Below are 57,671 nucleotides of genomic sequence, written 5' to 3' on the forward strand. Positions count from 1 at the left end.
TATTCGAAATCACTCGTGTGAACTAGGTATCGGCTTTCCGAGAAAAGAAGATCGCTCACAAGGCTACGGCTCTGAAACACTTGATTTAATTTTAGACTATGGCTTTAATAATTTGAATATGCATAAAATCAAATTATCTGTCTATCCCTTTAACATTGGTGCCATCAAAGCATACACGAGAGCTGGCTTCAACAAAGAAGGAAGCTCAAAAGATGAAGTATTTTATAATGGTCAATGGGTTGATATTGATCATTACGCTATTTTTCAAAATGATTGGTATGCTAGACAATAGCAATAAAAAGAACTGTGGATTAAGGCGTTTAATCCACAGTTCTTTTGTTCTTAATCAATAATATTAACAACTAACCGTTCCAACCTTTTGACATAATCAATGTAACACCACAATGCAATATCTACTGACCAATGATCTGAATAAATCGTAAAAAAAATAGCATACTAGTTGTTTTCGTTTAAGTATGTCACAATTTTTTTAATACTATCCATGTTTGTCAAATCAATATAAAATTTTCCATGTGTTGACATATTAATTGTTTTTGACAAAACCAGTTCCTTTAATTGTTCGTTCTTATCTAACAACATTAATACTTCTTTTTTCGACAAAGCCACCTGTTTTTCCGGCTCACGTTGAGCATAAAAATAATAAGCACGATTTTTACCAGCAGTGATATTGCCAATATTCCAAATTACATCTCTTATACTGCGCTTTTCGAAAATACCATACTTTGTCATACGATTGTATTATTGCTCCTACTAAATTTTTAATTAATTTTATTATAACACTAACTTTTCGAAACATCCCCTTGGTTAGCTTGCTTTAAATAACGGGCTAAATTTTGTCTAAACATGTGGTAATTACCAATACTAAAAGTTGCCTGTTCATAATCAATGTTGAATATTGGTTGATTAAAAAAATCATTGATGGCTTGCACTTCAACAATCGTCAATCTGAATTTTTGTGTGTCTTTTATGGCCATTTTTACTCTAACGCACAACAATAAAAAGTATATACCGTGACTACCAAACAAGCTTTTTTGTATCTGTCAGCGGTTAATCGTATTGTTGTGCTTTTTCCCTTTCAATAACTTTTTGTGTTTGGTATGATTAATGTGTATATTCTAAACACGTCACATATCAACGTTTATTAAATAAACAATTATTATTAATATAATATCATTTGATTACTAAATACACAAATCATTTTTCTTTCTTAACTTAAATTTATTATTTATTTTGTCAAACAACGAACTCAAAAGGTAATTATCACATGTCTAAAACTGCTGACCGTATTAAGCTATTACGAAAGCAAAAACAATTGACGCAAAGCGAACTAGCTAATATAATCAGCGCTTCGCGTATGGCGATTGCTAATTATGAAACAAATCGAAATACCCCTTCGCTTGGTATGCTTAGTTTACTAGCTGAAGCTTTGAATACAACAACTGACTATTTACAGGGCAAAACTGATAGTCCAGTTAGAAATTTGTCACAAGAGGCATTGCCAACTCATCCAAATGCAACACGTGTTGATCTGGCAGATAAACAATTGATTTTGTCTTACGAAGGACAAGACTTGTCGGATGATTATAAGCAAGCAATATTCGCTGTTCTTAAAACGATGCACGATGGCAACAAATGATAGTCATATTTCCTCTGAGCAGCAGCTGGTTACGGCCCATATAAACGCCACTTATCAAAAGATAAGTGGCTAAAAATCACGTATAATTGTTCATCGTTTATCTTTTTTTATTCATTGAACCTTTTTTGCGTACTGAACTATGATCCTTTGCAATACCGTCGTAGCACCTTTCCCTGCTTTTTTGTCATAATACTGCCGAAACCTGTCATCTTCAATATAGCTATACGAGAGAGTCAAACATTAATTTAAAAATACTGGTTTTCGTAAATTTTCAAAACGAAATGAAGGGTACTTATATGCAAAAAACAATATTACGGCTTATTACTGCTTCTCTTATAATACTTTTTATACTCACAATAGCGCGTTTATTCACTGGAATAGCCTTACTAACACAAATTGGATTAACACTTATTGCTTTTGAATGTATTATTTTTTCTGTACTAGACTTTTTCCGTAATAATCACTGCTATATCACGACTATAAGTGGTATTACGTCTGGCTTACTTATTTTATCCATGACTTGGCCATTTTTATAATATGCTCTTATGCACGTTATGGGACAGTTTAGTCTCCTCAATTCGTCAAATACAGTAAAAATTCAATCCATTACATCATTTCAGAAAGGATTTATCATATCATGAAACATAAAAAATGGTTTATTTTCAACATCCTTAGTAGTGTCTTATTTTTAGTTGTAAGTATTTTCTTATGGTTTCGACACGTCGATGGCTCTGGTGCCATTATGAATACAAAACTACGACTGTTAAACTTAGCTATTTGGTGCATATTTTTTACTATAATGGTGCTTGTTGAATTTATTATAATTCGGATTAGTAAACACGTGAACCAATAAAAATAGACTTATTTTTCTAATTAAGGTTAATCTAGTCAGACGCATTGATGACTTACAATTATAATTCTGCTAATAGCCAAAAATATTATACGCAATTAAAACACAAATTATGTGCTGGGCAATCACATAAAAAGGCTAAGGAGAATTGACTATGTTTCATATTCAGCCAACACCAATATCTTGGGTTTTATGGCTTGCTATGTTTGCTGTTCCTATCATTATTATTATTATTGGTATTGGTATTTATTTTGTCAGTCATAAAGCCAAGCTGGGGAACATCTTCGGAGTGATAGGCTTAATCGGTATTGTAGTAGTTGCATTACTCGGTGCTTCTTCAAAGTATTATAATTATACGCACTCGTCAAGCTATATCAAATCACAAAAATCATATCAACTGGAATATAATAATAATCAACAACGAGAGATTATCATCAAAGACTATCAGGGTAAAACTTTTTACCAACATACTGGTACATTTAGCTTTGATCGTAATGGTCACGGTGTCAATCTTGTCGATAGCAAGACGGGTAAAAAAACAGCTATTTACATTGGTGATAACGACACTGTGATTGTCACAGATAAATAACACCAAGTCATCGTTGTTTTTGAGTGATTACAAATCAAAGCATGAATAGGAGCATCATGTTGGCTAGCAAGAAAATCATAATTATCGGCTGTGGTGGTTCTGGAAAATCAACCCTAGCACGAGCGCTCAGCAATAAAATCAACGTACCTGTTTACCATCTAGATAAGCTTTTTTGGCGAGATAATTGGCAAATGACTAGTAAACCATATCAACAAAAAGTCATTAACAATGTGATTAGTCAGGATAATTGGGTCATTGACGGCAATTATGGTGCGACAATGACATTAAGAATCGCTGCCGCTGATACAATTATCTTTTTAGACCGAAATAGGTTTGTATGTCTATTAAATGTATTCAAACGTTTCATAAAATATAAGGGCAAATCTCGCCCAGATATGCACGATAACTGCCCCGAAAAAATTGACTTCGATTTTTTAAAATGGATTTTGACCTTTCCTGAAAAAAGAAGGCCTAGCATATATAAAATGTTATCTGCTAGTAAAGGATCCAAAAACATCGTTATACTAAAAAATAGTCAACAAATAAGACTTTTTTTGGCATCTTTTCACTAAAAAGCACTCATAGAGTGCGTACATATCACGTGCGGGACTCACGTTAAAAGCATTATTGGAGATGAAATAAGATGAACACATTAAAAAAACAAGGATTAGACGCACCAATCGTACCACTTTTGTATATTATTGCTGGCTTAGTTGCTACTAGCTGTGCTGTTATTTTTCGCAACAATTATAGTGGCTACTTATGGACGCTTTTATATGGCATCATTATGGTTCTGGGTGGCCTGATTTTCATACATACTTCAATGCGCGGGAAACACATCATTTGGGATAATATTTTATCTACCCTGACTATCCCTAATGATAGCAAAGTCCTTGATTTAGGCACTGGTCATGGGCTTGTATTACTAAAATTTGCATCACGTTTATCAGAAAACGGTCATGCCACGGGAATTGACCTATGGCGTAATCAAGACCAATCAAATAATAGTATTGAAAACACTCAAAATATAATTAAATCATATCATTTGGATAAAGTGGCAAGTGTGCAAACCGCAAACATGTTAGACCTACCATTTAAAAATAATCAATACGACTTTGTCGTTACTAGCTTAGCTTTGCACAACATTAAGCCAGCGACAGCACGTAAAGCAGCTCTGAATGAAGCGAGACGTGTTTTAAAATCTGCCGGCACACTGGTGATTGTTGACACAGGACATAAGAAAAAAGAATATCTATCTATACTACAATCGAATGGCTTCATGATTCAAGAACAAAAAACTTACGGTATCATTGGCTGGTGGAGTGGTCCGTGGATGTCGACCTACGCGATTATTGCTACCGCACCAACAAAGCATCCTTTGAACAAAAGATGATAGTAGTAAACACTATATATTGGAGCATATAATGAATTTAGCAATCACTTTCATGTTTTTTTGCAGCGGTGTTTCTTTTTTAAGCATAGCCAAAGAAAAACACAATAAGGAATATAAGATAACTGGGTTTTTGATGATAATAGCTAGTATTATTAGCGCTTTAACTTACTTTTTCCATAAAATTTAGGGGTAATCAATTCATGAACATCGATCACTTGACAATTTCCAATATTTTAATTGCGCTTATCATATTAGTCTTTATCGTCAAAAGGCAACTAACCATCCATGTCATTAATTTCAAAATAAAATTGTATATTATTTTAATCGTGGTTGGTTTATCGCAATTTACAAAAATCCACAATCTAGATATTAATTCAAATTTCTATCTGTTCGTTACGCTATCCTTGCTAACAGTTGTCATATCAGGTATTCTAAGAGCTTTTTCAAGTAGAATCTTTCTCAACACTGAGGGTGTGATTGTTCGACAAGGAACCTATTTGACACTCCTACTTTGGCTACTAACTATTGCGGCTAAATATTCATTTAGCAGTCTCTGGCAATATAGTTCTCTGTCAATATTAGTCACATTAGGCCTCTCGTTGATGGTTCAGCGTGGCACAACATGGCTGTTAGCCAGCACAAAATTCCCTGAAAATATCACGATTACAAAGCAATTTTTAATTGACGCAAAGAGAAAAAAATAAATCATCAGTACTTAGATAGACAACATAAAAATGAATTGATTCTTCAACTTTAAACACTACAAAATAAAAATCAAACTCAAATTTACTAACAAAATTAGTGGATTTGAGTTTGATTTATTTTTAAGTGGTGTGTAAACACTACTTTTAGTAGCCATAATATCTCTTTTTAGGTAGTTGTTTGATCATCAATTAATAACAAATACTACGTGCACTGAACCACGTTAAAAGCTTAAGGGGGAAAACTATGATTACTATGACACAATCATTTAAGAATTTTTGGAAAAACTATTTTAATTTTACGGGCACGGCTACTCGTTCAGAATACTGGTGGATGGCGCTGTGGGCGCTTATTATCAGCATTATATGGTTCATTGCAACTATAATCATCATTATATTTTCATTAGCAAGCCAAGATAAAGTAAATATCAAATTTAATACATTCGCTGAATTTATTCACAATACTCCAAGTACATTAATAGTTTGGTGTTTACTATCTTTACTAACATTACTAGCTTTCGTTATTCCATCATTATCGCTTACAGTGAGACGTTACCGTGATAGTGGTCTGAATGAAGTATCAGTATGGCTCTTATTTGCTTTAACATTGATTTCAAGTTGGATTACGTCACCAAATGATTCTCAAAATACCTTCTTTTCTATTTATTTTTCAACTATAGGCATTGTATCTATTATTGAACTTATTGTTACTGTTTTACCAACTAAACAACTTGCAAACACAAGGGTTATCGGTAAAAACAAGTCATATCAGAACAGTGAATTATAAAAGTATATGTTTTTTAATACAGCGTATGTTGTACTTTGTAGAAAATAAAACATTGCAACGCTTACTATTCCTTTTTTGTTGAAGGACATCAATATAAAAATAGTTGGTAATTTATTATTATCGGCTATATTTGCACTAATGTTCATATTAACCCTTTATCAATATTTCGTATAGAATAATAAAAAAGCCTCCGAACAATCGGTGGCTTTTAATGTGTACAGTTGTAGGGAATTATGTATATATTGCAATCTCAAACAAATATTTATACATTATGTACCATATTTTAATTTATGCGTTATTTTGATTAAAATACTATGCAATCTAATGAAACCATATTCATAAGAAAAGGCGCTACATCAAGGTTTTTAAAACCTTATGCAACGCCATAAAATGCTTAGTGGAGTCGAGGGGAGTCGAACCCCTGTCCAAGCCACCCGGTACATCAACATCTACGCTTATAGTCTTGTCATTTAATTTTCATGCCCTGTAACGCCACAAAACGAGGCTCACACAAGACACTAACCTGATTCATTTAATTCATGTACTCCAGATGTAAATACACAAACGATCTGACCTTCTATGACCTGACTTCAGACGCCAGCAACCAAAGCCAAGTTACGCTTCACTGTGTTTTAAGCAGCGATTGCGAAAGAGTTTTCATTTTTTGCAGTTAAAATATCTGCCCGTTTTTACGCCCGGATGGCGAAACGCAGTCAATGCCCTAAATAGCCTGTCGAATTCCAAAAACGACCCCAAAATATAAATAGTTACCGACAATAATGTCCGTAACTATTATACCATACTAGAAAGCTCTGAAGCGCGCCCGTCGCTGTGCAATTAATTCATCAGGCGTTAATTCATTTAATCGTGTAAATTCATCATCCAGACGCTTACGAATTAAGTTAAAGACGCGGGGATGGTTACGTGATTCAGGAATAATGTATTCAATCACGTTTTTGTTCAGTAAATCCTTAGGCGTCAATCCCATCACACCAGCTGCTTCGTCAGAACGCTTACTATCTTTCCACAATATTGAGGCAAATCCTTCTGGTGATAAAATTGAATATGTCGCGTTTTGGAACATCCAGACTTGATCACTCGTTGCTAAAGCCAATGCGCCACCTGAGCCACCTTCACCATAGATAATTGCAATCATAGGGACTGTGAGTTTCATTGACTCTAAAATCGACTTAGCGATAGCTTCTCCTTGTCCTTGTGCTTCGGCTGTTTTACCAGGGAAGGCACCAGGTGTATTGATAAAAGTAACAATTGGTCGGTGAAATTTGTTAGCTTGTTGCATCAAACGCTGTGCCTTACGGTAACCCCAAGGTTCAGGTGAGCCATTTCTTTTGCTCAACTTATCATTGATATCAATACCTTTATCAATGGCAATAATAGTTACTGGCTTACCATTCAATGCGGCAATACCACCAATAACTGACATGTCATCACCACTTTGGCGATCGCCATGAAATTCAATGAAATCAGTGAAAATACCATCAATAATTTCTCTTGCAAAGAAACGATCTTCACGTGATTTTTTGACAACTTCAGCAGGTGTCAGTTCATGTCTAAATAAATTCAATCCAATATTAACTGCCATATTAAATCTCCGTCCTGTGGTGTAACTTTACTATTTTGGCGATAATTTGACCCAATTCTGCACGTGGTACAATTTTGTCAACAAAACCATTCTCAAGCAATGTTTCTACACGTTGAAAGTCTTTTGGTAGCTTTTCATGAATCGTTGATTCAATGACACGTGCACCAGCAAAACCGACCAAAGCGTGTGGCTCAGCCAGAGTAACATCTCCCTGCATTGCAAAACTGGCAGTTACACCGCCAGTGGTTGGATCAGTCAAAACAACCAAATACAACAGACCGGCTTCTTGATGTGCAGCAACTGCAGCGGATACTTTAGCCATCTGCATCAATGAATTAATACCCTCTTGCATACGTGCACCACCTGAAGCAGTGAACAAAACAACCGGTAATTGATGTGCCGTGGCGTACTCAAACAGGCGTGTAATTTTTTCCCCCGTCATTGAACCCAGTGATCCCATCATGAAGTATGAATCCATCACACCCAATGCCACTTGCTCGCCTTCAATATTTGCAACACCTGTCAATACAGATTCACCCAAGTCAGTTTGTGACTTAGCTCGTGCTAACTTTTCCGCATAACCAGGAAAATCTGGCGTTGTCATTTCAATATCAGCATCCATCTCTTCAAAGTTATCTGTCAGGAGAGCCACACGTTCACGTGCCTGTAAACGGAAACCATAGCCACATTTAGCGCAAACGCGATAGTCGCCCAACTGCTTATTGTACATTTGTGTACCACAGTAAGGACAAGCTAAAAATAGCCCATCGGGAATGCGATCGTTAACTGAGGCATCTCGTTTAATTTTTGATGTTGATCGTTGATTTTCATATAAATCCATATTAGCTTTGTGTATTCACCAATTGCCAATAACTGATGAATACACATCCTCCTATTCGTTCTGATAAAACAAAAGACACAATCCTTTAAGGTTGATACAACAATACCGCATATGGTGACCATACGCGGTATGTCTGTTTATTCGCTATCTGATAAAGTTGCCATCCATTGTGGCAAAAATTCATTTTCTAAATAGCGCGTATCAAAGTCACCACTTTGTACATGTGGATCATCTAGCAAAGCTTTTTGGAAGTCGCGACTGGTTTCGACACCTTGAATGACGATTTCATCGACAACACGACGCATTTTAATCAGTGCTTCCTCACGTGTTTTACCCTTAACAATTAATTTACCAATCATAGAATCGTAGAATGGCTGTACTTTGTAGCCATCATAAAGTGGTGCGTCAAGACGAATACCAGGACCACCTGTTGGTAAGAAGACAAAATCAATGGTTCCCGCACTCGGTGCAAAGTGCTTAGCAGGCTGTTCAGCCGTCAAACGTACTTCGATAGAATGTCCGTCAACCTCAACTTCATCTTGTGTCAGTGGCAAATCGTAACCGGCCGCTACCATGACTTGCAGCTTAATCAAATCAAGGTTAGTAACCATCTCTGTCACTGGATGTTCAACTTGCAGACGTGTGTTCATTTCCATAAAATAGAAATTGCCATCTTTGTCTTGCAAAAATTCGATTGTTCCAGTATTTTCGTAGGTAATTGCTTGAGCAGCTTTAGTCACAATCTCACCCAAGTGCTCACGCATGGCTGGTGTCATACCAGTTGCTGGTGATTCCTCAATGACTTTTTGGTTATTACGTTGCAATGAGCAGTTACGTTCTGGGAAATAAATGACATGGCCATTATCATCACGGATTAACTGCATTTCGATATGACGCACATTTTCCATGACTTTTTCCACATACATGTGATCATCGCCAACTGCGCCACGTGCTTCATTTTGAGCAGAGTCAAACTTTTCAGATAACTCATCTTCATGATACACAAACCGCATGCCTTTACCACCACCACCACCGGCAGCTTTCAGTAATAGCGGATAACCAATTTTATCAGCCACAGCTTTTGCTTCATCAAAATCACGAATAAAGCCATCCGATCCTGGAATAATGGGGACACCAGCTTGTCGCATTTCTTCACGCGCATTTGACTTATTGCCCATTAAATCAATAGTTTCAGGTCGAGGGCCAATCCATTTAATACCAACTTCACCAACCATTTCTGCAAACAAAGCGTTTTCAGATAAGAAACCATAACCAGGGTGAATAGCCTCAGCGCCTGTCAAAAGTGCAGCAGTCAAAATATTTTTCATATGTAAATATGAATCTTTTGGCTTTGGACCACCAACTGCAATAGCTTCGTCGGCTAACTGCACATGTAGACTGTCTTTATCGGCCGTAGAATAAATCGCAACTGAAGCGATACCCATTTCTTTTAACGTTCTGATAATACGCACCGCAATTTCGCCACGGTTTGCAACCAATACTTTTTTAAACACAATTAATCTCCAATGATGAATGTTAGTTCTGCCGTCGTCGCCTTTTTGTCATTAATCCAAACAATACCTTTACCAGTACCAATTGGACCACGTAGACGTTCAATATTCACTTCTAACTTCAAGCGGTCTCCTGGACGTACCATTTGACGGTAACGGGCCTTTTTAATACCACCAAAGTATGCCGTCTTACCTTTATATTCAGGCATTGATAATAAAGCAACAGCACCTGCCTGTGCTAATGCTTCGACAGTTAATGCGCCGGGAAAAGTTGGATTTCCTGGAAAGTGGCCTTGGAAAATTTCTTCGTTAATTGATATATTTTTGTAGGCAACAACGCGTTCCCCAGGTACAAGTTCTTCAACTGTATCCAACATTAACATAGGATAACGATGAGGAATAATTTCCATAATTTGTTGGGTATTTAATAAGCTCATTTGTCTTTCTAACGTATCATTTATCTGTGTAACAAAATGATAACGCCTTTCCTCCTATTCAGGTATGTACGCGGTTAAAACCGCTTTGATTAATCTTCTGTCACAACATAGAGTGGCTTATTATAATCAACCACTTCTTCGTTTTCAACAAGAATATCAGAAATAGTCCCAGAAACTTCACTGTGAATTTCTGTCATCAATTTCATAGCTTCAATAATTGCAACGGTTTCACCAACCGCAACTTTATCGCCAACTTTCTTGAACATAGGTGCGTCTGGCTTAGGTTGTAGATAAACTGTACCGACCATAGGTGCAACAATTTTAGTACCAGCCTGTTCAGGAGCAGCTACTGGTTGCGTAGCAGCTTGTTCAGCTACCGCTGCTACTGGGGCAGCTGCCACAGGTGCTGGTGCTGCAACTGGGCTAACAGGTGCAACATTTTCATTCTTTGACAGGTGTAAATTAAAATCACCATCAGAAACTTGGAATTCACGTAGTGAACTGTTTTCTAAATCCGCTATTAAACTACGAATTTCCTCGATTGTTAAACTCATGAATTACGCCTCTTCATACCATTTTTTGAAAATTATAACTGCATTATGACCACCAAAGCCATAGTTCGCGCTCATAACATATTCAGGTGCTTGGTTTTGTGTTGCTTTTGTTACTAAGTTAACGACTTTAGTATCATCATCTTGTTCATCAACACCAACGTTAACAGGCAATTGGCCACGATCAATAGCGCCAACCGAAATCAATGCTTCAATAGCACCTGCAGCACCTAGTAAGTGTCCTGTCATACCCTTTGTTGAAGAAACAGGCACAGTATTTTCACCAAAGACTGTCGCAATGGCATGTGCTTCACCAGAATCATTAGCACCTGTCGCTGTACCATGAGCATTGATATATGAAATTTGGTTTGGTTCAAGTGATGCATCACGTAGTGCATCGTTGATGGCACGTGCTGCACCTTCACCATCAGGCGATGGTGAAGTCATATGGTATGCATCTGAAGATGCACCGTAACCAACCAATTCAGCTAAAATATTTGCGCCACGAGCTTGAGCATGTTCAAGGCTTTCAATCACCAAAATACCAGAACCTTCACCTAATACGAAGCCATGACGGTTCTTATCAAATGGTTTTGATGCTTCAGTTGGATCTGTTTCTGTTGACAAAGCAGTCAAAGCTGCGAAACCAGCAATACCAATTTCGTTGACAGTGGCTTCAGACCCACCAGTCAACATGACATCAGCCTTGCCTGATTGTACACGCCAGAACGCCTCACCAATGGCATTAGTAGCCGAAGCACAAGCAGTGACGACTGTATAATTCACACCCTTGGCACCAAAACGTAATGATACGTTACCAGATACCATGTTTGGAATAGATTCAGGCACGAATAGTGGGCTAACACGTTGTGGCCCTTTGTCGTGCATTTTAATCACTTGTTCTTGGATAGTCGTCAAACCACCAATACCATTTCCTAAAATAACACCAAAACGTGTTGGATCTTTAACTGTTGTTGGATTTTCAGAACCTTCAGGGGATTTCAATCCAGCATTTTCCAAAGCTTGATCGGCTGCATCAATTGCGTATTGTGAAAATAAATCCAACTTACGTGCATCACGTTTACCAACACGTTGTGCTGGATCAAACCCATCAACTTGACCTGCTACTGTGATTCCTGTCTCGCTTGCATCAAACTTTGTAATTGGCTTAATACCAATTTCTTCGTTGAAGATACCATTTAAAAACGTTTCTGTATCGTTTCCAAGTGGTGTTACTGCACCAAGACCAGTAATTACTACTCGTGACATGTTACTCTCCTTCATTAATTAAATATACAATCCACCATCAACTGTCAATGTTTGCCCAGTAATGTATGTGTTGCTTGCCAAGAACAAAGCGACATCTGCTACTTCAGAAGCCTCACCAAATCGAGACAAAGGAATATTTTTCAATATTTCAGCCTGTGTCTCTTCAGGTAGCACTGCTGTCATATCTGACACAATCATGCCTGGCGCAATCGCATTGACACGAATACCACGCCGCGCACCTTCTTTGGCTAATGACTTTGTAAAGCCAATAATACCAGCCTTTGAAGCAGCATAATTAATTTGGCCCATGTTGCCCATGAGTCCCACAACAGAACTTAAGTTAATAATAGCCCCATGCTTTTGACGAATCATTTTTTTGAAAATGGGTTGTGTGACATTAAAGGTACCATTCAAATTGACATTAACGACATTAGCAAAGTCAGCTGGTGCCATTGCCATAGCAAGTTGATCTTTAGTAATCCCAGCGTTATTGACCAAAACGTCGATACCTTCAAAGCCCTCTTGCTTATAAAGTGCTTTGATACTTGCTTCCGCAGCTTCTGCATCGGCAATATCAAATTGCAATGTCTGTGGCTTTTGCTTAAATTCAGCTAACACTTCTGGCTTAATTTCTGAACGTGCATGTAAAATTAATTGCGCACCAGCGGCATCAAAAGCTTTGGCAATTGCCAAACCAATACCACGTGATGATCCTGTAACTAAGACTGTTTGGTTAGTAAAATCTGTCATGCTTGTGATTGCTCCTTTTCGGCTAATAGCATATCGCGGACATCATTGAAGCTTGCCAAATCTGTTATCGCATAGCGCTTGACGTCCTTTGGCGCGATTTTCTTTGCAAATTTAATTAAAGTGTCAGATGGGCCAACTTCTATGAAGGTATCAACGCCATCATCCAACATACGTTGTAGTGCTTGTGCAAAGTAGGTTGGTGAAATAATTTGCTTCGTTAATGTATCAAATAAGGTGTCCGTTGAAAATGCTTCACCGGTTGTATTTGAGTAAACGGGGTAATTAAATGGGGCGAACGTTTCATTAGTTAGACGCTCAGTTAACTGCGTTGCTGCTTGAGTCAACAATGGTGTATGAAATGCACCAGATACCGGTAATTCAACCATACGCTGAATGCCTGCTTCAGTTAATGCTGTCATTGCTACATCAACATCAGCCGCCACACCACCAATGACCAACTGTGCAAAGGTATTGTAATTAGCCGGATAAACGCGCTTACCCTCTGACTGTAATTTTGCCAGCACATCTTTAACTAATTGTTGATTGTCTCCCATCACAGCGACCATTTTACCAGGATTAGCTTCACCAGCAGTCTGCATATAAATGCCCCGGTCTTTGATAATAGCAACTGCTTGGTCAAACGATAATGCACCAGCAGCTGTCAAAGCCGAATATTCTCCCAAACTTAATCCCAATCCCGCAAGTGGTGTTGGTAACGCGTCGCCCAAAGCATTTACAATCGCCGTACTCATTGCAAGAATAGCAGGTTGTGCATATGCTGTTTGAGAAATTTTACTATCATCATTAGCAACTGATTGTAAATCATAACCCAATATATTCGATGCGCGATCAATCGTTTCTTGATAACCTGGTAGTGCGTCATACAAGTCAGAACCCATACCGGCTTTCTGTGCCCCTTGACCACTAAATAAAATACCTAATTTCATGTTTAACCCCGTATACTATCTATTTACGAAGACTGTACGCCTTCTAAACTTATGATAGTGTTTTATTCTCAATACCCATTACACCGGTAGCCTGTGTCCAAATATCAGACAAAATATCAGCAGCCGGCTTTTCATCTTTAATTAAGCCTGAAATTTGGCCGGCCATAAAGGCTCCGCCTTCCTTATCGCCTTCTTGCACTGCGCAACGCAGTGTGCCTGATTCCAATTTTTCGATAGCAGCAGCGTCTGGCTTTTCTTTTTGTAATTCGTTAACTTCATTTTTAACGAAGTTTTTAGCCATTTTATTTTTCAAGACACGTGCACGATTACCTAATAAGTTACCAGTTACAATCGTATCAATATCTTTAGCTTTCAAAATTTTCGCTTTAAAGTTAGGATGAATTTCTGATTCAGTTGCTGTTAGGAAGCGTGTTCCCATTTGTGCTCCGGCAGCACCTAGCATGAAGGCAGCCGCAACACCACGACCATCCCCAATACCACCAGCTGCAATCACTGGAATATCAACGGCGTCAACAACCTGAGGCACCAAAGCCATTGTTGTCAACATACCAATATGACCACCAGACTCCATACCTTCTGCAATAACAGCGTCAACACCCTTTTTCTCCATCATTTTGGCGAGAGAAACAGACGGTACAACAGGCATAACAATGATCCCAGCAGCATGCAATTCATCTAAGAAAGGTGATGGATCACCTGCACCTGTTGCCACAACTTTAACGCCTTCTTCGATGATAACATCAAATACTTCACGGATATGACGACTCAACAACATCACATTAACGCCAAAAGGCTTATCTGTCAATGATTTCACACGCTTAATTTCTCGGCGTACATCTTCGCCGTGCCAATAACCAGTACCAATAAATCCAAGGCCACCAGCTTCAGAAATTGCTGCTGCTAATGCACCTGTTCCGGCCCACGTCATCCCGCCTTCTACAATTGGGTATTTCATGCCTAACTTTTTAAAAATTGGGTTGTCTACGTTTACTACCATTATGTTTTCCTTTGAATATAATTATGTACGTGACCATAGCTGATCACTTGATACATTAAGCTGCCAATTGTTCCTTAACCTTGTCAACCAAATCTTGGGTTGTCTTGATATCTTCGGCAACAGCCAACTTAATGTCGAAATCATCTTCAACACGGTTCAACACTTCAAACAAGTCCAATGAATCGGCATCGATATCATTTGTCAAATCTGTTGTAAGCGTTACTTCGTCTTCTTCCAAATCAAATTGGTCAACCAAGATTTCCTTAACCTTGTCAAAAATTTCTGCATCTGTCATTATAAGTCTCCTAATATTCGTTTTATGTATTGTCGTTAGATTTTTACGGTGCAGCCGATCTACACCGATTATTTTAGATTTTCCAAATTTGAGCGCCAACTGTTAAGCCACCGCCAAAGCCAACAAAGGCAATTGTTTGGCCAGGATGAATAATTCCAGCTTCTCTTAACTCATCTAATAAAATACCAATACTTGCTGCACTCGTATTACCATTGGTTCCCATATTCATCGGGAATTTGTCAATTGGTTGTCCAAAACGCTTAGCAATAGATGACACAATTCTTGCATTTGCTTGATGTAATAAGTAGAAATCAACATCATCAGCAGCCACTTTCGCCTTTTTCAAAGCACTTTCTAACGCTTCAGGCACTTCACGCGTGGCAAAATTATAAACTTCTCGACCATTCTGGTGAAAATATGGATCTAAACTAGATATTTCACCAGAGAAAGGGTTACTGTTGCCAAATTGTCCGGCAACTAAATTTTCCCCTTTATCACCAAAAGTACGTAGTTCTTCACCAGCTAGGCCAATTGCATCTGATGTGCGTTCAATCATTACACCAGCAGCGCCATCGCCGAATAATACAGCCGTTGTTCGGTCATGCCAATCGACTAATTTTGATAACACTTCGGCACCAATTACAATACCGCGTCGATAACGCGTTAATAAACTTGTGGCAACACTCAAACCATAAACTAATCCGGAGCAAGCCGCACTCAAATCAAAAGCAAACGCCTGATTGGCGCCGATTGCGCCTTGAACAATCGCTGCAGTACTAGGTGACAAGGCGTCTGGTGACATTGTACTGACAATAATAAAATCGATACTCTCTGCCGTCGTCCCTGTCTGCTCAAGCAGCTTTTCTGCCACTTTCGTAGCTAAATCACTGGTGTTTTCAGTGACAACAACATTACGTTGATGAATGCCAGTTCTACTGTGTATCCATTCATCATTTGTGTCCATCATCGTGCTCAACTCGTCATTAGTCACCTGTCGACTTGGAATTTGCCTTGCTGATGCCACAATTTTTAGGTGTTCCATGGCTTCCCCTATTTAATGTTTAATAACATTTGCTAAATAACATACCAAATTATGGATGGCTCGTTGGACAATAACGGTCTCTTGCGGTGCCATGTCTTTTAACAAATTATGTGTTAAATCACGATGAAATCCTTGATGTGCACGATAAACCACTCGTCCCTTGTGTGTTAACCCCAAACGAACAACGCGACGATCTTTGTTAGATCGTCGTCGCTCAATATAACCTTTATCGACTAATTTATCGATGGCAGTCGTCATCGCACTGGGTGTTAAGTGTACAATCTTTGCTACCTGTGATGCACTTTTCTCCGAGTACATCGAAACAGCATCAATGGTGTGCATATCTTTCAAAGTAATATCTGAAAAATCACTCTGCTTTAAGGCAGCTTCTTCAATCCACATCACATTATTGAAAACATCAACTAATTCACCGTTTAACGATTCAAAATTTACTGGTACTGTTTCATTCATTAGTTTCATCTGGTGCAACAACGAACATCAGCTCTGCCGATGTTGCTGTCTTCCCGTCAACTTTTGCTTCCACAATCACGCTCCCCATATTTGCGCGAAGCTTACCAAAAGTAACATGCAACTTCAAAACATCACCAGGTACAACCATTTTCTTGAACTTGGCGTCATCAATACCTGTCATATAAGCTGTCTTACCTTTAAATTGGGGTGAAGACAAAATCAAGATTGAGGCGGCTTGGGCAAGTGATTCAATAATTAGAACACCTGGCATTACTGGATTGCCTGGAAAATGACCTTGGAAAAATTGTTCATTAATTGTGACGTTTTTAACCGCTACAATTGATTCGTCTGGTACCATCTCCTCAACGTAATCCATATAGAGAATGGGATAACGATTGGGAATAAGATCCATAATTTCTGTTGTTGTAAGAACTGGCATAATTCACTAGCATGATTTGACTAAAAAAGCACTTAGCCAAAACACATTTCCTTTCGTCAAATACTTCGATAATCGAAATATATAATAGTCAAATTATCTCATGATTTATTTCGATAGTCAAACTAATTTTTAAGAATTAATAAAAGCACCCGCTATAGGTGCTTAAAAATTAAGAATAATTAATCGTTGCTGCCACTCAGAAATAAAATCATCTGATGCCCATTCATGAACACGCGATGTGTTATAGCCAACAGCAACATTGTAATAAACATTATTGCCAACTTTTAATGGGGCGGGGTGTAAGTGCAGATGGCCGGTAATTGTATTAATCGTATATGATTTATCTAAGATATGGCCGACCTGTTCACTTCCCAGTAGCGCGTTAGCCATATCTAGTCGCGTATTACCGTTTGGAAAACGTTTAATGTAGTCACGTCGGGGAACAAAATGTGACACAACGACAGTTTGCTTCTGCCCTGCAGCTTTTAACTGTTCTGACAACTGTGACATATTACGATTAAAGCGCTCTTTATCTGAAACAGGTTGTTTAATTCGGCGATCATACCAGAACGCCGCCTTAAATTGTGCAATCTGCTCTTCTGTGTAATCATCACCAACAAAATCATAATTGTACCAACCGTTATTGCCAATCAAGCGAACTTCTGGTGTTAAATCAATGAACTTATTATGAAAGTACAAGGGATCAATATCACTTTCTAACTCTTCGTAAGTCACTCCATAACCCATATCATGATTGCCGGCAATAAATCGAATCAACATTTTATCACCCAGGGCTTCTTGCATGTCGCGCGCAAATTTTAACGATTGGTTAAAATCATTAAATAAATCACCGGCAATCACATAAATATCTACCGCATGATTCAACAAATATAATGCTTGAATGTGCATCATCCGCTGGACATCCAACTTATTGAGATCAAAATGATTATCTGATGAAAACGCAACTTTCACAAACAAAACCTCTTTCAAATAGCTGAATAAAGTATAGCATAGATTGGTAAAAAATACCGACACAACACAAAAAAGACCTACACAAGTAGGTCTTCTTTTAATGAAACGAAACAATCAAATTACAATGTAGCGAAGTGCAACAATGTACGGATCATGTTTGAAGTGAAGCCGTATTCGTTATCATACCATGCAGCAACCTTAACAAGTTGTGCATCTTCACCTGAAACGATTTCAGTTTGTGTAGGATCAAATACTGTACCGTGTGTGTCGCCGATGATGTCTGTTGATACCAAACCATCACCATTGTAACCGTATGAATCTGATTCATACTTCTTCATAGCTGCGTTAACTTCTTCTACAGTTACTTCTTTTTCCAAAATAACTGACAATTCAGTGATTGAACCTGCAGGAACAGGAACACGAATAGCTGAACCAGTCAACTTACCATCCAATTCAGGCACAACAAGACCGATAGCCTTGGCAGCACCTGATGAGTGTGGCAATGAGTTTGAAGCAGCATCGCGGTTAGCTTGACGCTTTGCAAAGTTTGAGCTCTTAGGACCATCTTGCAAGCTTTGTGAAGCAGTGTATGCGTGCACTGTCAACATCAAACCAGTCTTAACACCGAATTCCTTTGACAAAGCATTTGCCATTGGAGCCAATGATTGCGTTGTGCATGAACCAGCAGAAACAATCTTGTCTTCTGCCTTCAAAATGTCTTGGTTAACGCCGTAAACAACTGTTGGCACCTTACCTGCTGGTGCAGAAATCAAAACTTTCTTGGCACCGGCATCCAAGTGAGCTTGTGCTTTTTCGGCTGATGTATAGAAACCAGTAGCTTCCAGTACATATTCAACGCCATCATTTTGAACCCACTTTAGGTCAGCAGCATTACGTTCTGCGTAAACTGTGTAGTGCTTACCATCAACGATGATACCTGTTTCATCTGATGAAACTTCTGCCTTCAACACACCATGAATTGAGTCATACTTCAACAAGTATGCCAACATTTCGGGTGAAGTTAAATCGTTAATTGCAACCACTTCAATATCTGAAGCTGTATCTGACAATTCAAGGATACGACGGAAAGCCAAACGGCCAATACGTCCAAATCCGTTAATACCAATCTTAACAGTCATGTGTTTAGATCCTCCAAAAATTTTTGACTTATGTCAACACCAATATTATAGCACAAAGTTAGCGATTGAGCGAACGAAAGCACAACACAAACGATTGCCACCGTTCGTTATACGACAACATGAAATAGCATGATAATTAACACGCCACCAGATTTTCCATCGTCAAAAGCTAGCGCGCACAAGTACTTTTACCTCGATGATTCACAAACAAAAAATATAGTCAAATGATAAAATAGCCTGTATCTTGTCACATCAATAGCCGTAAAAAACAACTCTCAATCACAACATTGTGATTGAGTGAACTTTAAAAGATAAACCTACACTTTTCCTTAGTCATAAGAGGAAAATACTGTTTAGCCTTTATACCCGTTGTTTGGCAACATTAACTTAGTAATTTCACCAGAATTAATATATGCTAACCCTGTTTCAGTATCTACTACCAAACGCCCGTCTTCATCAATCTCTTTAATAACACCATTAATGTGTGTCTGGCCACGTTGTACTTCCACTTGTTGCCCAATCCCAACCACACGTTGGCGATACTGGTCGATATACCGACCATCTTGATAGTCAGCATACATATCAAAAAAATAATTAATTAGCGTGGCAACGACTTGGTTTCGCGACACAGTTAATTTGTCGACTAACGCCCCAGCCTTTTGACTGATTGTTTCGGGGAAACCTGTTGCCGGAACAGCCAAGTTCATCCCAACACCAACAGCTAAAGACGAAAATTGTTGGCTTTCAATATCGATGGTGCCCTCAGTTAAAATACCACCAACCTTACGGTTATGGTAAATCAAATCATTAACCCACTTGAATTCTAGGTCGATATTAAACAATTCTTTTACCATTTTTGATGTTGCGACCGCTGTGCTTGTTGTTAATCGCCCAGGATTGACCGCACTATGTGAATCTAATGGTAACGCAAATGTGACATATAATCCTGTATCTTTGGGTGAAAAAAATTGCCTACCTAAACGGCCAACACCGCCTGTTTGTTGTTCAGCCACCAGTACTGTGGTCTCGTTAATTTCACGTGAACCAAGCTTTTCCTTGGCGTAGATATTTGTTGAATCAATGGTATCAAAAACTTCCAGATTCACATGTTGTTTGAGATATTTTTCTATACCAGCAACTGATATTTTAGCCCCTTCAACATAACGATAACCCTGCCCGCGGACACTTTCTATCGTGTGCCCTTGTGCTTCTAATTTTTGTACAGACTTCCATATAGATGTACGTGTCATACCAAGACTTTGGGCAATCAATTCCCCCGATACCCAGCCGTCGGCCTGAATTAACAAGTATAGTAACTTATCTGCTGTATTCATCACATCTCCTATTTGCTACTCAGCATAAAATTTATGCCAAGATGCGTCAAAACATCTTGGCATAAATGCTATTATTCAATTCCAGAACCAGCCACAATCGTGTCGGGTAATATTGTCACAGTAACAATGTCATTCTTTTCGGCTGATAGAATCATACCTTCTGACACCTCACCCGCCATTTTACGTGGCTTCATATTAGCAACAATGGCAACTGTCTTGCCGACGAGCACTTCTGGATTAGGGTACCATTTGCGAATACCTGATAAAATTTGACGTGGCTTGCCAGAACCATCATCAAGTGTAAACTTCAATAACTTTTCTGACTTGTCAACAAGTTCTCCGGCAACAATTTTAGCGGCTAAAATTTCCACTTTGGCAAAATCATCATAAGTAATCAAATCCCGTTTAGGTTCTTGCGGTGCCTCATTGGCTGCCTGCTTGGCCGCTTCCTTGGCAGCACGGCCTTTGCCTTTGGTATCTTTTGATACTAAGCCGGAAATGAAGGCAACTTCTTCCGTTACATCTTGGCGTGGGAAAATTGGTTCGCCCTTTTTGACCACTGTGCCACCCGTTGGTAATTTACCGAAAGTTAAGCCAGCAATACGTACGCCATTTTCTGGATAAGTGAATCCAAGCTGTTCATAAATTTTCTTTGGTGCTTGTGTTAATACAGGCTGTAACAATACAGCAACAACTCGCAAGGCTGCGGCAAGATGTGCCATGACATTAGACAAAACGACCTTTTGCGTATCATCTTTAGCTAATACCCACGGTTGCGTTTCATCAATATACTTATTTGCCCGGCGAATAATCGTCCAAACGCTCTCTAGTGCATCAGCTGTACGCATGTCTTGGAAATATCTATTGTAGTCTGCAATAGCATCTTCAACTGTACGTACAAGATCTTCATCAAAGTCCGTTTTACCGGTGTGCAATTCTGGCACAACACCATGTTCATATTTATTAATCATAGCAACTGTACGGTTCAACAAATTACCAAGATCGTTAGCTAAATCAAAATTGACTCGGGCCACAAAGTCTTCTGGTGTAAAGACACCATCATTTCCAAAAGGCATGGCGCGTAGCAGATAGTAACGGACAGCGTCCAGACCATAACGTGCCTCAAGCACTTCCGGATAGATTACGTTTCCCTTGGACTTTGACATCTTGCCATCTTTCATAACCAACCAACCATGTCCAATCACTGACTTTGGTAATTCCAATCCAAGGGCATGCAACATAATCGGCCAATAAATGGTATGGAAACGAACGATTTCTTTACCAACAAGCTGCACATTTGCTGGCCAAAACTTATCAAATAAGTCTGTATTATCAGAATCATATCCTAAAGCTGTAATATAGTTTGACAAAGCATCGATCCAAACGTAGATAACATGCTTTTCATCCCCTGGTACTGGAATACCCCAGTCAACAGCTGTACGTGTCACAGCCAAATCTTCAAGACCCGGTGCAATAAAGTTGTTGATCATCTCGTTCATGCGCGCTTCTGGTTGGATGAATTCAGGATGTGTCTTATAATAATCTAACAGCCAATCAGCGTACTTGCTCATTTTGAAGAAATAAGCTTCTTCTTTAACTAACTCTACTTCGTGACCTGAAGGTGCTTTACCACCAATCATTTTCCCAGCATCATCGTGATATACTTCTGCTAATTGTGATTCAGTAAAGTATTCCTCATCAGAAACAGAGTACCAGCCTTCGTACTCCCCTTTGTAAATGTCGCCCTTTTCAAACAATGTATTAAAGATTTTTTGGACGGCCTTCTCGTGACGTTCTTCCGTGGTCCGAATGAAATCATCATATGAAATGTCCATCAGTTGCCACAAGTCTTTAATTTGCTTAGCCATACCATCAAGATAAGCAATCTCAGACGTGCCAGCTGCCTCTGCCTTTTGCTGGATTTTGAGGCCGTGCTCATCCGTTCCGGTCAAAAAATGCACCTGTTCACCAAGCAAACGATGATAGCGCGCTGCAGCATCAGCCAATACAGTAGTATAGGTATTCCCTAATTGTAACTTTCCGGATGGGTAATAAATTGGTGTCGTAATATAGAAAGTCTTGTCTTTTTGCACAGAAAACTGTTGTTCTGCCTTCGAAAACTTATCGTAAATGACAGCTGAATCTGTTAGATTAGCTGTATTAAAAAGAACATTATTTGGTTCTGACATATGAGTCTCTCTTTCTCTAACATGCTAACAAGGGTCTTGTGCATGTTTTTCTGCCGTATGAGGCGTGATTTACTAAGATAATTATAACGAATTTTATTTATTTTTCATAGTTTTTTTCAGCTCGTGCTGCCGATTTGTGGGAAATATTGCCCCTTTATTACTCGACCAGAAACTGATAAGGTAGAATATACCACATTAATAATTTAAGGGAGCTTGATATGACGCAACTCGAACAAATTACGCAATACATGCAGACAGCACTCGCTTCAGATAATTCAGGGCACAGTGCCGATCACATTGACCGTGTCGTGGCGTTAGCAAACAAAATTCTAATCAATGAACCTATGGCCGACCCTTTTATCGTTCGTGCTGCCGCATTACTGCACGATGTCTACGATGATAAATTGTTTAATAATGCATCGGATGTGCAATTAGCAAAATCACATCTTAAAACATTTTTGAGCAATATTTCAGTATCTCAAGACGATATTTCACGGATTTTTTACATTATTGATAATATGTCTTGGTCAAAAGGCATTGGTGGTCAAGCTCAACACCTTGATATCAATGGTCAAATCGTGCAAGATGCTGACCGATTGGAAGCTGTGGGCGCCATTGCCATTACACGTGCCATTACTTATGGTGCCGTGAAAAATCGCATCTTATATGACCCAGCAATTCCACCCCGTATTGCGCAAAACAAAGCTGAGTACCGGAATGATGATAGTACGACAATTAATCACTTTTATGAAAAATTATTATTGATTAAAGACCGTTTAAATACTGACACTGCAAAAAAAATTGCAACTAGTCGTCATCAATTCATGCTCGATTTTCTAGCTCAGTTTAAAGCAGAATGGGATTTAACTAAGTAAAAGATTTGACAACGCTATTAATCCCAGTTAGAATGATATTGTTTTGGAGGATACCATGTTAAAATTACAAGCAGTAATTGCATATTGCTCGAACCGGCGCATTGTTTAGCACCGGTATTTTGACGTTCATTCTATCAAACTATCATACGGACTAACTCAGCGCCAACTAGAAATTAACTAGTTGGCGCTTTTTGTTTGCACAGGAGAAAAAACATGAAGAAAATCACTATCGCCGTCATCACTATCGTCATTATATTAGCCGCTGCTATTGGATTGGCTAGACAGCAAGCGCATCATAAACAAGCGTCAGCTGATACCATATCGCCTAATACACTAACCATTGGATTAGAAGGCACATTTGCGCCATTCTCATATCGACAAGACGGTAAACTGACTGGCTTTGAAGTCGATTTATCTACTGCTATTGCCAAAAAACTTGATTTAAAGCCCAAATACGTCCAGACAAAATGGGATTCTTTGATTGCCGGTTTGGGTTCTAAACGTTACGATGTGATTTTTAACGACGTTGGTGTGACCCCAGAAAGACAGCAAGCTTACCGTTTTTCCACGCCTTATTTATATGCCAAAACAGTCTTAATTAAGCGTAAAAACAATACGCAACTCAATTCTCTAGCAGATCTCAAAGGTAAGAAAATGGCACAATCAACCACATCAAATTTTGGTGTGCTAGCCAAAAAAAATGGTGCTGAAATCGTTGCTGTCCCTGGTATGACTGAAGCCATGAATATGGTGACAACACAGCGCGCTGATGGTGCACTCAACGATCTTGGTGCCTATGCTACCTGGCAAAAAGCCAACCCTGATGCTGATACGACAGCCATTGATTTGAGTAAAGAAAGCCCCGCAGCACCGGCAGCACCATTGTTAGCGAAAAATAATAAAAAATTACAGCAACGTATTGATCAAGCTATTGCAGATTTGAAACAAGATGGCACACTTCAAAAATTGTCATTAACTTACTTCAACGCTGACTTAACAAAGAAATGATTACACGGTAAAAATCAGTGATTTCGATTTTGACCCACACTAAAAACTGAGGATATCACATGTCAGATTTTATCAATTTAGCTATCAAATATTTACCAGAGATTTTGCGTGCGGCATTGTTTTACACGATACCATTAACTATCATTTCTTTTACGTTGGCGATTATTTTTGCCGTTATCACGGCAGTCATTCGCATCATGAAATTACCAAAGTCACCAATCATACGTTTGTTAACTCTTATCATTAAAAGTATGGCCAGCTTTTATGTTTGGTTATTTCGGTCGACGCCTATGATAGTACAATTATTTATTGTTTTTTATGGCCTGCCTAATGCACATATCACGCTTTTTGCAAATGCTTGGGTTGCCGCCATTACAGTTTTCTCCTTAAACACAGGTGCTTATGCTGCTGAAAGTATCCGTGCCGCAATAACTTCTGTCCCAGCCGTACAAAAAGAGGCAGCCGAATCATTAGGCATGTCACCTTTTCAGGTTTATCGTCATATTATTTTGCCACAAGCAGCGCGCATTTCAATTCCACCACTAAGTAATTCGCTCATTAGCTTGCTAAAAGATACTTCATTGGCTAGCGTGATTACGATTGTCGAGATGTTTTACCTTAGTCAACAAATTGCAGCTGAAAACTATAAAATTCTATCCATGTATCTACTTGTTGCCCTAGTTTATGCTGCCATGACAACTATTTTGTCTATCGGTCAGCATTACTTAGAACGTTATACATCGAGGTTTATCCAATGATTCGTATTAATAATTTAGTCCAGCAATACAATGATAAATTAGCCCTTGATCACGTATCGGCTACGTTTCCAGAACATCAAACCACCGCGATTTTAGGACCTTCTGGTTCAGGTAAATCGACTTTGTTACGGGCATTAAATTTGTTAGAAATGCCAAGCAAAGGCACGTTAAAGATAGGTAATGATACAGCGATTGACTTTGATCAACCACTAACCATGCCCCAAATATTAGCAACACGACAGCAGTTTGGCATGGTTTTTCAAGAAAAAGCACTGTTTACACATCTAACTGTCCGAAAAAACCTAACTGAGGGTCCGATTAAAGTCAAAAAAATGTCTATCAAACATGCCAATTTAACAGCAGATCGTCTCCTGCAACAGTTTAATATGACAGATTTAGCTGAACGTTATCCCTATCAACTATCAGGCGGTCAGCAACAGCGAGTAGCGATTTTGCGTGCACTAGCGATGCAGCCTAAGTATTTATTGCTAGATGAACCAACAAGTGCTTTAGATCCAGAATTAGAAGCACAAGTTCTACGCATCTTACGTGATTTGGCATCACAAAAAACGTCGATGATTATCGTGACACATAATATGCAGTTTGCCAAACGTGTTGCTGATCAAGTACTCTTTTTAGAAGCTGGGCAAATCACTTACGCAGGTGCAGCCCATGAATTTTTCGAAGCCCCGAATCCCCGCATTCAAAATTTTTTAAGTGCCATGCAATTTTAAACGAAATCAACAAACTTTTATATGTTAAAATAGTATGATTTCATGACACAAATTAGGGAGTATGATATGGCTAGAAAGCGCACGTATAACCGTCGAAACCAATCACAAAATAAAATATTATCAGTGCTCATTTTAGTTGCTGTGATTGGTTTTTATCTCTGGCAAAACAACCAAGCCTCCCATTCTAATCAAGGTGCAACAAGCACTAAACCGTTTTCGAGTGCTGTGGCTGCTGATAATCAAGCCTTACTTAATTTAAAATGGGACGGCACACTTGATGGTGATGTGGTTCATATTAATAGCGATAAAGCAACCTTTACAAATGTTGAAATGGGGGAAACTTTCCCCTCACAAGGGTCTAAGCTCCGCCCTGTCGATGGTTTGAGTTTATCACCGCTGGATAATCTAGGTCGTTCACAACAAGGTAATTTTATTGCTAGTCGTTCAGCGATGGACAAAGTTACCAAACGTCCAGATCGTATTGGTTACGATGTACGCCCTTCTGGCTGGTTCATTGATGACCGCTTTGATGGCACAAAGTGGGTTGGTGGCTACCATAATAACCCAAATGTTAAATTAGGTAATAGCAAACAGGCACTATGGAACAAGTCGCATATTGTGGGTTATCAATTTTTTGGTATGCCAACCATGGTCACAGAAAACATGACCACTGGTACGCGCGTCGAAAATGCGTACCCTGGACAGCTTGTGGCCGAAGATGACATCCGCAACGCAATTAAAAAGCATCCAAATATCATGATTAGAGGCCAAGTTACACCGCTATATATTGGTACTGAACGCTTACCACGCGGCGTACACTACATGGCTAAATCCATTCAAGATAATGGTAAAATATTAAACTTAAATTATTGGATTTTTAATGTTCAACCTGGCATTACTATTGATTATCAAACTGGTAAAGCAACCATACAAAATAGTGCAAAATAAAAAGCCAATCGAATCAAGACGATTGGCTTTTTTAGCATAATCACTTATTAGTCGTTTCTTACGATTGTATCTTTTAACACCATCGAACTTGAGTGTCCTGGTCCCCCACGATTAGGATCAAAACAACGAATAGCAGCATTCACTGCACTTGGCGCTTCGCCTAGACCAATTGCAATTAAGTCTGCTTTGCCAATATAATGACTAGCATCACCAATGGCAAAAAGCCCTGGTACGTTTGTCTCTAGCGTCTGATTTACCGCAAAGACTTGCCCAGCTAACTTTGGCTGAACTGCCCAAGCTTGGATAGTTTTGTTTTCAGAAATGAAGCCATAGTTAATAATTAAGTCATTAACTATGATGTCGTTAACTTGTTGATTATCTTTAACGTGTGCTAAACGTAATTTCAGACGCCCATCGGGTTGCTTTGAAACTGATAATATTTTTTTAGGCGTTTCTCGAATAACCTTAGATGCCATCAACGTTTTAACACTTTGTTCCATTGCTCTAAAATTATCGCGTCGATGAATTAAAGTTGTTTCTGCTGCAATATGGCTTAACATCGTTGCCATATCGACGGCTGAGTCACCACCACCCGCAATCGCAATATGATGATTATCAAAGTCGTGCTTATTTTTTATAAAATAATGCACCCCTTGACCCACTAAATTATCAACACCGGCAACTTGAATTTTACGTGGTTCAAAAGCACCTTTACCCGTTGCGACAATAACTGTTTTAGCTTGAATAGACGTGCCATTATTTGTTATTACTGTGAATAAATTGCCGCTTTTTTCTAAGTTAACCACTGTTGTCTGCGTTCTAATATCGACTGGAAAACGCTGTAATTGCTGTGATAGTGCAGCAATAAAATCGGTTCCTTTAGTTGCTGAAAAACCAGCAACATCCAAAATTGTTTTTTCCGGATAAAGCGATGTAACTTGCCCACCAAGGGTTGCTAGGCTTTCTAAGAGTATCACCTTTGTATCACGCAAACCAGCATAAAATGCTGCAAACATGCCGACTGGGCCACCACCAATGATAGCAATATCATAAATTTCTTGTGCCATATTACCTTCAATAAACCCAATTTTTTGGGCAACCGTCCTTTCAAATAAAAATTCTACTCCCATTATTATACCTATTATGACATCTTTTAACGCACTTTTTTTCGACAGTCGGTATAATAGAGATATTAATGACTTGGAGGATAGATGTGTTGCATCATTAGCGACAACACAAAAAAAATTATGGCTCAAAAAAAGATGATTCTTGACCTTGATACTGGCATTGACGATGCCCTCGCTCTGGCTTATGCTGTTGGCAATCCAAACGTTGACTTGATTGGCGTTATCGCAAGTTACGGTAATACTTATGTTGAAACGGCTGCACAAAATTCGTTGAATCTATTGCACCTACTTGGCGCCGATGAAGTGCCTGTCTTTTTGGGAGAAAGCCACGCCTCAACAGCTGACCATTTTGATGTTATGCCAATTTCTCAGTTAATTCATGGTAAAAATGGTGTCGGTGAGGTACCCTTAGATGTCGCCCCACGTGGTGTTGAGAAACAATCTGGCGTTGATTTTTTGATTGCATCAGCTCATCAATATGCTGAGGATTTAATTTTCATTCCAACCGGCCCGTTGACAAATTTGGCTACAGCAATTAAAAAAGACGCTGAAGTTGCTCACTTAATTGGCAACACCACCTTAATGGGTGGTGCACTGACAGTGCCTGGCAATGTATCGCCATTTACCGAGGCCAATATTCACCAAGACCCTGAAGATGCTGACTACGCTTTTACTCGCCAAAAGAACCTGACAATGGTGGGATTAGACGTGACATTGCGGACACTGCTGACAAAAACAGAAACCGCCGCTTGGCGTGCTTTAGGCACCTTAGCGGGTGAAAAATATGCCGACTTGATGGATTTCTACATTGATGCTTACTACAATTTAGATATCGACAAAAAAGGCGCAGCGCTACATGATCCATTAGCTGTAGCTGTTGGTATTGATCCAACTTATGTGACAACAATGCCTTTAGCTATGCATGTTACCTATGATCGTGATAGTGGTGATTATGGTCGTACTATTGGTGATAAAGAAAAATTGCTTGAACCAACAACAACTAAAGCAGCTATTTTAGTTGACACTACTCGTTTTGTCTCTGATTTTCAAAAGATGATGCTGACTGTTCTAGCTTAATAAAAAAGTGTTGCAACGCGATAACGTTGCAACACTTTTTTATTCACGTATTTGGCCTTGACCAAAGACTTCGTATTTAATTGTTGTCAATGCTGGTAAGCCCATCGGCCCACGCGCATGTAACTTTTGGGTTGAAATACCAATTTCAGCGCCAAAACCAAATTCAAAACCATCAGTAAAGCGACTTGATGCATTTTGATACACTACAGCAGCATCTACTTGATTCATAAATTGTGCGACATTTTCAGAAGACTTACTGATAATCGTTTCTGAATGATGTGTTGTATGGTTATTTATCCAATCAATCGCATCATTGGTATCAGAAACAATTTTAATCCCCATAATCAAATCATTATACTCAGTATCCCAATCTTGTTCTGATGCCAAGCTAATCCGTGGGTCTAGCTGGTGGCTGGCTTGATCCCCACGCAATTCAACATGTGCACGGACCAATTTTTCGGTAATCTTAGGTATAAATTCAGCCGCAATAGCCACATCAACCAATAACTTTTCTGCTGCATTACAGACAGCAGGTTTTTGTGTCTTAGCATTGTGAATAATTGCAATAGCTTGCTCTTGATCTGCTGATTGATCCACGAAAATGTGGGTATTTCCGGCCCCAGTCTCTATCACAGGTACTGTCGCATTAGCCACAACAAAGTCAATGAATTTTGCTGAACCTCGTGGAATTAGGACATCAACGTAGTCTCGCATATTTAGCAAGACATTCACTGACTCGTGAGATGTATCCGTAATCAATTGGATAATATCTGGATTCAGCGCATTATCTCTCAAAACATCACGCAAAATATTTGCTAACACGGTATTGCTATGAATGGCTTCTTTCCCACCACGCAAAATAACAGCGTTTCCTGATTTCAAAGTTAATGCTGCTGCATCGATTGTGACATTCGGACGTGCTTCATAAATCATAGCCACCACGCCTAATGGCACCACTCTTTTAACAATTTTCAAATCAACATGTGTTTGCCAAGTATCAAAAGGCCCTGCTAATGGGTCGGGTAATGCAACAACTGCCAATAACGATGTCGCAATAGCTTTAATGGTTGGTTGGTCCAGAGTCAATCGCTTAATCATCGGTTGACTTAAAGTATTCGCATAAGCCGCTATATCTTCCTTATTAGCTGCCATAATGGCCGACTGGTTATCTAACAATGCCTGACTCATTTGACGTAATAAATCATTTCGTGTTGTTATTGTTAGTCCCGCGACATCAGTCGCTGCTGTCTTAGCGCGCTGTCCAATTTCTTGTACGCTTACTACCATATTAAACTCCTTTAAATAAAGTACCAACTTGTTTTCCGTTAACTACATCTAATATTGTAGCGGGATTTTCGCCATTAATTAATACCATTTGGCGTGCTCGTTTTAATAAATAATCGGCTGCATACAATTTAGTGGCCATTCCACCCGTTCCTAGTGTTGATGAGCCATTAGCACCAGCCAACAATTCAGCTGTCACTTCAGACACTAGTGGGATTGCCTGTGCATTTGGGTTGACGTGTGGATTAGCTGTGTATAACGCATCAATATCGCTTAGGACCACAAGACTATCAGCAGATGTCTCATGTGTCACAATTGCTGCTAGGCGATCATTATCACCAAAAGAGTGTTGGTGGTCTAACTCATCAACCGCAATAACATCATTCTCATTAATAATCGGAATAACATTTTGACGCAACATAGCCTCAATGGCATCGATTGTATGACGTAACATTTGCTTATTGTTGAAAACATCATAGGTTAAAAGTACCTGTCCAACATGTTGTTGATAAAAAGCAAAACTCTGATTATAAATTGCCATTAAATAGCTTTGCCCAATAGCTGCAAGTGCTTGTTGCGCAGGAATGTCAGTTGGCCGTGTGCGACTATTCATCTGATTTAATGCAACGCCAATGGCACCGGAAGTAACTAAAATAACATCATAATTTGATTTTTGTAGCTGTGTGAGTGTTTGTGCTAAACGATTAATTACTGGATACTTAATATCGCCAGTAGCATCAACAATAGTACTGGTACCAACTTTAACGACAATGCGTCGCCACGCTTTATCAGATTGAATGTCTGACCGTGATAATTGCATGATAATTGCGTCCTTTTTTACTTGCATGTTCATGGTTGTTAGCTATGTCTGACACAGGTAATAACGCACGGTATAATGATTTTCTCATTTAACATTTATCATTATATCATGAATAGACAGGTATAAAAAAATAAAAACATGATGCGACTCATGTTTTTATTTTTTAGCGATCATATTCTGATAAAAACTTTTCAATCTTGTCACGATAAAGTACTGGGTGGTCATGAAAACTCTGAACATGCTTTGAGCCTTGACTAACCCACAATAATTTTGGTGCTTTTAAAGCTCGATATAATGGATAAACCATCTTGGTTGGTACAAAATCATCGGCACTGCCATGTATAAAGAAGGTTGGTAATGAACTTTTAGACACTTGTTTTAAGGGACTCACTTCGCCGTAAAAGTAACCAGCACGAATTTTTGAAATGCCGGAAACAACATTAACAAACGGAAAACTTGGCAAATGATACATTGCTTTCGCTTGATATTTTGTTTCGTCTGCTAAATTTGTATAGGCAGAATCTGCAATAACTGCTTTAACTTGATGTGGTAAGTCAGGCTCACCAGAGACTTGCAGTACCGTTGCTGCACCCATACTCATACCGTACATAATAATATCGGTATCCTGACCCTGGTATTTAATAATTTGATTCAACCATTGAATATAGTCACGGCGATCAAGCCAACCATAGCCAATGATTTTTCCTTGAGAATCACCATGTGCACGATTATCAGGAATCAAAACATTGTACCCTAATTCATGAAATAGTTCACCATAAATTGCCATGGTTGTTTTATTATTGTGCCAACCGTGAGCGAGTATCGCTGTTTTGTTGGTTTTTTTATCGGCTGGTACGTACCAGGCATCTAATTTTAAGCCATCACGCGTTGTTTCATGCCAAATTTGCTTGTGACGTGCCAGAAATGTATTTTCATATCGGTAAAGTGAGTTATCTTTTGAGCGCAAGATATCTGGTTGGTTTGACTTTGGATTACGTACTTGCGCGACATGAAAAAAATACATACCTGATAGCAGCAAGATAATGACAATCACAACCACAAACCCGATCAGCCATTTGACTAAGTTGTGCATATTTGTTTACCCCTTAAAGTAATTATTGTACACCCCTATCATCTTTCTCGCAATTAAGGGCACTTATTCTGAGCAATCACTTACTGATATGATAATAAATTCATTTACTTGCAATATACTCATCATGAAAAATGGTATACTAAAAAGAAAGTCAAAAAGAGGTATAAACATGGGTTACTCACAGACCTGGGATTTAGAAAGTATCTATCCCGGCGGCATCAGTTCACCAGCTTTAGAGGCAAAATATCAAGCAGTAGCACAGGATATTAAATTGTTTGAGCAGGACCTCACATCAGCAGAAACTTCAGCTGATAGCCTTGCCGATTTATCTGATTTAGCACAAAAAATTGGTTCTGGGTTGGGCACAATCAGTATTTTCATTAATGGTTGGGCTTCAGTTGATTATGGCAACAGTATTTATGGCCCTCATTTTGCTAAACTGGGTCAACTGTTTGCTGATTTTGCTACACCCATGAACAAATTCAAAAAATTATTGTTAAGCTTGAACGAATCAGCGTTTAGAGATGTACTAAAAACACCTCGCTTAGAACCAATCGCTTTTTACCTTAGCGAATTGCGAACTGATGCAAAGCGACTACTCGATGACCAAACTGAAACATTAATCAACCAATTTGATTTAGACGGTCAGCAAGCTTGGTCACAGCACTATGATACAATTTCATCCGGCTTATCGATGACTTATACAGATGACAATGACGGCAAAACACGTCGCATTTCTGCAGGACAAGCACTCAATATGTTAGATGGCGAACCCGATAACAAAACGCGTGCCAACATTATGACAAATTATGAGAAAATGTGGGGCAATGCTGAAAACTTAACTGCTGATACACTCAATCATTTGGCAGGTTTTCGTTTAACTAATCAAAAGGCACATGGTCGTCAATCACACTTAGAACAGCCATTAGAAATGAATCGTATGTCCCAAGCAACACTAGATGCCATGTGGTCGGTTGTTGATAATAATAAAGCCATGTTCAAGCCTTATTTTGAACGTAAAAAACAACTGCTCGGTTTAACGCAACTTGGCTGGCAAGATCAAGTTGCGCCACTGACATCCATTGGTAATTATCAACCCGCCGAAGTGTCTTATGACGATGCAGCAGATTTTATTGTGACACAGTTTGGCAAATTTTCTCCTAAAATGGCTAGTTTTGCTAAAATGGCATTTGAAAAGCGTTGGATAGAATCTGAAAATCGTCCTGGCAAGCAACCAGGTGGTTATATGGAATCTGTTCCTGATTTGCATGAATCCCGTATTTTCCTGACTTACACTGGCTCTGTCAATGATGCAGCAACAATTGCACACGAATTAGGACACGCTTTTCATTCTGCACAGCTAACGGATTTACCTCTTTGGCGTGATGCCTATGCGATGAATGTGGCTGAAACAGCCTCAACATTCGCTGAGTTAATTGTTAACGATGCAAATGTTAAGGCAGCAACTTCTGATGCCGAAAAGCTCGTGCTGCTTGATGCGAAAATGACAAACCCTATTGCCATGTTTTTAAATATTCATGCACGCTTTTTATTTGAGGATGCTTTTTATAAAGAACGTCAGCATGGCGTCGTTACACCGCAAAAACTTAATGCACTGATGGATGAGGCTCAAATTTCGGCGTTTGATGGCATCCTAGATATACGCCATCCACATTTTTGGTCCTCAAAACTACATTTCTTTATCGATTCCGTGCCATTTTATAATTTTCCGTATACCTTTGGTTATTTATTCTCAGCTGGCATTTATGCTGAAGCCCAAAAAGATCCTAATGGATTTGAAGATAAGTATATTGCGCTGCTTCGCGACACAGCTAACATGACTTCAGAAGCACTGGCACAAAAACATCTTGGTGTTGATTTAACGCAACCTGATTTCTGGCAAGCAGGTGCTGACCTGATTCAACAAGACATCAACGACTTTTTGAGATTGTCGGAACAATTTATTTAAACAAAAAGCCAAGCACAATGCTTGGCTTTTTGTTTATTTATATTTTTCTTCCAACTGACTCATCCATAGGCCTATACTAGTACCTATCAAGAATAATAACGCACTAGCAATGCCACTGACCAGATTAAAACCACTATAATCGGCAACTGGTGGCACAATAATTAATACAGTTGAGACAATAACAATTCCTAAAATCACATGATACACTTTCGCATGATACTGTCTAATCAAAAAATGCATAATCTTTGATAGTAAAAGAAGTGTCACTAAACCACCTAGTGTGATGGGGATGAAAACCCCCGGATCAGCACGCTTAAAACCCTGAATCATTGGCTTAAACAACCCGAGATACAGCAGAAAATTAGAAGGGCTTAAACCAGGTACAATGACCCCTAATGCAATTAAGCCGCCAGCAAGTAACCAAGAAAAGAAATTAACTGGTAATTGGCCAACTAGTCCTGCGACATTATATAAGAACACACCACCAATAATAATTGTGGCAAACAATACCAACCAATCAGACCAATGACGACCTGTCTTGCTACTTTCTTTAAACAAAGTTGGTAAAGTCCCCACAATTGCCCCAGCAAATCCCCACAAAACAACTGCCTTATAAGTCGTCAACAAGTAGGACAACGGATTGCTAAGCAAAATAATACCTACAATGCCACCAAGACCAACCGGCAAGAAATACCAAAAGTCACGCTTAAAATTTTGACGTACATGAGCCATAAAATCTAACATACGTTCATACAAACCAAGTATTGCTGCGAGTACACCACCTGATACGCCTGGTAAGATAAAACCAAGTGCGATAAATATACCCTTAACAAAACGGCTAATCCAATTTTTAATGATTTGATTTTCCATAATAATAGCCTAACATATTTTTAGAATATACTCATTAAATATGTTTTTTCTCATTATGTCCTGTTGCGCCAATCTGCTAATGTTTTTTGGATATCTTCACTTTGACTAATCATGCTAATCACCGCTGCCCCGTCTACGCCCGTTGATAAAACCTTCGATAAATTATCACGTTGAATCCCACCAATAGCTACAATTGGGTGATGCGCGATGCGAATCAATTGGCTGAGTCCAGATATGCCAATTGGCGGTTTGGCATCTGACTTACTCGTTGTTGCAAATATTGGGCCGACACCTATATGGTCAATACCCGCTACATGAGCAATTCGCTGGTATTCTTGCTGGTTAGACACGGAAACACCGACAAACAAATTGCCAGATTGTTTAATATTATCAACTGGCCGACCATCATCCTGACCAAAATGAATACCATCAGCAGCAATGGCGTGTGCTAATGCCATATCATCATCGATTACCAGAGGGACATGATATTGCGCTGTTAGTGCGCGTACTTGCTTTGCTAATTGTAACTTTTTTTGCCCAACTAACGCACCTTGCCCTTTTTCACGATACTGAAATAGGGTAATTCCACTTCGCAATGCCTTATTTAAGATTCTTAAAAATTCTGCTTCGTCAGCAACATCTTGTGTGCCCATAATGAAATACCGAGCTAACATCGTCTTATCAAATATCATAAATCACCTCTGGTTGGTTTTTTATTGTACTTTGGGCTAGGTGATTTAACGGCCCATAGCGATGACCAACCAAAATACCATCACGAATAGTTGCATCAACATAAGTCTTGGCAGCAATAATGGCAGTTTCTAAATCATGTCCTAGTGCGAGTTGTGCTGTAATCGCAGCGGAAATTGTATCGCCAGTACCATGCGTCCGTGCTGTGTTAAAGCGCTTTGTCCTTAGCCAAAAATGACGACCATCTGCCAACAAAATATAATCTAAAACAATTGGTGCATCCCCGTGGCCGCCCTTTAGTAGCACATTTTTTGCGCCCAACGTCTGTAACTGTTGTGCAGCCAGCATGATATCATCTGTGGTTTTAATTGATAGATGAGTTAATACTTCTGCTTCAGGTAGATTCGGTGTCACTAGTGTTGCCAAAGGCATCAACAGTGTTTTCACTGCTGAAACAGCCTCATCAGTTAATAGCTGTGCGCCACCTTTAGCAACCATAACAGGGTCTAAAATTAACGGCCCAAAGTTAAATTTAGTCATTGCTTTTGCCACCGTTTCAACCGTGGCCGTATCGCCTAACATGCCCGTTTTCACCGCACGAATTTTCAAATCATCAGCAACAGCTGACAATTGTGCCATAATCATATCTGGTGTAATCATTTGGACTTTTTGAACACCACAAGTATTTTGTGCCGTCACCGACACCACAATATTTGCCCCATAAACACCTTGAGCTGAAAATGTATTTAAGTCTGCCGTCATACCTGCGCCACCACTTGAATCTGTGCCAGCTATTGTCATAGCCTGCGGTGTATCATTCATATTTTTTCACCTCCTTTGCAATAAATGTTTCAAGCTTGCTTTCTGATAATAAGTATAATTCATCTAATACCTGATTAGCAAAGTAACCAGGTGTGGTTACTTTGTGGCTTGCTGTTAAACCAGCTAATTTCATCATAGCCATAGCACGAACAGTGTTGTCCATAGAAATTTCATCACCGTTGAATGCTCCGATTATAGCTGATAATGCATCACCCGTACCAACATTGCTAGCTAGTAATGGTACGTTAACTGGTAGCACACGCGTTGTTTTACCGTCAGAAATAACATCGCTAGGGCCACTCATTGCAATAATTGCGCCGGTTTTATTCGCAGCTAACTGTGCAATCTGCTCTATATTTCCTGATCCAACGGCATCAATACCATGACTGGCAAAATCGATGCCAGCAAACCAGGCAATTTCGGCAGCATTACCACGAATAATATCAACTTTACTATTTGTGAGCAACTCTTGAACAGGAACGCTTCTAGACGGTATACCTACCGCAACAGGATCCAAAACCACTACTGTCTTTGTTTGATTGGCAATTTGTATCAGCTTTACTGTCTCAAGCAGCTCTGCTCGTCGCCAGGTACCAGTATTAACTACCACGGCATCACTGACAGCAACGAGATCCGAAAACTCTGCCACTTCTCGTGCCATAATTGGCGAGCCACCAATAACATTAACAGCATTTGCAACAAACTGCGGTGTCACATAGTTAGCATAATTAAATACTAAAGGTGTTGTTTCTTTTAATGTTGATAACTTCATATTTTTAATTCTCCAATCAATTGCGACAAAATTTTTGTGCCCGCCACAGCTTTTAAAAACAAATAAGCTAGTATGGCACCAAAAACCGATGCTGGCAGAAAAAACGGTATATAAAAATAAAAATGTGGTACTTTAACATGATAAAGCCAAGTCATTATTGGCGCGGAAACAATAGCTGAAATAATGCCTGTTCCAACGATTTCACCCAGAACCGCGGCTAGGTAGTTGTCCGTTAGACGATATAATAGACCAGCTAGCGCTGCACCAAAAACCGCGCCTGTAATAGCTAAAATTGGGCGTCCTTCTAATACCATCCGCAAGCCACCTGTTAAAAAGGCAACACCAATTGCATACCAGGGTCCTAATAGTACAGCTGTAATAACGTTAAAAAAATGTTGAAAAGGGGCCATATTAGGTAATACAACAATACTAGACGTTGCAAACGATAGTGCGGTTAACACACCAGCTATGCTGATTTGACGTAATGTTTTATGGCTACCCGATTTTACTGTTATCTCCAAAACATACTCCTTTTACCTATTAGCATGCCACCATATGAGCAATCAAAAAGCCGCTACTTATTTACGCTGGAAATAAGTAACGGCTACCAAAAAAACGTGCTTTATTAGTACCATTAGTGTATCTCCCTTCGCGCGCATGACCACGATCAGGTTCAATGGGTATTTCTCAGCCAATAAAGGCACCCCAGATAGGTTTATTTAGTTTATGGCATAATTGTAACCTAGCTTAACACGATATGCAAGATTCAATTTAAGGCTTACCATGTTTTATCATCAAAATCACGCATTTGCTGCGTCAATGATAATTGTGATTCAGAGGTCACCCGACTATAACTTGTAGTATATGGGTTTTTCATTAAGTGTTTCATTTGTGCAAATAAATCACTGGCTAAAAAATCAGCTAGTGCATCGTGATCCGGCCAAAAAGTCCATAGCATGAAGTCAGCTTTACCATTACTATTTTGCGCTAAAATTGCGTGGTTCGGCACGAGTTGCTTGATTAATTCATCGTTATGTTCTTTGCTTTGAAAAGCAATTTGATGTACCACATCGCCAACTATGGGCGACTTAACGATGCGACTATCAAAAGACATTGGTCTCTGAAATTTCGCAACCAAGTCAGGAGCGTCCAACAACAAGACGTTTGTTCCAGCTAGTTGTGACTCTTTACCCAAATAAAAAAAGTTGTCTGCATGTTGCGCTTGCATTGCAAGTAATGTTGCAGGTTCTTGTTCCGGTGTTAAAATTAAATTGATTTTCATAAGAATGGCTCCTTTAACGCATTCACGACATTTGATGATAAACGTGCTTGATGAGATAAAATAAAGTGTTGTACACCAGAAAAAGTTGTCAAATCAACCTCAGGTTTAATAACATGGGCAGCAGCAAGCTTTTTCGCAAAGGTTATATCAGCCTGCGTCATCATACTAACGCCCCATGAATCATTTAATAAAAGTGACTCCCATTGATTTGTCAATATTGCCTCGGCGCGTCTGAAACGACTGTCTTTATCAATAAAGCTACGTAAATCCATCGGCTCTAATTTTTTATCCATATGTTCGCTTAAAATTTTCCTCACCTCCTATGCCAAATCAATTGGTATCATTTTTCCAAATGGTTGCTTAATACTTAAGCGCTTTCCACGAGGTAATAGCCAATATACTTGATGAAAATTTGTTGATAAAGCAGTGTGCTCACCATCACCATCGGTTAAAATAACGATAACGGTCCGCATTGGCTCATAGTGTTTTGCTACAAGCATATCAAAGATACATTGAAATGATGTACCCCCACCTGCATGTCTGACCCATTGTTTAATACGCTTAACAACATGCACTGTTGTATCAAAAGAAAATATTTGTATATTTGCATCGAACTGCTTCGTAATCTGTGCCACTTGCGCCAACATCATACTCACTTGGTGATTAGATATCGAAGCAGAATTATCAACAAAAATTATCAATTGTAATGCATAAGTACTGAGTTCTCCTGGCAAATCTAAACGATAGGCTTGACGTCGGTTAAATCGTGCACGTGTTGTTTTACGGCGATTAGGTATAGCACTTAATCCTGCACGTAAAATCGCTCGCCAATGACGTTTGGGTACCATAATTTCATCAATCCGTTGCTGGATACTTCCCGGCAACTGTCCTCGACCGGAACGTTGTGCATCTTTTTGTGCCTGTCTGATGACTGTCTCTAATGCTGCCTCGGCTTCATCTAATGATACACCAGCACTTTGCCATTCTTCATGGCCTGAATAATTGCCAGCATATTGTGGTAATAACTTATCATCGAGTTCCGCCAGTTGTGCAATATACTGCGCAGAATCTTGATATGGTGGTAACAGCTTACCATAAATCCCCAAGATGGTCTGTAACGTGATGGCCTCTGGCAGGTCACCTAAATGTGATGGCAAATATTGATTGACTGCTATATCCGTTCCTAAATTAACCAATTGACGACGTTGCTTTCTATCAAAAGCATAGCGAGTTGGATGAGCCCAAACAATATGTAATGCCTCATGAGCCAATGCTAATGCAACTTGATTATGATTACTAAATTGACGGTTAAATCGGGTTGGATTCACAATCAAAAACCAACGATGTGCTTGCCATCTCAGCTGCAAGGCCGTCAATGCTTTTTCGTCATCATCGCGTGCTAAATTCATCACAATATTACCATACAGCGGTGAAACATCTAAAAGTGTTTTGATGCCATCAACAATCAGATTGTTATTTAAATTTGTCATCGTGTCGCAATATCCATAATTTGCTGATACAAAACATTGGCATAATGCGCATCAGAAGCATACAAATCATCTAAAATCGGGGCACTTGTCATTTGCTTAACTAAAGCATATTGCCCATCTGGTGATACCAAACCTAATAATTCACTAAATCGCCCAGCGTTATTATCAGTAGTCATATTAGCTGTTAATAATAATGTCTTCATAACGCTTAATTTTTGAATATCGGAAAGTTTTTCAAACGTTAATCGAATTGTCTTAGGTAACTGCGGTCCCACCGGTTCTGTCTCAAAAACATCTGCTGCCGTTAGACTAGGTGTCTGTTCACGAACAAACGTCACAAATTGCGTAGCAACTTGATGGCCTAAATCACCAGCCACAATATCAAATAGCAGTTGGTCTTGCATAGGCGTTGCTAGTTGTCGTAACTCGTACAAATTATCAGATACACGTTGCCATGCGCGCGGCGTTGGGTTCAAGTCAATTTGTCTGACTTCTGGATATAAGAGCGTGGCGTGCTGCGAAATAAATTGTCTTACCAGTGGATGAATGTGCTCTCGATGCTGAGTTTGTTCTTGCTTAGCCCAATCTAACCAATCAGTCACTGAAACCGACATAACCAAACGCGTGGTACGATCTTTAATGGCAGCATCGGAAGTCTGCACAGCATATTCTGAGTCTTCAAACCCAGTCATCGAATCATCTGGGTTTTCTGCTAGAACTAATTTGACATTTTGGGGTAAAATCAAATCATTTATCTGACGCTGTAAAACCAAATTCATGAGCTCACCTTGCACAGCTTGTGACCCACGATTGAATTCATCTAGAAACCAAATGATGGGTTTTTCTGGGTTGGCCTCAGCTTGTTGAATAATTTGAATCAACGTATGGGTATAACCAAATTGAACATCCGCTAAACGACCATAATTTTTCGTCGTTATAAAAGCTGCATCAGTTAATGGTGGTATAGGTATCGCTAAATCCCCTTTTTCAGATAGTGATACCACTGTTGTAAATAGTGTTGCATTTAAACGCTTAGCAACAGTTTGTACAAGTGCTGATTTCCCAATCCCCGCTTCGCCAACAATTGTTGGCACATTGCCACCCTTTAAGATCAAAGGCACAGCTGTTAATAGTTGTTGAAATGATAATGCCATATTTTGCCCTCTTTTACTTAACTCAATTTTACCGCTAATTTGTTTTTCATGCTAAAATAAAGACATGACAAAACTACTTATTCTCGGTGCTAACGGTCAGATTGCTAAACTCGTCGTCCCTATGTTAGCTAATACCGATGTACAATCTACTTTAACTTCATTACATGGACGTTCTGACAAGAATATTCAAACACTTGACGCTGTCAATGAAACGCAGTTAGTCTCTATGTTAAAAGATATTGATATCGTTTATGCAAATATCGGTGCAGAAGGACGACAAAAAACAGCCGCTAACAGTGTTGTTAATGCTATGCATCTAGCTGGCGTGCGCCGCTTAATTTGGGTTGCCACGGTTGGTGTTCATGATGAATTACCTCAAAAACAAAGTGATTTATGGGCAAATATACTCGGCACAACAGATAATGAAAATACCTACATGGGTGATCAGGCCGCAGCTGTGAAAAGGATTATGACTTCTGGTTTAGACTATACAGTTATTCGTCCAAATGAATTAATTGATGATAATATCATGCAACAGTTAACTATTCAAACGGATCCAAAAGAAATAATTCAAGGTGGTCCGGTTACCCGAGTAAGTGTTGCTGAATTTATTACGCAAATTATTTTAAATCCGACAACCTACAATAGCATGTCTGTTGCTATTTCTAATAAAACAAATTAAAACACGAGCCACTAAAGTGGCTCGTGTTTTAATTTTACTTTGGTTTTTCGGCAACATATTTCCAATAAGCATCAATAATTTTAGCTGATATCTTACCGTTAGTACCATCTAAGTAGTTATTCATACCCGGAATGGCCATTGCAACAGCAAATGGTTGGCCTGGTACGTAAGCTACCATTGATTCAGTATACGTATCATGTCCATTAGTTTTGGTTTCCGCAGTTCCTGTTTTTGCGTAAACATGGGGCTGTAATTTGTGCATATCGCTACCACCCGTGTTCCAAGGATCGGAACCATTGGCTACACGTTCCATACCATTTTTAATGACTTGCCATTCATCAGCGGTAAGATTAACTTGGCCTTGAATATTTGGTGTTGCGGTCCAAACAGTTTTTTGCGTATCGCTATTTGGCATGCTTTGCTGGACAGCTCCAACGACATGTGGCGCTACAAGATAACCACCATTAGCAATTGTTGATACATAACGCGCTAATTGTAAAGTCGTATAAGAATCATATTGTCCAAACGAGGCATACAAATACTTTCCACGTGCCTCACCGGTCGTTGGTCCGCGATAACCAGCGGTCTCACCAGAAATATCAATTCCAGTCTTAGTACCTAGTCCAAACTGACCAAACCCATTGCGTAATGTTTGAAAGGCATCTGGTTGCAAAGCTAATGGTGATCCTGGACTATAGGTTTGACCACCAATTTTCATACCTAACTGTACAAAATAAGTGTTGGAAGAACGCTCAAATGCGGTTCCAGCATCAATAGGCACTGGTGCTCCGGATTTGTTCCAGTAAGAGGTAATTTCAGGTGTCCCAGCAATTTTAATCGCTTGATCATTTAGCACTGTGTTACTAGGTGATATAACCCCTTTTTGAAAGGCTGTTGCCATCACTGCTGGCTTAACAACAGATCCCATCACAATTGCATGATTCATATTACCTAATGGGTCAGCCGTTTTTTGACCCGTTTCGTAATTGCGATCAACACCTGCCATTGCATAAATACCGCCAGTGAAAGGATTAATGACTGTCGCATAAGCGCCTTCCACATCACCGCCAGGCACATTGTCTTCCAAAATCTTTTGAACCTCACTTTGGAAACGTGCGTTGATTGTCAATTTGACATTATCACCGGCTTGCCCGTTATATTTAATTTGTGATGATTTAACCTGACCATTACTGCCAGTTGTCACTAGGGTTTGAGATGCTGAGCCTTTCAAAATTGATTCATAGCCCATTTCTAAACTAGAATTACCAACCGGCTCATTTTGTGAGTAGCCTTGTGCCAAAAGTGTGTGTAACTTACTTTCTGGCAAACCTGTCGCCTCATTGGTTACTGTACCAACCAAGGCTTTAAATTCATCCCCCTCAGGATATTGGCGTGACCAGCTTGTTCCAAGCTTCACACCAGGAAAGTCACTTAATCGCTCGCCAACTTCAGCTAACTCTGTGTTCGTTACCCCTGATTCTTTAATAAAAGTAGTTGATAATGTGTAAGCGCCACTCATGCGCTGGAAAATCATGGCAGCATTGCTATCAACGTTATCAGCTAAGTGATTTTGCTGTACATAAGCCACCATATATTTATTAATTTGGTCTGGCGTCAGCGTACTCTTCTGTTTCTGATATTTTTTGACCATAATGGCCGATAATTTTGTATTATTTTTGTTATCGGCTAAATAAAAGTCAACTTTAGCCCGCTCACTTAGCCGCTGTGTATCAACTGCTACTATTTTCCCAAGCTTAATAGCCGTTTGCCGCATTGTTGGTGCTGTCACTGCCGTCCCACGTGTAAACGTAATAGCAGCCTGTGCCTTGTTACCAACAATAACTTTTCCAGTTGCATCATAGAACATACCGCGCGGAACGTTACCCTTTTCAATGGTTTCATCACTACGGTTTACTTCTCCCTGATAATATGCACCTTGTTTGATTGTCAGAAATGCTAACTGAATAATGAGTGCTATCATTAAGGTGAGTGAAATACCCAATAATATGTTTAAACGTACGGGTAGATTACCACTAGCACTATTTTTTTTATCACGATCTTCTAAGTAAGGATTACGCTTCATATTTGACCCCAATTTATCAATAAGTTACTTAAACTAGATTACCACAAATCCTGTTTTCGCGCTAAAAAAGACTAAAAATTTGGTATATTAGTAACATGAATAAAAAACACTACTTTATTTCACCATTAGCACTTAGCTTTTGGCTCCCAGCTTTAGTAATACTGGGTTATTTTGTTTATCGGGGTATGGCGCCATTTGGACCAAACTCTATTTTAACAGTTGATCTAGGCCAACAATATATTGACCAATTTGCTGCTTTCAAACACACATTTTTATCCCATCCTACAAGTTTTTTCTATTCATTTAGTAATGCGCTAGGTGGTGATATGCTCGGCGAATGGGCTTACTACCTTATGAGCCCATTTAATGTCATCTATTTATTCACGCCAATTGTGCACTTACCCTCTGCCATATTATTTGTTACCGTACTGAAATTTGGTAGCGCTGGCTTAAGTATGGCTTGGCTTTTAAAACAACTACAGTTGCAACGCGGTTACTACATCACATTATTTGCCGTTAATTATGCTTTATCTGGGTGGTTTATCGCCAACGATTTAAACCTGCTCTGGTTAGATGCTGCCATATTACTCCCAATACTGATTGTACAAATCGAGGCTCTTTTCAAACAAAATAATTGGTGGCGCTATGCCCTAATTTTAAGTCTAACCATTACCAGTAACTATTACATTGGCTACATGATTACATTATTTGTTATATTGTATTTTATTTGGCGTTTAACTTGGCCAAACCAAATTAAGCAGCGCTGGCAAGTAATCAAACATTTTGTTTACGGTAGCTTACTTGCTGGTGCTTTAAGTGCTTGGCTGATATTACCCACATATTATCAATTACGACTAGGTAAGGCCCAATACAATACGAATTGGTCTTTCAAATTTGACAATGATCCCGTTAAATTAATCCTGAAACTAATTCCAGGTAGTTTCGATTTCAATCAAATGCAAAGTGGACAAGCTAATTTTTTCGTCTCTGCTTTTATATTGTTTACAGTCATTGGCTTTTTTGTTGTCAAAACGGTTCATTGGCGCATTAAAATAGGCGCACTATTGCTTCTTGGTATTCTATTAATCGCAACAACCTGGGCCCCTTTAACAATTATATTCCACGGTATGCAATATCCTGTCTGGTATCCCTATCGTTTTAGTTTTCTAATTAGCTTCATGTTCATTTATTTAGGCGCGTTGGCTTGGCAACCAAATCAACCATTAAATCTTATGAGTAGCTCATTAAGTCTCGTATGTATCATTACTATCACTTTTTACGCTTATCAACAAAGTCATCATCTCAGCTACATCGATCAACGTAGTATATCGTTATTTGCGATTTTAGCTATGCTTATACTTGCGCAACTGATGTTTCCATCACATCATCGCTATCAGTGGTTATTGCTCTCTTTTACCGTTCTCATGCTAGTCGTCAACGTTTTGCTAACACTCAACCGTTTTTCCTACCTCACAAACACTGAATATCAAAGAACAATTAAATCACTTACACCTGCCATCAAAAAAATTAAAACAGATCGAACTTTTTATCGGATAGCACAAACCTTTCAACGTACACGCGGCGATAGTATGATGCTAGATTTTTATGGTGGTTCACATTTCAGTTCAACGCTACCAAAGGCAACACCTACTTTCTTTGGTAATATAGGTCAACCAGATGGTGATAACTACGTTGCTTATAGTAATGGTAGTTTATTATCGGATGCCTTGTTAGATATGAAATACATTGTGGCCCCAAATAATCAAGATAAACACTTGCCCGGTGATCCAAGTACACATTTGATTGGTTATCGGCCTGATACATCAAAGTATCATCTTAAAGCAGTAACAGACAAAACAAGTGTATGGGAAAATCCATACGCGCTGCCACTGGCTTTTGCAGCTAGCGATACTGTACTCAAAACAGCAATGCTACTAAATAACCCTATGCAGAACCAAAATAATATCTGGCAAGGACTAAACGCTCAAAAAGCACCCTTAGTGACGGCAGAAAATTTCAGCCAAGCCGTTGGCCATAACGTCAATACGCCAGCTACAATTACGGATGCATTATTGGTAAAAAACAAACCCAACGAGCCAGCTAGCCTTGACCTCACGTTTAATCCAAAAACCAATGATAGCTATTATTTAACACTTGGTAGTGGCTTACCGATTAAAGATTTTGATTTACTCATTAATGGCCAAGTGATTACACAGTTTAATTCTTACCGCCATACTGTCATTATTAATTTGGCCTCACAGGTTAAAAATAAACCACAAACTGTTACCATACGTTTTAAACAAACTCGCTCGTTGTTATTAAACAATGTTACCTTATACCGCATATCGCAAGATAATTTCCAGCAACAAGTTAATCAGTTAAAAGCACATCCCCTAACTATCGATGAATATCGCGACAATAAGATTACTGGCAATATCACGACAACTAAGCAACAACCCCTACTTATGACAACTATTCCTAGCACACCTGGCTGGCAAGTGCTGGTTGATGGAAAACGTGTCAAAACAGAAAAAGTGGCCAATTACTTTATCGCTGTGCGAACCGCCCCTGGAAAGCATCATGTCACCTTTAAATATACACCACCTTTTTTCTGGCTAGGTGTCATGTTAACAGGCACTGCTGTCCTGATTTTAGGCATATTCCAGTTTTATTATAAAATGCTTGCAAGAAAACGCTCTGCATGATATGCTCGTCTTGCTATTATTTGCGAGAAATACGCAAAATTGAAAGGAATCTTTTTATGTCAGAAGAAAAAGTATTTCCAATGACAGCTGAAGGACGCGATAAGCTCCAAGCTGAATTGGAAGATCTCATTACACGTCAACGCCCAGAAATTACAAATCGCATTCAAATTGCACGTTCATACGGTGATTTATCTGAAAACTCTGAATATCAATCTGCTAAAGATGAACAAGCTTTCGTTGAAGGTCGCATTCTCACATTGAAAAAAATGATTGAAAATGCCGAAATTATTGACCCAAACGCAACAGCTGCAGATGTTGTGTCCCTCGGTAAGACTGTCACATTCAAGGAACTACCCGATGAAGAACCTGAAACGTATGCAATTGTTGGTTCAACTGAGTCTGATCCGTTGGCTGGTAAAATTTCTAATGAATCAGCTATGGCAGTTGCACTACTTGATAAAAAAGTTGGCGACAAAGTCTCTGTTCCGCTACCAAGTGGTGAAAGTATTGACGTTGAAATTCTAAAAGTTGAAAAGTAATAAAAAGGACTTGCTGTTAGCAAGTCCTTTTTATTACTTCTTTATGCAAACTGATTAATATTTCCAATAATAATTGCACCGACAACAACTAGTATTGTGCCAATAATTATTAACTTCATTTGGTAATTAGACTTCTTTTCGCCTAATAGATAAATACCGCCAAATGTTGCCACAATGATACCTAATTGTGAGAACGTCGTTGCAATTGTTTGACCGATGGCTGGGTTAGCGGCTGAAATAAACATAAATATATTACCAGTCGCCCAAACTAACCCAGTCAAAATGTTTTTCCATGTTGGTTTGTTAAACATTTTATCCGCTTCTTTTAACACAAAGATAACAATCAAAAATGCACCAATTACTTGTCCAATCGCTTGAGGCCCAACGATTGCAGTCATATAGTCAACACCATTATTCTTAGCTTTAATGGTATCAGAAATATAGCCAATTTTATTCAAAAAATTAGGTAATACGAAATAAAACATATACCCAACAGTCGAGATAGCTAGATACACTAACCCTTTAGTCATACTTTTCGCTTGGCTTTCAATGCCTGAATTTAATGCCTTATCACGCGCAGAAATAAGTGTTGCACCAATAACAACGGCAATAATCGATATCACACCGATAGCCCACATCTTCCCTGTTTTCCAATCGCCAAGCACCACTGCTGCCATTAAAGCATTTGTAACAATTTGACCAGCAGTAGACAATGGAATAGCCAAGGACACACCTAAATCTTTAATTGCCAAGAATTGGCCGGCAGTACCAACTGCCCACACAAGACCAGATGCGACGCCCACTGTCCAAATTTCTTTTCCTAAATAGGCATGGTGTGGCATCACATAGAAAAACATAGTGGCTAGTCCGAATAATAGCGCACCAAATGTCATGCCTAATGTCTGTTGCCCAGCTGAGCCACCCATTTTTGTATTGACGAGACCAACTGATCCCCAAGCTAATGCAGGCACAAGTGCCAACAAAATTGCTGCATTCATTATATCTAATACTCCTTCATCGTGTTTGATTAACAAAAACTATTTTACACGAATGAAAACGTTTACACAAGTCTTTTTAGGAAATTTTGTAAACGTTTTCATCATTATTCTTGTAACTTACATCACAATCTCTCTATATATTAAAATGAGATACAAGCTGATAGCTGCTTTAACTTGATTATCGCGTATTTTTTATGAAAAAACTCATGATGATCTATTAAAAATAGGCTGACGAGTGTGACTTCACTCATCAGCCTATTTTATTTATTTATCATATTTTTGCATGTTCCAAGTTTCAATTACATTAATGAGTAATTTAGTATAGTTAACATCTGTTGCATAATGATCATCGTAGAGCGCCTTAGCTGCCTGTTTATAATTTTTAGCTGATAAAACGTCCTTAAATTGATTAGGGTTCCAAGAATTACCATTCACAATTGTTTCAGCATGCTCCCGCATACTGTCCTTCCAACTATCATAGACAGCAAAACGTGCCTGTTGTGTTTCAGGTTTGCCGTCCACATATTCTGTAGTGTCTAGAACAACTGACTTACCTGGTGTGGTATCTTGTGTTTTAACACCATAAAAGTTATTATACTTTGATGACAACTTAGAGTTATCCCAATTCGATTCATGGGCTGCTTGTGCAATAGAAACTGAAGCTAAGATCCCATACTTTTTGGACAACTCTTGTGCATAAGGAGCAATTTTTTTAACAAAAGCTAAGCGTCGTTCAAATTCCGATTTACCAGAAGTAGCAATCAATGCCATAACATTTGGCGTTGCCAAACCATTGCTTTTTAACGTTTTATAATATGGTTGCATTGTTGTATCAGAAGTTTTTAACATTGTTTCAACAACATCACTAGCATTTTTAGCATTTGTTAAATTAAAGGCTTGTGGATAAATATAGTCTAATAATTTGGCATCCTGCGTATCTGATTGATTAACACCTCGCAACAAATCTGGATACTTCTGATACATCTTAGCGATTAATTTTTTATCATTAAGTGCTGTTAAGACAGACTGTTCTGAGACATTCTTGACCTTATCAGAAACATTTTTAGCAACTTGACTAGCAGATTGTCCAACGCTGACCATGACATACCCCTTTGGTAGACTCGGTTCAGCTGTCGGACCACTCACCATCTGTTGATAAATTAACTGTATCGTTTGTGAAGGTGATAGATGATACGTTCCGGCTTGTAACTTTTCTGCTCCTTGAGACATAGCATACTTGTAAAACGCTTTGGCGCTCTTAATAATTTTTTTATTTTCTAGTGTTTGACCCATTTGCATGGCCGTGGAACCATCATTAATTTTGACAGTTTTAAAAGTGGTATCCTGTGGGTTTAAAGCAGCATTGTTATCCGTAAAAAGTGCCTTAATAACTAGTACAAAGCCCACAACAACAATAACGGCCAAAAATGCCGTTAGCCATTTAGACTTTTTAGATCGCTTTTTGTGTGGCCCACGGCCACCGCCTATTGGTCCAGCAAATGGATTATTTGATGTACTATTTTGTGTGGCATCTAAAGCTTCTGCTGCTTTTATTTCATGTTGATGCCGTTGTTTTCGAGATTCCATAGTTTATCCTCTAAAATAAATTATCATAATAATGAAAGCGACCAGTATCATTAATACTAGTCGACTTGTTATATTTTAGCATATTTTTTTATGGGATAGATTAAGAGAAGATTACTTTAACGCTTCTACATCGCGTGCAATCATTAGTTCTTCATTAGTTGGTATTAATAGCGCCTTGACCTGTGAGTCCTTTGTTGAGATTTCAATTTCTTCACCACGCTTCTCATTAGCTACTGAATCTAATTGTATACCAAAATAAGCTAAACGATCGATAATTCTTTTTCTAATTGGAGATGAATTTTCACCAATACCAGCTGTGAATACCAACGCATCTACGCCACCCATTTCGGCAATATATTGCCCCACATACTTAACAATACGATTGACAAAAATATCGACAGCCAACCGCGCATGATCATTCGTGTCCTGAACGTCTAATAAATCACGCATATCAGATGAGATTGTTGATAAACCTAATAAACCTGATTTTTTATTCAAAATAGTCAGCATCTCGTCATTTGATAAGCCCTCTCGTTCTTGAATATAATAAACTAGTGATGTATCAACATCTCCAGATCGCGTAGCCATTGCTACGCCAGCTAGCGGTGAAAAGCCCATAGATGTATCTAATGACTTACCATCCTTAATAGCAGTAATAGATACACCGGCACCTAAATGTAATGTGATGAGTTTAAGTGATTCTAACGGCTGCTTAAGCATAGTTGCCGCACGAGAGGCCACATAGCGATGCGAGGTACCATGAGCACCATACTTACGTGCCCCATAGCGCGTATAGTATTCATAAGGCAACGGATAGAGATAGTTTTCTTCGGGCATCGTCTGATGAAATGATGTATCGAATACGGCAACAGATAGCGCATTGGGTAAAAGCTTCTGAAAGGCACGAATTCCCATGGCATTAGCTGGATTGTGCAAGGGTGCATAATCGGCAAGACGATCAATTTTTTCTAAAACGGCATCGGTCACAACAACAGAATGATTAAACCATTCACCACCAGCTACGACACGGTGTCCAACACCTGTAATTTCATTAAAATCTTCAATAATGCCTAAATCTGTTAACTTTTGAAGCATGAAATTAATGGCCTGCTGATGATCTTTAATCGCCAGCACATTTTCATACTTGTGCCCCTTACCGTCTTTTAAAATAACAATATGGTCATCATCTTCAGAGTTACCAATTAAACGTTCACCCTGCACTTCTGAACCGTACTTAATTGTCACAATAGCGTCATCCATCCCAATTCGCTCGATAACACCTTGTGCAATTACTTGTTCTGCTGGCATCTCTAATAATTGAAACTTTAGCGAAGAACTGCCGGCGTTAACAGCCATTGTTTTAGCCATAATATGATTTTTACCTGTCTTTCTTAAACGTTTCTTGACTGGACGCATGTTGAAAATATAAGACAAAAATAATTCAGTAGACTTTGCCATACATTTAGGCGATGTTTACAATCTCACGCTTCATTCTTTTCTCTATCCAGTTTAACCCAAGCCTTGATATCTTGCAAAAATTTTTTTAAATTATCCACATCTTTCAGTGGTGGATATTGTCCCATTAAAATGTCACCAGTATTCTCTGCCTGCTTTTTTCTAATCACTAAAATAGCTTTCGCAGCACTCTGGTTTTGAAAAAAATTGTTCGGTAATTGTAAAAATGCTTTAATTTGTGCCTTTGCTGTAAGCATGCCTAACAATTTTTTTGAATCAGTTCCCGATAGTACATCCGCTGGAACAAGCAAATATGCCCAACCATCAGGCGTTAAAAAGTCTAGACTCTTTTCTATTAATAGTTGATGTACCATTGACTGTCCATTGGCTAGCTGTGTGGCATAATAACTCGGTGCTGCCATTGGATAATAGCCTACTGGTAAATCAGCTATAACAACCTTAGCCTTTGGTGTGTCTTCTAATTGAACGACATCTGCCTCATAAAAACTAGTTGTTCTATCGTTAATCAAGCCATCAACCGCTGAAGCTAACGCTAACTGCCTACTATCATTATCAATCCCTATTCGAGCAACTGTAATGCCGTTATCTACTAACAAATTGTTAACTGTGTTGAGTAAGTTTCCTGTACCAACATTAAAGTCTATTAGGGTATCACCCGTTTTGAGTGCCGCAGTTTGTAATAGAAAATCCGATAACAAATAACCAATACCATCGGGTGTAATTTGAGAATTGGCGGGTACTTTATCTTCACGATGAACTTTGAGCGTAACAAGTTGTAATAGTTTACGCAAATCATCAGCTGACAGTTTATCTTGCCTGAGCGATTGTGTTAACGTTTGTATTTGCTCAACTATAACTGAATTAGGTTTATTAGCATCGACATGAACAGATCCATCATTGATGTCTTCAAGTATTTCAACAAGTGCATCTGTAAAATTCATGTCAACATCTTTAGAAAAATCAGTCGTTATTGCCGTTAAATTATCAAAGTATTGTGCTATTTTTTCTTGTGTCATAGCTTAATTTTAGCGTCTTTCACCTGTGTTTTCAAGAAGATGTCACTGCCAATAAATCTCTATTGTGATAGCGTGACCCTATTTTGATAGTTATCTTTTGCCCATCTATCATAATGTCATGCTGATCAATTTTTTGGTGACGGTGCCCAGACTTTGCAAACTCAAGACTTGCTTCTAATTGAAGCCGATCTAATTCGACTGCCAAAATCATTTGTCGGCGATTAGATAGTTGCGCATTAAACGCATTGTTTTGTAATAGTAAACCAAAGCTCAACATTGCTAACATTATGACCGTTGTGACAGTAATTGTTGCTTCTACACGTATCATTTGGCCGCTTTACTTTCTTTTAAAAAGAGTATATCTGTTGCTACCTGTCCCTTGTTGTTTACCACAGTTATGTCTGTGTATCCTTGATGACGAACTATCTTCATTTTATTGATATTATTCATCAAAATAATTTGACCAGCACCCTCGCCTAGTAACTTAAGTTTTTGATTGTCTACTTTTAATATCATTTTTTTACCTTCACTATTTTCTAATATTATCTGGTCTGGGAATCTATCAGCAAGCAAGTATTTTTGCGCTGCTAGTTGATGCACAATTATGTTTAATGTCATATCTGAAGACAACTCACTTCTATACTTAAACATTGGCAACACCAACTGCATTGTGAGTAAGAGCAATGCTATAATACCAAACGATAATAGGGATTCAATTAAAGTGAAACCTTTTCTATCGCCCACTAATATAATCTCGCCATTTTTTTGCTGAAATAACACGAAATTTAGTAGCATCCTCATATTGCGCTTTTAATTTCGTTTCTTGCTGTTTAAAGTTAGCAATTTGCTGATATTCAAATATGCTCAATCCCGTCACCAAGAATAATGATAATAATGCCTCCGTCAAGATAAAGGCAGATCTACGATTTTTCCACACGATATTCTCCTCCACCAAAACTAAAAATAATTTTTATGTATGCTGACCCATTAGTTAATGTTACAGTAGTCGGTGCGACATAGCCTGTGGGTAAAATATCTAATTGTTGCTGTCCTTTGTGGCGATACCCCTTAGGATAAATCAAATTAGCATGAGCCATTGCAACAGATTTTTCTTTAAAACAAACATAGCATTTTTGCTGCTTTTGTTGCGCAGTAAGACGAACATGTTGCCAATTCGAGTGAAAAGCCGTTTCCCAATGGTTAATATTTGATGTTTGTGGTAGCGAATTCTGTACGCCAAAAGTAATCACCCCCGCAATAATACCTAATACAATCAGCGATTCAATTAACGTATATCCTTTATCTATGTGCTTCATTATTAGCAATTACTATCTTTAACTCTTTAGCCTTTTGTGCCTGTTTTGACGTCAAGTAACCGGCTGATTTCAATTCCTCGATTGTGACATTTTTCTTGTCTGGATGGTCATTAATATATAAATCAATTTGTGTCTGAATAGTCGATACCATTGCTACCTGATGTGTTTCGACAGCCTTTTGGCGTTGTGTGTTTAGATTGGGTAAAATTAACAACATTAAGAGACTGATGATAAACAGTACAATAGCTGATTCAATTAGTGTGAATCCAGATGATAAATGCTTGCATTGTAATCTTTTAAAATTCATTGATACAACCTTCCTATAGATTGGTACATGGGTAACAACATAGACATATAGACACCGATGATTGACAGCCCAATTACACCAAAACAAATCGGTTGTATCGTGTTAATGAGTCGATCAATTTGTCTCATAGCCATTTCAAATTGAGTTTTAGCATAATATGATAGATGCTTTGCAATAATTTTAGGTGCTTGTCCACGAGCAAAGTAACCTGCCAGTGACTCATTAAAATAAGTTTGTCTTAAAATATAGTTTTCAACAGACTCGCCATCTGCCAAATATTGTTTCGCATGAGCAATTATGACTGATGCTGTTTTTGACAATACTTTGCGCTGAGGAACATCAGATAATGATTCTAATACTTGTGGTAATGTTAAACCATTAGCCAGCAATACCGTCAACTGTTGTGAAACTTGATACGTTACAATTGTTCTTATAATTGCACCAATAATTGGTAGTTTAACCAAAATAAGCAATTTTTTTCGAGAACTAATTTTAAACCAACATATCATTACCATAACACTAACAATTAAAAGTATTGTTGTTACAACAAACGGCATTGAGACAAAAAGTGACTTATTTTCTGACATATCGACATTTTGCCACTGATTCAATATTGGTGAAATAAAATATTTAATGCCTACTAACAGTGCGCCTAAAATAATAAGTAGTATCATAGGATAACGCATAACTTGTTTGATTTTATTCTTTTGTCGTTGTATTTGCCTTAAATTTTTTCCAATTAGTATTAGGGATTCAGATAAATTGCCATGCTGATCTGCTAATCGGAGCTGTAACAAAATATCTAGGCTAACATATGGTCTAAGACTATCCGAAAATGACTGACCTGCTGCTAAATCTTTCTGGATATCAGATAACCAAGAACGCCATGAATGGTGTGCTAAAAATAGTGTGTCTAAACTTTGTGCCATATCATACCCAGATTGTAATAAAGCGCCGAGTGATTGAAAAAATACTATTTGCTGCTGTTGTTTAAATCGCTTTGTATGTTTCATAGACCGCCTTGGATATAATATTGTGTTTAAGCGCGTATTGGAGTGTCTCTCGCCACATATTAGAAAATTTTTCAACCGATTCTCCCGCTATAATACGCTTAATTAACCCTTCTGACAGATAATCAATAAGCGCTGCTTGAGTTCCAGATATAGTTGTAATTAGGCGTTGATAGACAACACCACCAAGCGCTAGTTTCAATTGCTCCGATTTGATACCAAGATCTAATAGACGTAAAACAACATCACGTGCTGACATAGCATGAACCGTACTGAACACTAGATGACCACTAAGCGCTGCACGTATCGTAGCTTTTGCAGTAGCAGTGTCTCGTATTTCGCCTACTAATAACACTTCAGGACGGTGACGTAACGCTACTTTGATTAGTGCATCGTAATCCATTTGTGCTGACGTATTGACCTGCAATTGTATAAATTGATGCTGTTGAATTTCAACTGGGTCCTCAATCGTCAAGACTAACTTCTCAGCTGCTATGTTGTTTAATAGGCGATACAGTGTTGATGTTTTCCCCGATCCCGTGGGTCCAGCAATAACAAACAATCCACTATTTGGTATGGCAGCTCTGAGTTGCTTAAATTGACCATCATCTACCCAATTTTGCTGCTGTTGATTGGTATAAATAAATCGTAAAACAACGGTTTCACGGTTCAAAAAATCACCTACGGTAGATACGCGGATCCAAATCTTACCAAAAATAAATCGCCCTATTTGCGGCCTTCGCTTCTCAGCAATATCCATGTGAGCACGATATTTAATTGATGCAATCAACCGCTGTACGTTAGTATTCTCTACATACTTAGATATCTTCAGTTTCCCATTAACATGAAACTTGATAACATATTTTTCTTCCTTAGTTGGCGAGATATAAATATCATTCACACCTTTTAACATCGCTTCGTTCAGTATTTTTTCCATTCATATATTACGACCTTTCTAACTTTCATATGGCATAATACGTGACAACAACAAATTTATCTTATTATTATCCCCTAAAAGAAAGCATCTGAATTATTTAAGGTACTAAAAAAGTTGGCCAGCGTAACAAAAATGTTACGCTGACCAACTTTTATGTTGATTCTAAATATTAATAATTTTATTCACCTAAACGAGCACGGAAGTCTTTTGTCGCTTCTTCATAGCCAGGCTTACCTAAAAGCGCAAACATGGCTGTTTTGTAAGCTTCAACACCTGGTTGGTTGAACGGATTAATACCAAATGTGTACCCAGAGGCACCCACAGCCATTTCAAAGAAGTAAATCATGTAACCTAATGTGTAGGCATCTTGCGCTGGCAAATGAACCGCCAAATTAGGTACACCACCATCAACATGTGCTAGCGTAACACCTTGTGACGCTTTAGTATTTACCTCATCAATGGTAATACCCTCAAGGTACTGTAGACCATCATTATTACCCGCTTCATGTGGCAAATCCAAATTTGATACCGGATTATCTAACTTGACAACTGTTTCAAATAAGTCACGACGGCCTTCCTGAATATATTGACCTAGTGAGTGTAAATCAGTTGAGAAGTTCGCAGAAGATGGGTAAATACCCTTTTGATTTTTACCTTCTGATTCACCCATTAATTGTTTCCACCATTCAGACAAGTATTGCATTGTGGGTTCCCAATTAATTAACAGCTCTGTTGTGTATCCCTTATCGTACAAAATACGACGTGCAGCAGCATACTTATAGGCTTCATTCTTAGTTAAATCTGATTCCGAATACTCTTCTTGGGCATCTTTTGCACCGTTCATCAAGTCTTGAATATTTGCACCACTAGCCGCAATTGGCAATAATCCAACAGGCGTTAAGACTGAGAAACGACCACCAACACCATCAGGAATAGTAAATGTCTCATAACCTTCACTGATAGCTTCGTCATGCAATGCCCCATGCTTAGCATCAGTAGTAGCATAAATACGCTTTTTAGCCGCTTGAGCACCGTATTTCTTTTCTAGTAATTGCTTGAATACACGGAAAGCAATTGATGGTTCTGTGGTTGTGCCAGATTTAGAAATAACATTCACTGAGAAATCTTGGTCACCGATGACACGCACCAAATCATTTAAGTATGATGCCGATGTTGAGTTACCAGCAAAATAAATTTTGACACCTTGGCGCTGGTCATCTGCTAGTTCATTATTAAACATTGGATTCAAGAAATCCACAGCCATCTTTGCGCCTAAGTAAGAACCACCAATACCAATCACAACCAAAATTTTTGAATCTGACTGAATTTGCTTAGCTGCTGCTTGAATACGTGAAAATTCTGCCTTGTCGTAATCAGTTGGTAAAGTAATCCAGTCGGAATACTCTGCCCCTGCGCCTGTACGATGGCGTAATTGTTCATCAGCCATTGTGATTAAT

63 protein-coding genes, 1 other RNA gene and 1 riboswitch (2 of these 65 only partly in view) are annotated in these 57,671 nt (G+C 38.7%); of the genes, 18 read left to right on the forward strand and 46 right to left on the reverse strand.

What is annotated here, in order from left to right:
- Window positions 1-292: the 3' portion of a GNAT family N-acetyltransferase gene (locus FGL72_RS06810; protein ID WP_085699868.1), read on the forward strand. It extends 245 nt beyond the left edge of the window; the window shows 292 of its 537 coding nt (coding positions 246-537); its start codon lies beyond the left edge, outside the window; the stop codon is at window positions 290-292.
- Window positions 293-456: 164 nt separating this feature from the next.
- On the opposite strand, the gene FGL72_RS06815 is transcribed toward FGL72_RS06810, so the two are convergent.
- Window positions 457-750, reverse strand: coding sequence for a hypothetical protein (locus FGL72_RS06815; RefSeq protein WP_085699867.1), 294 nt, complete (start codon window positions 748-750; stop codon window positions 457-459).
- A 50-nt stretch (window positions 751-800) separates the two neighbouring features.
- Entirely contained in the window at window positions 801-995 is a 195-nt protein-coding gene (locus FGL72_RS06820) for a hypothetical protein (RefSeq protein WP_004904307.1), read from the reverse strand.
- Window positions 996-1,285: 290 nt separating this feature from the next.
- On the opposite strand from FGL72_RS06820, the gene FGL72_RS06825 reads away from it, so the two are divergent.
- The 7 genes from FGL72_RS06825 to FGL72_RS06860 all read left to right on the forward strand — a co-directional run bounded on the left by FGL72_RS06825 (window position 1,286) and on the right by FGL72_RS06860 (window position 5,977).
- Window positions 1,286-1,657: a helix-turn-helix domain-containing protein gene (locus FGL72_RS06825; RefSeq protein ID WP_085699865.1), complete on the forward strand. Its 372-nt coding sequence runs from the start codon at window positions 1,286-1,288 to the stop codon at window positions 1,655-1,657.
- Window positions 1,658-2,294: 637 nt separating this feature from the next.
- A complete protein-coding gene (locus tag FGL72_RS06835; RefSeq protein ID WP_004904312.1) occupies window positions 2,295-2,510 on the forward strand; it encodes a DUF3923 family protein in 216 nt (71 codons plus the stop codon).
- A 151-nt stretch (window positions 2,511-2,661) separates the two neighbouring features.
- Window positions 2,662-3,096 (forward strand): hypothetical protein, encoded by a 435-nt coding sequence (locus FGL72_RS06840; protein ID WP_004900243.1) that lies wholly within the window; start codon window positions 2,662-2,664, stop codon window positions 3,094-3,096.
- Window positions 3,097-3,155: 59 nt separating this feature from the next.
- Window positions 3,156-3,668, forward strand: coding sequence for a DNA topology modulation protein (locus FGL72_RS06845; protein ID WP_004904315.1), 513 nt, complete (start codon window positions 3,156-3,158; stop codon window positions 3,666-3,668).
- A 71-nt stretch (window positions 3,669-3,739) separates the two neighbouring features.
- Window positions 3,740-4,489 carry a class I SAM-dependent methyltransferase gene (locus FGL72_RS06850; protein WP_146992870.1) on the forward strand — a complete coding sequence of 250 codons (750 nt, stop codon included), beginning with the start codon at window positions 3,740-3,742 and terminating at the stop codon, window positions 4,487-4,489.
- A gap of 200 nt (window positions 4,490-4,689) precedes the next feature.
- Window positions 4,690-5,193 carry a hypothetical protein gene (locus tag FGL72_RS06855; protein WP_024047304.1) on the forward strand — a complete coding sequence of 168 codons (504 nt, stop codon included), beginning with the start codon at window positions 4,690-4,692 and terminating at the stop codon, window positions 5,191-5,193.
- Between the two features lie 244 nt (window positions 5,194-5,437).
- The gene (locus FGL72_RS06860; protein ID WP_085699859.1) at window positions 5,438-5,977 is read left to right on the forward strand and encodes a DUF805 domain-containing protein; all 540 of its coding nucleotides are present in this window, start codon (window positions 5,438-5,440) and stop codon (window positions 5,975-5,977) included.
- A gap of 395 nt (window positions 5,978-6,372) precedes the next feature.
- Here FGL72_RS06860 and ssrA read toward each other — a convergent pair.
- From ssrA to metG, 18 genes are all read right to left on the reverse strand, one after another.
- Window positions 6,373-6,731: a transfer-messenger RNA gene (gene ssrA, locus FGL72_RS06865) on the reverse strand.
- A 48-nt stretch (window positions 6,732-6,779) separates the two neighbouring features.
- Window positions 6,780-7,580: a carboxyltransferase subunit alpha gene (gene accA, locus FGL72_RS06870; protein WP_004901118.1), complete on the reverse strand. Its 801-nt coding sequence runs from the start codon at window positions 7,578-7,580 to the stop codon at window positions 6,780-6,782.
- Between the two features lies 1 nt (window position 7,581).
- Window positions 7,582-8,421, reverse strand: a complete 840-nt coding sequence (locus FGL72_RS06875; RefSeq protein ID WP_004904324.1) for an acetyl-CoA carboxylase carboxyltransferase subunit beta — start codon at window positions 8,419-8,421, stop codon at window positions 7,582-7,584.
- A gap of 137 nt (window positions 8,422-8,558) precedes the next feature.
- Entirely contained in the window at window positions 8,559-9,935 is a 1,377-nt protein-coding gene (accC, locus tag FGL72_RS06880) for an acetyl-CoA carboxylase biotin carboxylase subunit (protein ID WP_004907451.1), read from the reverse strand.
- A gap of 2 nt (window positions 9,936-9,937) precedes the next feature.
- Entirely contained in the window at window positions 9,938-10,369 is a 432-nt protein-coding gene (gene fabZ / locus FGL72_RS06885; protein WP_004904327.1) for a 3-hydroxyacyl-ACP dehydratase FabZ, read from the reverse strand.
- Between the two features lie 89 nt (window positions 10,370-10,458).
- Window positions 10,459-10,923, reverse strand: coding sequence for an acetyl-CoA carboxylase biotin carboxyl carrier protein (gene accB / locus FGL72_RS06890; protein WP_004901127.1), 465 nt, complete (start codon window positions 10,921-10,923; stop codon window positions 10,459-10,461).
- Between the two features lie 3 nt (window positions 10,924-10,926).
- A complete protein-coding gene (gene fabF, locus FGL72_RS06895) occupies window positions 10,927-12,189 on the reverse strand; it encodes a beta-ketoacyl-ACP synthase II (RefSeq protein ID WP_085699822.1) in 1,263 nt (420 codons plus the stop codon).
- Window positions 12,190-12,207: 18 nt separating this feature from the next.
- Window positions 12,208-12,939 (reverse strand): 3-oxoacyl-ACP reductase FabG, encoded by a 732-nt coding sequence (gene fabG / locus FGL72_RS06900; RefSeq protein WP_004901131.1) that lies wholly within the window; start codon window positions 12,937-12,939, stop codon window positions 12,208-12,210.
- Entirely contained in the window at window positions 12,936-13,886 is a 951-nt protein-coding gene (locus FGL72_RS06905; protein ID WP_040176581.1) for an ACP S-malonyltransferase, read from the reverse strand. The genes fabG and FGL72_RS06905 overlap by 4 nt, the downstream gene beginning before the upstream one ends.
- 49 nt (window positions 13,887-13,935) lie before the next feature.
- Window positions 13,936-14,904 (reverse strand): nitronate monooxygenase, encoded by a 969-nt coding sequence (locus FGL72_RS06910; RefSeq protein WP_004901137.1) that lies wholly within the window; start codon window positions 14,902-14,904, stop codon window positions 13,936-13,938.
- A 55-nt stretch (window positions 14,905-14,959) separates the two neighbouring features.
- On the reverse strand, window positions 14,960-15,199 hold the full coding sequence (locus tag FGL72_RS06915) for an acyl carrier protein (protein ID WP_004904335.1): 240 nt from the start codon (window positions 15,197-15,199) through the stop codon (window positions 14,960-14,962).
- A gap of 73 nt (window positions 15,200-15,272) precedes the next feature.
- Complete coding sequence (locus FGL72_RS06920) at window positions 15,273-16,241, reverse strand: beta-ketoacyl-ACP synthase III (RefSeq protein WP_004901144.1); 969 nt, start codon at window positions 16,239-16,241, stop codon at window positions 15,273-15,275.
- 12 nt (window positions 16,242-16,253) lie between these two features.
- Window positions 16,254-16,712, reverse strand: a complete 459-nt coding sequence (locus tag FGL72_RS06925) for a MarR family winged helix-turn-helix transcriptional regulator (protein WP_004907458.1) — start codon at window positions 16,710-16,712, stop codon at window positions 16,254-16,256.
- Window positions 16,705-17,151 (reverse strand): 3-hydroxyacyl-ACP dehydratase FabZ, encoded by a 447-nt coding sequence (fabZ, locus tag FGL72_RS06930; protein WP_004901151.1) that lies wholly within the window; start codon window positions 17,149-17,151, stop codon window positions 16,705-16,707. The genes FGL72_RS06925 and fabZ (FGL72_RS06930) overlap by 8 nt, the downstream gene beginning before the upstream one ends.
- A gap of 162 nt (window positions 17,152-17,313) precedes the next feature.
- Entirely contained in the window at window positions 17,314-18,123 is an 810-nt protein-coding gene (locus tag FGL72_RS06935; RefSeq protein WP_085699818.1) for a metallophosphoesterase, read from the reverse strand.
- Window positions 18,124-18,242: 119 nt separating this feature from the next.
- Window positions 18,243-19,262, reverse strand: a complete 1,020-nt coding sequence (gene gap / locus FGL72_RS06940) for a type I glyceraldehyde-3-phosphate dehydrogenase (protein ID WP_004901157.1) — start codon at window positions 19,260-19,262, stop codon at window positions 18,243-18,245.
- A gap of 353 nt (window positions 19,263-19,615) precedes the next feature.
- Complete coding sequence (locus FGL72_RS06945) at window positions 19,616-20,596, reverse strand: biotin--[acetyl-CoA-carboxylase] ligase (RefSeq protein ID WP_040189856.1); 981 nt, start codon at window positions 20,594-20,596, stop codon at window positions 19,616-19,618.
- Window positions 20,597-20,667: 71 nt separating this feature from the next.
- Complete coding sequence (gene metG, locus FGL72_RS06950; protein ID WP_004901162.1) at window positions 20,668-22,785, reverse strand: methionine--tRNA ligase; 2,118 nt, start codon at window positions 22,783-22,785, stop codon at window positions 20,668-20,670.
- Window positions 22,786-23,003: 218 nt separating this feature from the next.
- On the opposite strand from metG, the gene FGL72_RS06955 reads away from it, so the two are divergent.
- The 5 genes from FGL72_RS06955 to FGL72_RS06975 all read left to right on the forward strand — a co-directional run bounded on the left by FGL72_RS06955 (window position 23,004) and on the right by FGL72_RS06975 (window position 27,108).
- Window positions 23,004-23,660 carry an HD domain-containing protein gene (locus FGL72_RS06955; RefSeq protein ID WP_004901164.1) on the forward strand — a complete coding sequence of 219 codons (657 nt, stop codon included), beginning with the start codon at window positions 23,004-23,006 and terminating at the stop codon, window positions 23,658-23,660.
- A gap of 213 nt (window positions 23,661-23,873) precedes the next feature.
- The gene (locus FGL72_RS06960; RefSeq protein ID WP_085699816.1) at window positions 23,874-24,668 is read left to right on the forward strand and encodes a transporter substrate-binding domain-containing protein; all 795 of its coding nucleotides are present in this window, start codon (window positions 23,874-23,876) and stop codon (window positions 24,666-24,668) included.
- A gap of 59 nt (window positions 24,669-24,727) precedes the next feature.
- Entirely contained in the window at window positions 24,728-25,426 is a 699-nt protein-coding gene (locus tag FGL72_RS06965; RefSeq protein WP_085699814.1) for an amino acid ABC transporter permease, read from the forward strand.
- Window positions 25,423-26,160 carry an amino acid ABC transporter ATP-binding protein gene (locus tag FGL72_RS06970; RefSeq protein WP_085699812.1) on the forward strand — a complete coding sequence of 246 codons (738 nt, stop codon included), beginning with the start codon at window positions 25,423-25,425 and terminating at the stop codon, window positions 26,158-26,160. Before FGL72_RS06965 ends, FGL72_RS06970 begins: the two co-directional genes overlap by 4 nt.
- A 66-nt stretch (window positions 26,161-26,226) precedes the next feature.
- Window positions 26,227-27,108: a DNA/RNA non-specific endonuclease gene (locus FGL72_RS06975; RefSeq protein ID WP_085699810.1), complete on the forward strand. Its 882-nt coding sequence runs from the start codon at window positions 26,227-26,229 to the stop codon at window positions 27,106-27,108.
- Window positions 27,109-27,155: 47 nt separating this feature from the next.
- Here FGL72_RS06975 and FGL72_RS06980 read toward each other — a convergent pair whose 3' ends face one another.
- Complete coding sequence (locus FGL72_RS06980; protein WP_170167821.1) at window positions 27,156-28,175, reverse strand: NAD(P)/FAD-dependent oxidoreductase; 1,020 nt, start codon at window positions 28,173-28,175, stop codon at window positions 27,156-27,158.
- Between the two features lie 180 nt (window positions 28,176-28,355).
- Between FGL72_RS06980 and FGL72_RS06985 the strand changes: the two genes are divergently transcribed.
- Window positions 28,356-29,312 carry a nucleoside hydrolase gene (locus FGL72_RS06985; RefSeq protein WP_133286263.1) on the forward strand — a complete coding sequence of 319 codons (957 nt, stop codon included), beginning with the start codon at window positions 28,356-28,358 and terminating at the stop codon, window positions 29,310-29,312.
- Between the two features lie 39 nt (window positions 29,313-29,351).
- Here FGL72_RS06985 and FGL72_RS06990 read toward each other — a convergent pair whose 3' ends face one another.
- The 3 genes from FGL72_RS06990 to FGL72_RS07000 form a co-directional block, all read right to left on the reverse strand.
- Window positions 29,352-30,599 (reverse strand): glutamate-5-semialdehyde dehydrogenase, encoded by a 1,248-nt coding sequence (locus FGL72_RS06990; RefSeq protein ID WP_040189848.1) that lies wholly within the window; start codon window positions 30,597-30,599, stop codon window positions 29,352-29,354.
- Between the two features lies 1 nt (window position 30,600).
- Window positions 30,601-31,416: a glutamate 5-kinase gene (proB, locus tag FGL72_RS06995; RefSeq protein WP_004904348.1), complete on the reverse strand. Its 816-nt coding sequence runs from the start codon at window positions 31,414-31,416 to the stop codon at window positions 30,601-30,603.
- A 163-nt stretch (window positions 31,417-31,579) separates the two neighbouring features.
- Entirely contained in the window at window positions 31,580-32,509 is a 930-nt protein-coding gene (locus tag FGL72_RS07000; protein ID WP_004904349.1) for an alpha/beta hydrolase, read from the reverse strand.
- A gap of 169 nt (window positions 32,510-32,678) precedes the next feature.
- On the opposite strand from FGL72_RS07000, the gene FGL72_RS07005 reads away from it, so the two are divergent.
- Window positions 32,679-34,478, forward strand: coding sequence for a M3 family oligoendopeptidase (locus tag FGL72_RS07005; RefSeq protein WP_085699806.1), 1,800 nt, complete (start codon window positions 32,679-32,681; stop codon window positions 34,476-34,478).
- 33 nt (window positions 34,479-34,511) lie between these two features.
- On the opposite strand, the gene FGL72_RS07010 is transcribed toward FGL72_RS07005, so the two are convergent.
- The 9 genes from FGL72_RS07010 to FGL72_RS07050 all read right to left on the reverse strand — a co-directional run bounded on the left by FGL72_RS07010 (window position 34,512) and on the right by FGL72_RS07050 (window position 41,558).
- On the reverse strand, window positions 34,512-35,348 hold the full coding sequence (locus FGL72_RS07010) for a DUF368 domain-containing protein (RefSeq protein WP_004904351.1): 837 nt from the start codon (window positions 35,346-35,348) through the stop codon (window positions 34,512-34,514).
- Window positions 35,349-35,401: 53 nt separating this feature from the next.
- Window positions 35,402-36,040, reverse strand: a complete 639-nt coding sequence (gene thiE / locus FGL72_RS07015; protein WP_085699804.1) for a thiamine phosphate synthase — start codon at window positions 36,038-36,040, stop codon at window positions 35,402-35,404.
- Window positions 36,030-36,860, reverse strand: coding sequence for a bifunctional hydroxymethylpyrimidine kinase/phosphomethylpyrimidine kinase (thiD, locus tag FGL72_RS07020; protein ID WP_004904352.1), 831 nt, complete (start codon window positions 36,858-36,860; stop codon window positions 36,030-36,032). Before thiD ends, thiE begins: the two co-directional genes overlap by 11 nt.
- Window positions 36,853-37,632, reverse strand: coding sequence for a hydroxyethylthiazole kinase (thiM, locus tag FGL72_RS07025; protein WP_085699802.1), 780 nt, complete (start codon window positions 37,630-37,632; stop codon window positions 36,853-36,855). The genes thiD and thiM overlap by 8 nt, the downstream gene beginning before the upstream one ends.
- Entirely contained in the window at window positions 37,629-38,153 is a 525-nt protein-coding gene (thiW, locus tag FGL72_RS07030; RefSeq protein ID WP_004901207.1) for an energy coupling factor transporter S component ThiW, read from the reverse strand. The genes thiM and thiW overlap by 4 nt, the downstream gene beginning before the upstream one ends.
- A 106-nt stretch (window positions 38,154-38,259) precedes the next feature.
- A riboswitch (TPP riboswitch) is annotated at window positions 38,260-38,350 on the reverse strand.
- A gap of 60 nt (window positions 38,351-38,410) precedes the next feature.
- Entirely contained in the window at window positions 38,411-38,914 is a 504-nt protein-coding gene (locus FGL72_RS07035) for a hypothetical protein (RefSeq protein WP_085699801.1), read from the reverse strand.
- A complete protein-coding gene (locus FGL72_RS07040) occupies window positions 38,911-39,207 on the reverse strand; it encodes a hypothetical protein (protein WP_004901213.1) in 297 nt (98 codons plus the stop codon). The genes FGL72_RS07035 and FGL72_RS07040 overlap by 4 nt, the downstream gene beginning before the upstream one ends.
- Before the next feature lie 27 nt (window positions 39,208-39,234).
- Entirely contained in the window at window positions 39,235-40,404 is a 1,170-nt protein-coding gene (locus tag FGL72_RS07045; RefSeq protein WP_085699799.1) for a vWA domain-containing protein, read from the reverse strand.
- Window positions 40,401-41,558, reverse strand: a complete 1,158-nt coding sequence (locus FGL72_RS07050) for an ATP-binding protein (RefSeq protein WP_048801787.1) — start codon at window positions 41,556-41,558, stop codon at window positions 40,401-40,403. Before FGL72_RS07050 ends, FGL72_RS07045 begins: the two co-directional genes overlap by 4 nt.
- Window positions 41,559-41,622: 64 nt before the next feature.
- Here FGL72_RS07050 and FGL72_RS07055 point away from each other — a divergent pair, with 64 nt between their 5' ends.
- Window positions 41,623-42,240 (forward strand): NAD(P)H-binding protein, encoded by a 618-nt coding sequence (locus FGL72_RS07055; protein WP_004904357.1) that lies wholly within the window; start codon window positions 41,623-41,625, stop codon window positions 42,238-42,240.
- A 34-nt stretch (window positions 42,241-42,274) separates the two neighbouring features.
- Here the strand turns inward: FGL72_RS07055 and FGL72_RS07060 are convergent, their stop codons facing one another.
- Window positions 42,275-44,323, reverse strand: coding sequence for a penicillin-binding transpeptidase domain-containing protein (locus FGL72_RS07060; protein WP_004901231.1), 2,049 nt, complete (start codon window positions 44,321-44,323; stop codon window positions 42,275-42,277).
- 95 nt (window positions 44,324-44,418) lie between these two features.
- On the opposite strand from FGL72_RS07060, the gene FGL72_RS07065 reads away from it, so the two are divergent.
- The gene (locus FGL72_RS07065) at window positions 44,419-47,028 is read left to right on the forward strand and encodes a YfhO family protein (RefSeq protein WP_085699797.1); all 2,610 of its coding nucleotides are present in this window, start codon (window positions 44,419-44,421) and stop codon (window positions 47,026-47,028) included.
- A 56-nt stretch (window positions 47,029-47,084) separates the two neighbouring features.
- Window positions 47,085-47,567 (forward strand): transcription elongation factor GreA, encoded by a 483-nt coding sequence (gene greA, locus FGL72_RS07070; protein ID WP_004901238.1) that lies wholly within the window; start codon window positions 47,085-47,087, stop codon window positions 47,565-47,567.
- A gap of 41 nt (window positions 47,568-47,608) precedes the next feature.
- Here the strand turns inward: greA and FGL72_RS07075 are convergent, their stop codons facing one another.
- The 12 genes from FGL72_RS07075 to FGL72_RS07130 all read right to left on the reverse strand — a co-directional run.
- Entirely contained in the window at window positions 47,609-48,565 is a 957-nt protein-coding gene (locus FGL72_RS07075) for a GRP family sugar transporter (RefSeq protein ID WP_004901240.1), read from the reverse strand.
- 264 nt (window positions 48,566-48,829) lie between these two features.
- The gene (locus tag FGL72_RS07080; RefSeq protein WP_085699795.1) at window positions 48,830-50,152 is read right to left on the reverse strand and encodes a glycoside hydrolase family 73 protein; all 1,323 of its coding nucleotides are present in this window, start codon (window positions 50,150-50,152) and stop codon (window positions 48,830-48,832) included.
- Between the two features lie 111 nt (window positions 50,153-50,263).
- Window positions 50,264-51,520: an acetate/propionate family kinase gene (locus FGL72_RS07085; protein ID WP_048801814.1), complete on the reverse strand. Its 1,257-nt coding sequence runs from the start codon at window positions 51,518-51,520 to the stop codon at window positions 50,264-50,266.
- Window positions 51,521-51,633: 113 nt separating this feature from the next.
- A complete protein-coding gene (locus tag FGL72_RS07090; protein ID WP_085699793.1) occupies window positions 51,634-52,644 on the reverse strand; it encodes a class I SAM-dependent methyltransferase in 1,011 nt (336 codons plus the stop codon).
- A 31-nt stretch (window positions 52,645-52,675) separates the two neighbouring features.
- Complete coding sequence (locus FGL72_RS07095; protein ID WP_004901252.1) at window positions 52,676-52,972, reverse strand: hypothetical protein; 297 nt, start codon at window positions 52,970-52,972, stop codon at window positions 52,676-52,678.
- Window positions 52,969-53,424, reverse strand: a complete 456-nt coding sequence (locus tag FGL72_RS07100) for a prepilin-type N-terminal cleavage/methylation domain-containing protein (protein ID WP_223246023.1) — start codon at window positions 53,422-53,424, stop codon at window positions 52,969-52,971. Before FGL72_RS07100 ends, FGL72_RS07095 begins: the two co-directional genes overlap by 4 nt.
- Window positions 53,378-53,581 (reverse strand): hypothetical protein, encoded by a 204-nt coding sequence (locus tag FGL72_RS07105; RefSeq protein WP_004904363.1) that lies wholly within the window; start codon window positions 53,579-53,581, stop codon window positions 53,378-53,380. The genes FGL72_RS07100 and FGL72_RS07105 overlap by 47 nt, the downstream gene beginning before the upstream one ends.
- Window positions 53,565-53,960, reverse strand: a complete 396-nt coding sequence (locus FGL72_RS07110; RefSeq protein WP_004901260.1) for a type II secretion system protein — start codon at window positions 53,958-53,960, stop codon at window positions 53,565-53,567. The genes FGL72_RS07105 and FGL72_RS07110 overlap by 17 nt, the downstream gene beginning before the upstream one ends.
- Window positions 53,944-54,267: a competence type IV pilus major pilin ComGC gene (comGC, locus tag FGL72_RS07115; protein WP_004901262.1), complete on the reverse strand. Its 324-nt coding sequence runs from the start codon at window positions 54,265-54,267 to the stop codon at window positions 53,944-53,946. Before comGC ends, FGL72_RS07110 begins: the two co-directional genes overlap by 17 nt.
- Window positions 54,264-55,280, reverse strand: coding sequence for a type II secretion system F family protein (locus tag FGL72_RS07120; protein WP_004907502.1), 1,017 nt, complete (start codon window positions 55,278-55,280; stop codon window positions 54,264-54,266). The genes comGC and FGL72_RS07120 overlap by 4 nt, the downstream gene beginning before the upstream one ends.
- Window positions 55,258-56,214 carry a competence type IV pilus ATPase ComGA gene (gene comGA, locus FGL72_RS07125; protein ID WP_012305043.1) on the reverse strand — a complete coding sequence of 319 codons (957 nt, stop codon included), beginning with the start codon at window positions 56,212-56,214 and terminating at the stop codon, window positions 55,258-55,260. Before comGA ends, FGL72_RS07120 begins: the two co-directional genes overlap by 23 nt.
- Before the next feature lie 178 nt (window positions 56,215-56,392).
- Window positions 56,393-57,671, reverse strand: the 3' portion of a protein-coding gene (locus FGL72_RS07130) for a glucose-6-phosphate isomerase (protein ID WP_004901269.1). The gene runs 74 nt beyond the window's last position; 1,279 of the gene's 1,353 nt are visible here — the last part of the coding sequence; the start codon falls outside the window, past its right edge — the gene reads right to left on this strand; it ends in the stop codon at window positions 56,393-56,395.

The organism is Leuconostoc citreum, assembly GCF_007954785.1.
Classification (GTDB): Bacteria; Bacillota; Bacilli; order Lactobacillales; family Lactobacillaceae; genus Leuconostoc; species Leuconostoc citreum.

Bases quoted from the DNA above. Each gene is read 5' to 3' on its own strand.
- FGL72_RS06815 (WP_085699867.1), bottom strand. From the start codon at position 750: ATGACAAAGTATGGTATTTTCGAAAAGCGCAGTATAAGAGATGTAATT.
- FGL72_RS06820 (WP_004904307.1), bottom strand. From the start codon at position 995: ATGGCCATAAAAGACACACAAAAATTCAGATTGACGATTGTTGAAGTG.
- FGL72_RS06825 (WP_085699865.1), top strand. From the start codon at position 1,286: ATGTCTAAAACTGCTGACCGTATTAAGCTATTACGAAAGCAAAAACAA.
- FGL72_RS06835 (WP_004904312.1), top strand. From the start codon at position 2,295: ATGAAACATAAAAAATGGTTTATTTTCAACATCCTTAGTAGTGTCTTA.
- FGL72_RS06840 (WP_004900243.1), top strand. From the start codon at position 2,662: ATGTTTCATATTCAGCCAACACCAATATCTTGGGTTTTATGGCTTGCT.
- FGL72_RS06850 (WP_146992870.1), top strand. From the start codon at position 3,740: ATGAACACATTAAAAAAACAAGGATTAGACGCACCAATCGTACCACTT.
- FGL72_RS06855 (WP_024047304.1), top strand. From the start codon at position 4,690: ATGAACATCGATCACTTGACAATTTCCAATATTTTAATTGCGCTTATC.
- FGL72_RS06860 (WP_085699859.1), top strand. From the start codon at position 5,438: ATGATTACTATGACACAATCATTTAAGAATTTTTGGAAAAACTATTTT.
- accA (WP_004901118.1), bottom strand. From the start codon at position 7,580: ATGGCAGTTAATATTGGATTGAATTTATTTAGACATGAACTGACACCT.
- FGL72_RS06875 (WP_004904324.1), bottom strand. From the start codon at position 8,421: ATGGATTTATATGAAAATCAACGATCAACATCAAAAATTAAACGAGAT.
- fabZ (WP_004904327.1), bottom strand. From the start codon at position 10,369: ATGAGCTTATTAAATACCCAACAAATTATGGAAATTATTCCTCATCGT.
- accB (WP_004901127.1), bottom strand. From the start codon at position 10,923: ATGAGTTTAACAATCGAGGAAATTCGTAGTTTAATAGCGGATTTAGAA.
- fabF (WP_085699822.1), bottom strand. From the start codon at position 12,189: ATGTCACGAGTAGTAATTACTGGTCTTGGTGCAGTAACACCACTTGGA.
- fabG (WP_004901131.1), bottom strand. From the start codon at position 12,939: ATGACAGATTTTACTAACCAAACAGTCTTAGTTACAGGATCATCACGT.
- FGL72_RS06905 (WP_040176581.1), bottom strand. From the start codon at position 13,886: ATGAAATTAGGTATTTTATTTAGTGGTCAAGGGGCACAGAAAGCCGGT.
- FGL72_RS06910 (WP_004901137.1), bottom strand. From the start codon at position 14,904: ATGGTAGTAAACGTAGACAACCCAATTTTTAAAAAGTTAGGCATGAAA.
- FGL72_RS06915 (WP_004904335.1), bottom strand. From the start codon at position 15,199: ATGACAGATGCAGAAATTTTTGACAAGGTTAAGGAAATCTTGGTTGAC.
- FGL72_RS06920 (WP_004901144.1), bottom strand. From the start codon at position 16,241: ATGGAACACCTAAAAATTGTGGCATCAGCAAGGCAAATTCCAAGTCGA.
- FGL72_RS06925 (WP_004907458.1), bottom strand. From the start codon at position 16,712: ATGAATGAAACAGTACCAGTAAATTTTGAATCGTTAAACGGTGAATTA.
- fabZ (WP_004901151.1), bottom strand. From the start codon at position 17,151: ATGCCAGTTCTTACAACAACAGAAATTATGGATCTTATTCCCAATCGT.
- gap (WP_004901157.1), bottom strand. From the start codon at position 19,262: ATGACTGTTAAGATTGGTATTAACGGATTTGGACGTATTGGCCGTTTG.
- FGL72_RS06945 (WP_040189856.1), bottom strand. From the start codon at position 20,596: ATGAATACAGCAGATAAGTTACTATACTTGTTAATTCAGGCCGACGGC.
- metG (WP_004901162.1), bottom strand. From the start codon at position 22,785: ATGTCAGAACCAAATAATGTTCTTTTTAATACAGCTAATCTAACAGAT.
- FGL72_RS06955 (WP_004901164.1), top strand. From the start codon at position 23,004: ATGACGCAACTCGAACAAATTACGCAATACATGCAGACAGCACTCGCT.
- FGL72_RS06960 (WP_085699816.1), top strand. From the start codon at position 23,874: ATGAAGAAAATCACTATCGCCGTCATCACTATCGTCATTATATTAGCC.
- FGL72_RS06965 (WP_085699814.1), top strand. From the start codon at position 24,728: ATGTCAGATTTTATCAATTTAGCTATCAAATATTTACCAGAGATTTTG.
- FGL72_RS06970 (WP_085699812.1), top strand. From the start codon at position 25,423: ATGATTCGTATTAATAATTTAGTCCAGCAATACAATGATAAATTAGCC.
- FGL72_RS06975 (WP_085699810.1), top strand. From the start codon at position 26,227: ATGGCTAGAAAGCGCACGTATAACCGTCGAAACCAATCACAAAATAAA.
- FGL72_RS06980 (WP_170167821.1), bottom strand. From the start codon at position 28,175: ATGGCACAAGAAATTTATGATATTGCTATCATTGGTGGTGGCCCAGTC.
- FGL72_RS06985 (WP_133286263.1), top strand. From the start codon at position 28,356: ATGGCTCAAAAAAAGATGATTCTTGACCTTGATACTGGCATTGACGAT.
- FGL72_RS06990 (WP_040189848.1), bottom strand. From the start codon at position 30,599: ATGGTAGTAAGCGTACAAGAAATTGGACAGCGCGCTAAGACAGCAGCG.
- proB (WP_004904348.1), bottom strand. From the start codon at position 31,416: ATGCAATTATCACGGTCAGACATTCAATCTGATAAAGCGTGGCGACGC.
- FGL72_RS07000 (WP_004904349.1), bottom strand. From the start codon at position 32,509: ATGCACAACTTAGTCAAATGGCTGATCGGGTTTGTGGTTGTGATTGTC.
- FGL72_RS07005 (WP_085699806.1), top strand. From the start codon at position 32,679: ATGGGTTACTCACAGACCTGGGATTTAGAAAGTATCTATCCCGGCGGC.
- FGL72_RS07010 (WP_004904351.1), bottom strand. From the start codon at position 35,348: ATGGAAAATCAAATCATTAAAAATTGGATTAGCCGTTTTGTTAAGGGT.
- thiE (WP_085699804.1), bottom strand. From the start codon at position 36,040: ATGATATTTGATAAGACGATGTTAGCTCGGTATTTCATTATGGGCACA.
- thiD (WP_004904352.1), bottom strand. From the start codon at position 36,860: ATGAATGATACACCGCAGGCTATGACAATAGCTGGCACAGATTCAAGT.
- thiM (WP_085699802.1), bottom strand. From the start codon at position 37,632: ATGAAGTTATCAACATTAAAAGAAACAACACCTTTAGTATTTAATTAT.
- FGL72_RS07035 (WP_085699801.1), bottom strand. From the start codon at position 38,914: ATGAAAATCAATTTAATTTTAACACCGGAACAAGAACCTGCAACATTA.
- FGL72_RS07040 (WP_004901213.1), bottom strand. From the start codon at position 39,207: ATGGATAAAAAATTAGAGCCGATGGATTTACGTAGCTTTATTGATAAA.
- FGL72_RS07045 (WP_085699799.1), bottom strand. From the start codon at position 40,404: ATGACAAATTTAAATAACAATCTGATTGTTGATGGCATCAAAACACTT.
- FGL72_RS07050 (WP_048801787.1), bottom strand. From the start codon at position 41,558: ATGGCATTATCATTTCAACAACTATTAACAGCTGTGCCTTTGATCTTA.
- FGL72_RS07055 (WP_004904357.1), top strand. From the start codon at position 41,623: ATGACAAAACTACTTATTCTCGGTGCTAACGGTCAGATTGCTAAACTC.
- FGL72_RS07060 (WP_004901231.1), bottom strand. From the start codon at position 44,323: ATGAAGCGTAATCCTTACTTAGAAGATCGTGATAAAAAAAATAGTGCT.
- FGL72_RS07065 (WP_085699797.1), top strand. From the start codon at position 44,419: ATGAATAAAAAACACTACTTTATTTCACCATTAGCACTTAGCTTTTGG.
- greA (WP_004901238.1), top strand. From the start codon at position 47,085: ATGTCAGAAGAAAAAGTATTTCCAATGACAGCTGAAGGACGCGATAAG.
- FGL72_RS07075 (WP_004901240.1), bottom strand. From the start codon at position 48,565: ATGAATGCAGCAATTTTGTTGGCACTTGTGCCTGCATTAGCTTGGGGA.
- FGL72_RS07080 (WP_085699795.1), bottom strand. From the start codon at position 50,152: ATGGAATCTCGAAAACAACGGCATCAACATGAAATAAAAGCAGCAGAA.
- FGL72_RS07085 (WP_048801814.1), bottom strand. From the start codon at position 51,520: ATGGCTAAAACAATGGCTGTTAACGCCGGCAGTTCTTCGCTAAAGTTT.
- FGL72_RS07090 (WP_085699793.1), bottom strand. From the start codon at position 52,644: ATGACACAAGAAAAAATAGCACAATACTTTGATAATTTAACGGCAATA.
- FGL72_RS07095 (WP_004901252.1), bottom strand. From the start codon at position 52,972: ATGATACGTGTAGAAGCAACAATTACTGTCACAACGGTCATAATGTTA.
- FGL72_RS07110 (WP_004901260.1), bottom strand. From the start codon at position 53,960: ATGAAGCACATAGATAAAGGATATACGTTAATTGAATCGCTGATTGTA.
- comGC (WP_004901262.1), bottom strand. From the start codon at position 54,267: ATGAATTTTAAAAGATTACAATGCAAGCATTTATCATCTGGATTCACA.
- FGL72_RS07120 (WP_004907502.1), bottom strand. From the start codon at position 55,280: ATGAAACATACAAAGCGATTTAAACAACAGCAGCAAATAGTATTTTTT.
- comGA (WP_012305043.1), bottom strand. From the start codon at position 56,214: ATGGAAAAAATACTGAACGAAGCGATGTTAAAAGGTGTGAATGATATT.